This window comes from Geodermatophilus sp. SYSU D00525 (genome assembly GCF_054050475.1).
Genome location: NZ_JBJGZK010000024.1, coordinates 1 through 55,769, shown reverse-complemented (window position 1 = coordinate 55,769; position 55,769 = coordinate 1). Strand labels below are relative to the sequence as shown.

The following is a 55,769-nucleotide window of genomic DNA, read 5'->3' as shown; positions in this document are numbered from 1 at the left end:
GGAGAAGCCGGCGCCGACGTCGTCGATGGCCAGCCGCATGCCGGCGGCACGGAAGGGCGCCAGCGCGGTGCCGAGCGCGTCGTAGTCCTCGACCGGGTCGTGCTCGGAGAGCTCGAGCACGACGCGGTCCAGCGGCAGCTCGTGCAGCAGCGCGGCGAACCCTGGGGTGAGCAGGGTCTGCGGGGACACGTTCATCGCGACGTAGCCGCCGACGCGGTCCAGGTGCGCCGCCGCGCCGCGCAGGGCGAGCAGCTCCACCTCGGCGCCGCGGCCGACGCTGTGCGCCTCCTCGAACACCACGTCGGGGCCCTTGCCCCACTCGCGCGGGAAGCGGCTGAGCGCCTCGGCGCCGACGCGGACGCCGGTGGCCAGGTCGACGATCGGCTGCAGGACGACGCTCGGGCCGCCCGCGGCGACCAGCGGGTCGAGCCGGCCGGCGATGTCGTCGCGGCGCTGCTGCTCGCGCAGCTCGGGCTCGACGATCACCGACGCCGCCGACGCGAGGACCTGCATCAGCGCCTCGTCGCGGCGGGTGAGCTCCTTGTCCGAGGTGAAGCCGAAGGCGCAGAAGGTGCCGTAGAGGCTGCCGTCGGAGAGCGTGACCGGCGTCGAGACGTAGCTGCGGATGCGGGGGATGCGCGCCGAGGGCAGGGACATCGCCAGCGGGTACCGCTTCACGTCGTCGATGACGGCGGGCAGCTTGCCGTCGAGGATCGCCTGGCAGAACGAGGTGTCCCGGGCGACCTCCGCCTTCTCCCGCACGAGCACCGGCACGCGGGTGTCGACCACCTCCAGGTGCTGGGTGGTGCCGTCCAGGCGGCTGAGGAACGCCACGCTCATGTGCAGCGACGTGCGCGCCGTCCGCAGCAGGTCGGCGATCTGCTGCTCGGCGTCGGTGCGCTGTCGGGCCATGGGGTGCTCCTCGTCCGGAAGGGATGACGAGCTCTCTTCGACACCGGTTGCGCGCAACTGGAGTGGACCGGGCCCGGCTCACCCGGACCGATGAGTCCCGGCGCCGTCCGCCGTCTCCACCTCCGACCGCACCCCCTCGGAGGAGAGACCGATGCGCCCGCTCACCGTCACCACGTTCCTGACCCTCGACGGCGTCGCCCAGGCCCCCGGCGGGCCGCAGGAGGACCCGTCCGGCGGCTTCCCCTACGGCGGCTGGCTGGTGCCCTTCGCCGACGAGGCGATGGGGGAGCAGATGGACGCCTGGTTCCGGCCGGCCGAGGACTTCCTCCTGGGCCGGACGACCTACGAGATCTTCGCCGCGCACTGGCCGCACGTGGACGCCACCGGCGACCCGGTGGCCCAGGCGCTGCAGACCAAGACCAAGCACGTGGCGTCCCGGACGCTGACCTCGCTGGAGTGGTCCACCGCCCGGCTGCTCGGCGCCGACGTGCCGGCCGCCGTCCGGGAGCTCAAGGCCGCCGACGGCGGCGAGCTGCAGGTGCACGGCTCGATCGGGCTCGTGCAGACGCTGCTGGCCGAGGACCTGGTCGACGAGCTGCGCACCATCGTCTTCCCGGTGGTCCTCGGCCGGGGCAAGCGGCTGTTCGAGGGCGGCGCCGCGCCGCGCACCTGGGAGCTGGTGTCCTCGACGACGACCTCGACCGGCGCGGTGATGACCGCCCACCGGCGCACGGGCGAGGTGACCACCGGCTCGTTCGCGCTGGAGGACGCCGACACGACGGTTTGACATCCGTACCGACGGGTGTACGGTCCTCCCGTCCCGGTTGGACAGTCCAACCGGGACGGGAGGAGGACCCCGTGACCGCCATCGCTCTCGAGGCGTCGCCGCTCGTCTTCGACCCCGGCTGGCGGTCGTTCACGCACGTGCAGGGCGGCCTGGTCGCCGGGCACCTGATGGCCGCGGCCGCGGACCGCACCGGCGCCGCGCCGCGGGCGGTCACCGCCCACCTGCTCGCCGGGGTCGAGCCGGGCGTGGAGACGTCGGTCGACGCCGTCCCCGACCGGGCCGGGACGACCGGCAGCGTGCGGGCCACGATGAGCCAGCAGGGCCGGGTGCTCGCCGTCGCCCAGGTGCTCACGCTGGCCCGCCCCGCCTCGCCGGTCTCCGAGAGCGCGCCGCCGGCGCCCGGGCCGACCGTGCGCGAGGGCGTGCCGTTCCGGCTGCCGCGGGAGCTCGTGCCCATCGCCGACCACACCGAGATCCGCGCGCTCGGCGCCTCGCGGCCGCTGGCCGGCGGGCCCGAGCCGCGGCTGTCGGCGTGGGTCCGCATCGACGGCGACCTCGAGCCGCTGGTCCAGCTCGGCGTGCTGCTCGACGCGCTGCCGCCGGCGCTGTTCGCCGTCCGCAGCACGCCGGCGGTGATGCCGACCGTCGAGCTCACCGCGCACCTGGCCGGCCCGCCGCCGGAGACCGGCGCGTGGGTGCGGATCGACCAGGTCACCACCTGGGCCGACGCCGACGTGGCGGTCGACGACGCCGAGCTGCGTGCCGTCGACGGCTCCCTGGTCGCCCGGGCCCGCCAGACCCGGCGCCTGCTCACCCGCTGAGCGGGGCCGGTCAGCCCTCGAGCAGGCCGGCCTCGTGGGCGAGGATCGCGGCCTGCGTGCGGTTGGTGAGGTCCAGCTTGGTGAGCAGCCGGGAGACGTAGGTCTTCACGGTGGCCTCGCTGACGAACAGCCGGCCGGCCAGCTCGGCGTTGGAGCCGCCGCTGCCGAGCAGGGTGAGCACCTCGCGCTCGCGGTCCGACAGCGTGGCCACCCGCTGCAGCGCCTCGGCCCGGCGCGGGGTCGCCCGGCTGTCCACGTAGGAGGCGATCAGGCCGGCGGTCACGGCGGGGGAGAGCGTCGCCGTCCCGTCGGCCACCGCCCGGACGGCGGCGGCGATCTCGCGCGGCGGCGTGTCCTTGAGCAGGAACCCGGCCGCGCCCGCGGCCAGCGCCGCGTACACGTACTCGTCGACGTGGAAGGTGGTCAGGACGGCGACCTGCGGCGGGTCGGGCAGGGCGAGGATCGCGCGGGTGGCGGCCAGCCCGTCCATCCCGGACATGCGGACGTCGGTGAGCACGACGTCGGGCCGCAGCTCCCGCGCGGCGGCCACCCCGGCCGCGCCGTCGCCGGCCTCGCCGACGACCTCCACGTCGCCGGCCGCCTCCAGCACGGTGCGCAGGCCGAAGCGGACCAGCTCCTCGTCGTCGACCAGCAGCACCCGGATCCGGCGCCCGTCCCCGCTCACGTGGGCAGCACCGCCTCGACGCCGAAACCGCCGTCCAGCCGCGGTTCCGCGGTCAGCCGCCCACCCAGCGTGCGCACCCGCTCGGCCACGCCGACGAGGCCGAAGCCGCCCCCGGGGACGGCGTCCGGGGTGCGGGCGGGCGGGCCGTTGACGACCCGCACGTGCAGCTCGCCGGGCCGCCGCTCCACGGTCACCCGGACCGCCGCGCCGGGGGCGTGCCTGCCCGCGTTGGTCAGGGCCTCCTGCACGATGCGGTACGCCGCCCGGCCGACGACGGGGTCGACCGGTGCGGCCCCCTCGGCCGGGCCGGTCCAGGCGACGGTCATCCCGGCCTCGCGGGCGGACCCCACCAGCCTCGGCAGGTCGGCCAGCTCCGGCTGGGGACCCAGCGGCGCGGCCTCGTCGAGCTCCCCGGCCCGCAGCACCCCGACCATCTGACGCAGCTCCTCCAGTGCCTGCCGCCCGGCGGTCTGCACCTGCCCGGCCAGCTGCTCCACCCGCGGCCGGTCGCCGGCGGCCACCTCGATGGCGCCGGCCTGCAGCACCATGAGGCTCACCCGGTGCCCGACGGCGTCGTGCATCTCCCGCGCGATCCGCGTCCGCTCGGTCACGACGGCGTCGTGTGCCAGCCGCTCCCGCTCGGCCTCGGCCCGCACCGCCCGCTCGCGCAGGGCCGCGAGCAGCTGGGCGCGGGTCCGCTGCCAGATCCCGAGCGCCGCAGGCAGCACCAGGGCGAGGGCCACGCCGCCGAGGGCGCCCACCGCCTCGTTCGCGGTGCCGATGGTCCAGGGCTGGACGAGCGCGACCGCCCCGAGCACGCCGGCGACGATGCGCACCGGCCACCGGCCGTCGTAGCGGCCCACCGCGTAGGCGGTGAGCAGCAGGCCGACCGACAGCGCCGGGACCAGCGCCGTGAGGGCGGCGCTGACGATGAAGGGCACCACGGGCGCTGACCGCCGGAAGAGGAACAGGGTCAGCACCAGCAGCACGCCGCCGGCGACGAGGACGGCGTCCGGCGCCAGGCGGGCCTCCGGGGTGACGACGCCGACCGTCACGGTGGCCGCGCTCGCCAGCGCGACCAGCGCCTCGAACCCGACGCTGCTCGCGCGCAGGCCGGGCCAGACGCGCTCCCGGATCCCCACGGGGCGGAGCGTATGTCCGGCCGGTGCGCCGGCGGGTCGCCCGTCCGGCGCGGACCGGATCACCTTTCGGATGACACGGCCGCGCCGTCCGTGGACCCCGATCGGCTGCCTCCGGCCGACGCGGGGAGCGGGCCCGGCCCGGCAGGTTCGTCGTCGACAGCAGCGACTCCCCGGAGGCAGCGATGATCGAGGTCAGCGGACTGACCAAGCAGTACGGCTCCCGGACCGTCGTCGAGGACGTGTCCTTCACGCTCGAGCCCGGCACCGTGACCGGGTTCCTCGGGCCCAACGGCGCCGGCAAGAGCACGACCATGCGGATGATGACCGGGCTGGTCCCGGCCACCGCGGGGACCACCCGCATCGACGGCCGTCCCTACGCCGGCCTGCCGAACCCGGCCGCCGTCGTCGGGACGCTGCTCGACGCCTCCGCGGTCCACCCCGGGCGCACCGGTCGGACGCACCTGCGGCTCGTGGCCTCGGCGGTCGGCGTGCCGGCGGCGCGGGTCGACGAGGTGCTCGAGCTCGTCGGGCTCACCCCGGCCGCCCGGCGCCGGGTCGGCGGCTACTCCCTCGGCATGCGGCAGCGGCTCGGCATCGCCGGGGCGCTGCTGGCCGACCCGCCGGTGCTGGTCTTCGACGAGCCGGCGAACGGCCTGGACCCGGAGGGCATCCGCTGGATGCGCGACCTGCTGCGCGGCCACGCGGCCCGCGGCGGGACGGTGCTCCTGTCCTCGCACCTGCTCGGCGAGGTCGAGTCGACCGTCGACCGGCTACTGGTCATCGGCGCCGGGCGGATCGTGGCCGACGGCCCGGTGGGCGACCTGCTCGGCAGCGAGGGGACCTCCGTGCGGGCCGCCGATCCCGCCGCGCTGACCCGGGCGCTCGAGGCCGCGGGGTTCCACGTGCAACACGGGCCCGACGGCGCGCTGGTCGTGCCCGGCGCCGAGCCCGGCGCGGTCGGCGCGATCGCCGCGGCCGGCGGCCACGTCCTCACCGACCTGCGCCCGGTCCGCCGCGGCATCGAGGACCTGTTCTTCCAGCTCACCACCGCCTCCTGACCCTCCCTCCTCCCTGGAGACCGCCATGGCCACCGTCCTGCCCCCCGTCGTCCCCGCCCCCGGAGCTACCCCCGCGGGCACCCGTCCGCCGGTCCGCGCCGGGGCGCCCTCTCCCACCGCGCTGGTCGGCATCGAGCTCCGCAAGTCCCTGTCCACCCGCTCGGGCCGCTCGCTGGCTGCGGCCTCGGTGCTGCTGGCCCCGGCTGCGACCGCGGTCGTCGCCGCGGCCAGCGAGGAGGGCCTGGCCTCGGTCACCGGCCCCATCGGCGTCATGGGGGTGCTCACCGGCCTGGTGCTGGTGGCGCTCGGCGCGCTGTCCACCGCGGGGGAGTGGAGCCACCGGACGGTGCAGACCACCTACCTGCTCGTCCCGCGCCGCGGCCGGGTTCTGGCCGCCAAGGCGGTCGCCGTCGCCCTGCTCGGGGCGGCACTGGCCGCGCTGTCCGCGGCGCTGACCGCGGGCGTCCTGGCGGTCCTCGTCGACGGCGCGTCGTGGGAGGGCGCCGGGCGCGCGCTTGGGGTGGTCGTGGCCGCCGGAGCGGTGTTCGCGGTGACCGGCGCCGGCGTCGGGGCCGCGCTGGCCAACACCCCGGCGACGCTGACCTCGTTCTACCTCGTCGTCCTCGGGGTCCTGCCCCTGGTGCGGAACTTCGAGCCGGAGATCGGGACGAGGCTGGACCCGGCCGACGCAGTGGTGGCACTGGCGATGGGTCCGGCGCCGACCCGGCCGGTGCTCGTGCTGACCGGGTGGGTCGTGGTGAGCGTGGTCGCCGGAGCCGTGGTCACCCGCCGCCGCGCGGTCGCCTGATCCCGGCGGGACCCGGCCCCATCCCGTCCCTGCCCCGTCCCCGGCGGTCCCGGCTCCGGCCGGGGCCGCCGGTCCGCGCCGGCGTCCCCGCGTCAGTCGCCGGACGCGCGGGCCGACAGGCGGGGCAGGCGCGCCGCGAACCAGGCGTCGTCGTCCTCGGGGAACGGCTCGCCGCGGGGGTCGTCGGAGGAGCCGACGGCCAGGTCCTCGTCGAGGTCCTCGGTGTCGACGCCGGCCTCCTCGAGCACGTCGGCCGGGGCGTAGGCCAGTGACTCGGCCTCGCTGAAGACCTCGCCGTCCTCGTCCCACTCCAGGTCGGCCAGGGCGTCGGGGTCGGCGAGGACCCGCTCGAACGCCTCTCTGCCCTGGGCGACCAGCCAGACGCGGAAGTCGAGGAAGGCGTCGTCGCTCATGCCGCCGGCGGCGACGTACCCGGCGGCCCACACCCGCCACTCGTTGGCCCGCTCGACCTGGTCGTGCAGGTGCCGCGCGAAGGCGACGACGTCCTCCGTCCCGCGGGCGGACAGCTCCTCGGTGAGCGCCTCCACCTGGGAGGCGACCGGGTCGTCGGACCCGGGTGCGGGCCGGCTCCGCTCGATCACGGTCCAGAAGGTGTCGAGGTCCATACCGGGACCGTACGGCCGGGGTGGCCGTGGTCCCGGTAGGGACGCGGCCGGCGGACGATCCAGCGAACCGCCGGTTCAGTCCAGCCCGCCTCGGGCGACGAGCTGGCGGGCGATGACGTCGCGCTGGATCTCGTTGGTGCCCTCGCCGACGATCATCAGCGGCGCGTCGCGGAAGTAGCGCTCGACGTCGAACTCGGTCGAGTAGCCGTGCCCGCCGTGCACCCGGATGGCGTCCAGCGCGACCTTCATCGCCGTCTCGGAGGCGAACAGCTTGGCCATCCCGGCCTCCATGTCCGACCGCTGTCCCGACCCGTGGCGCTCGGCCGCGTACAGGACCAGCTGCCGGGCGGCGGTGAGCGAGGTGGCCATGTCGGCGAGCAGGGCGCCCACCGCCTGGTGCCGCCAGATCGGCTTCCCGAAGCTCTCCCGCTCCTGGGCGTAGCGCAGCGCGTCGTCGAAGGCCGCCTGTCCGACGCCGAGCGCCCGCGCGGCCACCTGGATCCGGCCGGTCTCCAGCCCGGTCATCATCTGCGCGAACCCGCGGCCCTCCACCCCGCCGAGGACGGCGTCGGCCGGCGCCCGGTACCCGTCGAAGACCAGCTCGCAGCTCTCCACGCCCTTGTAGCCGAGTTTGGGCAGGTCCCGCGAGACCGTCAGCCCGGGCCCGTGCTCCACCAGCAGCACCGACACCCCGCGGTGCCGCGGCTGCGCCTGCGGGTCGGTCTTGCACAGCAGCGCGACCAGCTGCGACCGGCGCGCGTTGGTGATCCACGTCTTCGCGCCGTCGACGACCCAGCCCTCGCCGTCCCGCCGCGCGACGGTCCGCATCGCCTGCAGGTCCGACCCGCCGCCGGGCTCGGTGAGCGCCATCGTCGCGCGCACCTCGCCGGTGGCCATCCGCGGCAGCCAGCGGTCCTGCTGCTCCCGCGTCCCGAACGCCAGCAGCAGCTTCGCGACGACGGTGTGCCCGCCCATGGCCCCGGCCAGCGACATCCAGCCGCGCGCGAGCTCCGCGGTGACCAGCGCGTAGCAGGGCATGGAGACCGGCGCCTCGCCCCACGGCTCGGGGACCGCCAGGCCGAAGACGCCGAGCTGCTTCATCCGCTCGATCAGCGCCCCGGGGTAGGTGTCCGCGTGCTCCAGCTCGCGCGCCACCGGCCGGACCTCGCGGTCGACGAAGGCGCGCACGGTGGCGACGACGTCGCGCTCCTCCGGGCTCAGCGTGGTCACCGGGCGGTCTCCGCGAGCGCCGCGGTCCCGGTGGCCGACGCCGGCTGCCCCACCGCCGCCGCGGAGAGGGTGAACCGGTCGCCGTCGAGCCGGCCGGTCGCCCGCACCGGCGTGCCCGCGTAGGCCGGCCGGGTCAGCCGGTGGGTGAACGACGTGACGGGCCGGTCCGGGGCGGACCGGCGGGGCACCTCGAGCAGCAGCAGGGCGAGCAGCGGCCCGTGCACCACGAGGCCGGGGTGACCCTCGACCTGGGTCACGTACGGCTGGTCGTAGTGGATGCGGTGCGCGTTGTAGGTCAGCGCGCTGAACCGGAACAGCAGCGGCGGGTCGGGCAGCACCTCGACGACCGGGCCGTCGCCGTCGCCGGCAGGGGAGCCGGCACCGGCCGGGGCGGGGGACGCGCCGGCCGGCTGGGAGCGGTAGACGACGTCCTGCTCCTCGGTGACCAGCAGCGCGCCGCCCTCGCGGTACTCGCTGCGCACGGTGACCAGCAGCATCTCCCCGCTCCGGCCGGCCTTGACCTCGCAGCGCGCCAGCGACGACGTCCGCTCGACCACGGCGCCCACCCGCAGCGGCGCGGAGACCTCCATCCGCCCGCCGGCGATCATCCGGCGCCGGTGGGGGAGCGGCGGGAGGAAGTGCCCGTCACGGGGGTGGCCGTCGTCGCCGAGGTCGGCGGTGGCCGGCCGGTCGAGGAAGGTGAACCAGTGCCAACCCGGCGGCAGCGGGTCGCCGTCGGCCAGGGGCGGGGCGGGCCGGTCGAGGACGGCGGCGAACGCGGCCGCGGGCCCGGCCGCGACCGGCGCGGCGTCGGTCAGCGGGCCCGGGGACCAGCCCGCGACGGCGTCGGACAGGAGGGACACGGCGCCATCGTGCCGGGTCGCCGGCCAGGGGCACAGCGCCGCCTGTGACGCCGCCCGCATCCCGGAATGGCCCGGCGCCGGACGGTGTCGGAACACCCGTGGACCTGTTCTCTCCCGTGAAGCTCGGCGACCTCGAGCTCGCCAACCGCGTCGCCATGGCGCCGCTGACCCGCATGCGCTCCGGCAAGGCCGGCGTCCCCGGCGACCTCGTCGTCGAGCACTACGCGCAGCGCGCCGGCATCGGCCTGATCGTCACCGAGGGCACCTACCCGACCCACGAGGGCCAGGCGTTCGTCGGCCAGCCCGGCATCGTCACCGACGAGCAGGTGGCCGGCTGGCGTCGCGTCGCGGAGGCCGTGCACGCCCGCGGCGGCCGGATCGTGATGCAGGTGATGCACGGCGGCCGCGTCACCCACCCCGACGTCAACGGCGGCCGCCGCGTCGTCGCCCCCAGCGCCATCGCCATCGACGGCGCCGGCCACACCGAGAAGGGCAAGCAGCCCTACCCGGTGCCGCACGCGCTGACCACCGACGAGGTCCGCGAGGTCGTCCGCGACTTCGTCCGCGCCGCCGAGCGCGCCGTCGAGGCCGGCCTCGACGGCGTGGAGATCCACGGCGCCAACGGCTACCTGCTGCACGAGTTCCTGTCGCCGGCGTCCAACGTCCGCGACGACGAGTACGGCGGCTCCCCGGAGAACCGCGCCCGCCTGGTCGTCGAGGTCGTCACCGCGGTGTCCGAGGCGATCGGCGCCGGCCGCGTGGGCCTGCGCATCTCTCCCGAGCACGACATCCAGGACGCCCTCGAGACCGACCACGAGGACGTGCGCGCCACCTACGGCACGCTGGTCGACCGGCTGCGCCCGCTGGGCCTGGCCTACCTCTCCGTGCTGCACCGCGAGCCGGCCGGCGACCTGGTCCAGGAGCTGCGCCGCCGCTTCGGCGGCCACCTGATGGCCAACAGCGGCTTCGGCTCGGTCACCACCCGCGACGAGGCGGTCGCGCTCATCGAGGCCGCGCACGCCGACGTCGTCGCCGTGGGCCGCGCGGCGATCGCCAACCCCGACCTGGTCGAGCGCTGGGCCGGCGAGCACCCGGAGAACGAGATCCGGCCGCACCTGTTCTACGCGTCCGGCGCCGAGGGCTACACCGACTACCCGACCCTGCGCGCGAGCTGAGACGCCGGGAGCCCCCTCCGCTCCTGAGAGGGGGCTCCCGGGTCCAGGGGCCGGTGCTGTCGGCGCCGGCCGTCAGCCGGGCCGCTGCGCACCGCCGGGCCGGAAGTCGGCGCCGGGGTGCCGGTCGGAGCTGAGCCCGACCACGTTGCCGAACGGGTCGACGACGGCCGCGCTGACGATCGGCCCGTGCGGGGTGAGCGGGATGTACTCCTTGGCGCCCATCGACGTGAGCCGCTCGAGGACCGCGTCGAGGTCGTCGACCCGCCAGTACCCGACCGCGCCACCGGTCCCCGGCGTCATGCCCGGCGGGGCGAAGGCGAGGTCGGCGACCGCCAGCGACGTCCCCTCGTCGACGGTGAACGTCGCGTAGCTGGGGCGTCCGCCGGGTCCCGGCCGGGTGAAGCGGGGACCCGAGCCCAGCAGCTCCGTGTACCAGGCGACGGCCGCGGCCACGTCCTCGGCCCAGTAGGTGAGCGTGGCGACCCCGCGCAGGCTCACGCCGTCTCCTCCCTCGGCGCCGGCACCGGGTCCCCAGGTGCCCAGTCCGGAGCCGTCCAGCGGTGGAACACCCGGGCCACCGAGTCGCGCGGGGACTGCCACGTCTCCGGGCGGTAGGGGCTGACGTAGGGCGCGAGGTCCTGCATGACCTTGGCGAAGGCCGGCCGCATCGACTCGTGGTTCTGCCGCACCGCCGCCGCCTTGACCCGGTCCTGCTCCAGGAGGTGCACGAAGACGTCCTCCATCGAGTACAGCCAGCGGCCGGTGACGCCGGTCTCCGTCGGCAGCCCGCCGGCGTCGGACGCGGCGAACACCCGGGCGATGTCCTCCTCGGTGCCCGGCCGCATCCGCTGGACGATGACGGTCATCTCCCGGTCGGGGGAGACCTCGCCCTCGGGCAGCCAGGTGTAGAAGTGCTTGGCCACCGAGTGCGAGGGGTTCTGCCAGTAGCTGGGGTAGGGCGTCACGTAGGGGGCGATGGCCTCGGCGATCGCCTGGAACGCCGGCAGGCCGCGGCGCTGGCCGGATACCTCCGGGTCCTCCTTGCGCTCGATGACGTGCAGGTAGAGGCCCTCGTACGAGAGCAGGATCCGCCCGACGACGCCGAGGTCCTGCGGCCGGGTCGTCCGGTCGTAGTAGGCGAACACCGGCCCCACCTTGTCCTCGCTGCCGGGGACCATCCGGCAGACGATGACGTTGCGGAACGGCCGCCAGGTGCCCGAGGACCAGGTCGCGGGGGCCGTGGCCGTGGTGGCGAACTCGACCGTGTCGTTCGCCCAGGGCGGTTCCGTGGGCGTCGTCGTGGCGTCGGCCGCGGGGTCTGCCGAGGGGGACGCCGGCGGGGTGGTCTGGGTCATCGGGTGCCTCCTGGGGTGGGTGTGGGGGTGAAGCGCAGCGGCAGTGCGAGCAGACCGCGGAAGGCCGAGGCCGCAGGCAGCCACTGCAGCTCCTCCACGGGGACGTCGAGGCGCAGGTCGGGCAGCCGCAGCAGCACCTGCCGCAGCGCCGTCGTCGCCTCCAGCCGGGCGAGCGCGGTGCCCAGGCAGTAGTGGATGCCGTGCCCGAAGGCCAGGTGCTGGGTCGGCCCGCGGTCGAGGTCCAGGCGGTCGGGCTCGGGGGTGAGCTCGGGGTCGTGGTCGGCCGCGCTGAGGACGACGGTCACGATCGAGCCCTGCGGGATGGTCACGCCGCCGATCTCGAGGTCCTCGGTGGCGAACCGGAAGCTCGACACCGGCACCGACCCGTCGAAGCGCAGGAGCTCCTCCACGGCCTCGGGCACCCGGTCGAGGTCGGCGAGCAGGGCGGCCATCTCCTCGGGGTGGGTCAGCAGGGCGACGACGGCGTTGCCGAGGAAGTCCGACGTCGTCTGGTAGCCCGCGAACAGCAGCAGGAAGCAGCTGGAGACCAGCTCCGCCTCCGACAGCCGGCCGTCGCCGTCCCGGGCGGCGATCAGCCCGCTGACCAGGTCCTCCCCGGGACGGGCGCGCTTGGCCGCGACCAGGCCGGTGAAGTAGGCGTGCAGCCGCTCCTGCGCCTGCCCGATCGCCGCCCGGTCCTCCTGCGGGCTCCGCCCGCCGGTGCCCACGGTCCGGATCACCTGCGTGCCGGCGAGGATCTCCTCGTGGTCGGCCTCGGGGATGCCGAGCAGGTCACCGATCACCGCCAGCGGCAGCCGGAGGGCGAACTCGTCGACGAACTCGGTGGACCCGCGCGGCGCGATCCGGTCGAGCAGGCCGGCGACGATCTGCTCGACCCGCGGGCGCATCGCCTCGATCCGCTTCGGCGTGAACGCCTGGGTCACCAGGCGGCGCAGCCGGGTGTGCTCGGGAGGGTCGGAGTTGAGCATGTTGGTGTTGATCTGCCGGGCCTTCTCGCCGAACACCGCCAGGTAGGTGTCACCGGCCCGGTAGAGGTCCTTGGACAGCCGCGGGTCCGACAGCGCCTGGCGGGCGTCGGCGTAGCGGGTGACCAGGAAGGAGTCGAAGCGCGGGGTGCGCACCTTGACCACGGGGCGCTCCGCCCGCAGCCGGGCGTAGACGGGGTAGGGATCGGCGCGGAACTCCGGCGTGTAGATCTCCTGGCCGGGGACGACGTCGTCCGGGGGTGCCGCGGGGTCCCGGGGGGCGGTCTGGGTCATGTCGGCTCCTGAGGGGTGGGGGTCACGCGGCGAAGACGCCGGCGAGGTGGTCGAGGAGGGCGTCCTCGTCCAGCGGGCGGCTGCGGAAGCCGACGTGGCCGTCGGGGCGGACGAGGTAGGCCGCCGTCCCCGCGCCCGCGGTGCCGTAGGCGGCGGCGAAGGCGCCCTCGGCGTCGCGGACGACGGGCAGGTCGACGAGGAACGGCACCCGGGCGTCGGGGGCGGCGACGAGGTAGGCCGCCACCTCGCCGCGGGTCTGCTGCCGGACGGCGACGGTGAGCTTCTCCAGGTCCGACACCTGCTCCTCCGACGCGGTGGCGTCGGCCGCCAGCAGCAGCGTGGAGCGGGTGCCGCGGGTGAGGTCGAACAGCCGCAGGGGGTGGGCGACGCCGAAGCGCCGCAGCCCCTGCACGTCCGGCGCGCGGTGCCCGGGCTCGGGCCCGGCGGTGAAGCCGGGCGTCTCGCCGACCAGCGGGCTGCCGGCGTAGTTCATGGTCATCTGCATCTCGAGCAGGAACTGCGCCTTCTCGTCCTCCATGTCCATCTCGTCGGTGAACGCGATGGCCACGGCCCGGTCGACGATCATCTTCCCGGCGGGACGGCGCTCGGCCTCGTAGCTGTCGAGCAGGCCGGGCGCGGCCAGCCCCCGGACGGCGAGGGCGAGCTTCCAGCCCAGGTTCCAGGCGTCCTGGATGCCGGTGTTCATGCCCTGCCCGCCGGCCGGCGGGTGCAGGTGTGCGGCGTCGCCGGCGACGAAGGCCCGCCCCCCGCGGTAGCGGTCGACGATGCCGTGCTTGATCCGGAAGATCGACGACCAGCGCAGGTTGCTCGCCGTCGTCCCGGGCGGGCCCAGGTCGTCGATCGCGGCCTGCATGTCGGCCAGCGTCGGCGGCTCGTACTCCTGCCAGAACCCGGGCGGGACGACCCCGGAGCCGACCGCGTCCTGCCACCGCTGCGGGGCCAGGGTGGCGATCCGGTAGCGGTTGCGGCCCTTGAGCGGGACGCAGACCAGCATCCCGGTGAAGTCGTCCTCGTTCTCGATGCGCACGAAGCGCACCAGGTGCCCGGCGGGCAGGTCCCAGTCGACGTCGACGTCCCCGAGCATGAACAGCTGCGGGAACATCGACAGCCCGCCCTCGAAGCGGAGCCCCAGCCCGGAGCGGACGGCGCTGTGCGCCCCGTCGCAGCCCACGAGGTACTGCGCCCGGGTGGTCTCCCCCTCGCCGGAGCGGTGCCGCAGCTGCGCGGTGACGCCCTCGTCGTCCTGGGTGAAGGCGACCAGCTCGACGCCGCGCTCGACGACGACGCCGAGGGAGGTCAGCCGGCCGAGCAGGATGCGCTCGGTCTCGTACTGCGGCAGGCCCAGGTGGGCGTAGGGCAGCTCGTCGAGGCCGGCCCAGTCGACCTGGTGGGTCTGCTCGCCGTTGACGAACACCGTCTGGCCGTGCAGCCAGATGCCGGCGTCCATCGCCTCGGTGACGATGCCCTGGTCCTCCCAGATCTCCATCGTCCGGCAGTGGATGCCGATCGCCTTGTCCGCCTGCGTGGACGCCTCGGGGCGCTTGTCCACGACGCGGACGGCGACGCCGCGGCGGGCCAGCTCGATGGCGTGGGTGAGGCCGGCCGGCCCGGCGCCGACGACGAGCACCTCGACCGTGCGGCCGGTGGTGCGTGAGGCCTCGCCGAGGTCGCCCGGGACCGGGAGCGCCGCCGCGGCGGCGTGCCCGTCGTCGGGCTTCTCGACGAACTCCTGCACGCTGGCGCTGGGCACCGTGGTCACCGGCGGCCCGGCCACCACCTCCAGGTCCGGTTCCGGCGCCACCGGCACGGCGGCGGGGACGGGGACGGCGTCGGCGGTCACCGACGGCGGCTCCGGGCGCACCCGCAGCGCGAACACCCGGCGGTCCTCGCCCCGGGCCAGCCAGCGGCCCAGCGGCCCGGCGGTCCAGTTCGTCGGCTCCGCCGTCCAGTCGGTGAAGTGCTGCTCGGAGTCCCACTCGGCGACCACGTGGTAGCGCCGCCCGTCGGGCTCGCGCAGCAGCTCCTCGCGGGCGTGGCCCGGGGCGCTGCGGGCGAGCTGCGCGGCGGCGAGGTAGGCGAGCTCGAAGGCCTCCTGCTCCCACGGCTCCACGGCGACGGCGGAGTCGACGCGCACCCGTGCCACCTCGACGTCGCCGCCGGGCGGGAGCAGCGGCGGGAAGTCGGTGTCGGCGTCGGGCCGCTGGCGGATCTCGAGCACCTCGCGCCGGAACTCCACGGAGTGCCAGCGGGCCAGCGGCGCCCCGGCCGCCATGTGCGAGGGGTCCTCGACCCACTGCACGAAGTGCTCCTCGGACTCCCACTCGGCGAAGATGTGGTACCGGAGGCCGCTCGCGTCGCGCAGCAGCTCCTCGCGCACGTACCCGCTCGAGTCGCCGATCCGCTGGGTGACCGTGGTGTAGGCGCGCTCGAAGGCCACCTGCTCCCCGGGCTGGACGCTGGTGGAGAAGTCGATGCGCACCGGCCGGCGCCGCTCGGCCTCCACCGTCGCCAGCACGGTGAAGGTGGAGCGGGTGGCGTCCTCGCGCAGGTCGCGCAGCGCCTCGGTGAGCGTCTCCCGCGCCTCGCTGCGGCCGAAGGCGTCCACCGACGCGCGGTCGGTCCAGTCGCTGACGATGCCGAACCAGCGCGGGTCGCCCTCGTCGCGCATCAGCTCCTGGCGCAGGTTGCCCGGCACCCGGGCGATCTCGGCCGCGGCCCGGTGCCAGGCCTCCTCGAACGCCGCCTCGCAGCCCTCCCGCGCGCGCATCCGCAGGACCGTCCGGACGCCGGCCGCGTCCCTCCTCCCGGTCGCCGGTGCCGTCATGCCGGGGCCTCCACCGGCCGCCCCGCACCGGGGACGACGGCCAGCACCTCGTAGGTGTTGCGGGCGGCGTCCTCGCGCAGGTCGCGCAGCGCCTCGGTGAGCGTCTCCCGCGCCTCGCTGCGGCCGAACCCGTCGACGGCGGCGCGGTCGGTCCAGTCGCTGGTGATCACGAACGTGCGCGGGTCGTCGGCGTCGCGCACCAGCTCCTGGCGCAGGTTGCCCGGCACCCGGGCGATCTCGGCCGCGGCCCGGTGCCAGGCCTCCTCGAACGCGGCCTCGCAGCCCTCGCGGGTCCGCATCCGCAGCATCGTGCGGATCGCGGCCCGCTCACCCGCGGCGGTCACGCGGCCTCCTCCGCCCGGTGCCGGCGCAGCACGAGACTGCTGTTGAACCCGCCGGCGCCGCGGGCGACGACCACCACGGTGTCCAGGTGCTGCACGCGGCCGGCGCGGACCAGGTCGACCCCCGGCGGCGTCTCGACCGGGTCGTCGAGGAAGGCGGTGCCGGGCACGATCCCGTCCCGCATCGCCAGCAGCGCCGTCGCCACGTTCAGCGCCGACCCGCCGGCCATGAGCCGGCCGGTCCACGACGACGGCGCGGTCACCGGCACCGGCGCCGCCCGCCCGCCGAACACCGCGCCGAGCGCCTCCAACTCCAGCCGGTCCAGCTCCGGGACGCCGGCACCGTCGGCGACGACCAGGTCGACCTCGTCCGGGGAGACGCCGGCGTCGGCCAGCGACAGCCGGATCGCCCGGGCGTACTGCGTCGCGTCGGGCGCCGGGTCCTCGTGGTGGTGGGCGTCGTGGGTGGCGCCGTAGCCGGCGACCTCGCCCCACACCTTCGGGGCGCCGCGGGCCGCGGCGGCGCCGGGCGCCTCCAGCAGCAGGATCGCCCCGCCCTCGCCGACGACGTGCCCGTTGGCCCGCCGGTCGAAGGGCTTGTAGGCGTCCTCCGGGCGCGCGGCGCCCGACAGCCGGCCGCCGGTGGCCTGGCACAGCACCGCGTACGGGCACAGCCCGGCCTCGGTGCCGCCGACCAGCACCGCCGGGGTGCCGCGGCGGACCACCCGCCGCGCCCAGCCGATGCTGTCCAGCCCGCCCGCGCCCTCGGTGACCACGACGCCCGAGGGGCCCTTGAAGTCGTCGCGGATGGAGACCTGGCCGGTCGAGGCCGCGTAGAACCAGGCGATCGACTGGTAGGCGCCCACCGACCGCGGGCCCTTGGCCCACAGCCCCTGGATCTCGTGCTGGCTGAACTCGTTGCCGCCCGAGCCCGAGGCCAGGAACACCGAGGTGGCGTAGACGTCGTCCTCGGGGGCGGTGTAGTCCGCGTCCTGCGCCGCCAGGGTGGCCGCCGCCAGCGACATCCACGTCCACCGGTCGGTCTGCACCATCAGCTGCGGGGAGACGTGGTCGGCGGGCACGAAGTCGCGCACCTGCCCGGCCAGCGGGACCCCGTACCGCTCGGCGTCGAAGCCCTCCAGCGGCCGGATGGCCGGCTCCCCGCGGACCAGCGAGGCCCAGTGCTCCTCGACGCCGACGCCGGTCGGGGCGACGACGCCGATCCCGGTGACCAGCAGCCCGCTCACGACTCCCTCCGGGTCGGGCTGGCCAGCACGATCGCCGACTGGAACCCGCCGAAGCCGCTGCCCACCGAGATGGCGACGTCGACCTTCTGCTCCCGCGCCACCTTCGGCACGTAGTCGAGGTCGCACTCGGGGTCGGGCACCTCGTAGTTGGCCGTGGGCGGCAGCACGCCGCGCTGCACCGCCAGGGCGGTCGCGGCGATCTCGATGGACCCGATGGCGCCGAGCGAGTGCCCGACCATCGACTTGATCGAGCTCATCGCGACGCGGCTCGCGGCGGTGCCGAGGCTCTTCTTGACCGCGGCCGTCTCGTGCCGGTCGTTCTGCTTGGTCCCCGAGCCGTGCGCGTTGACGTAGCCGACCTCGTCCGGCGCGATGCGGCCCTGCTCCAGCGCCCGGGTGATCGCCTCGGCCATCTCGGTGCCGTCGGGCTTGAGCCCGGTCATGTGGAAGGCGTTGCAGCGGTTGGCGTAGCCGGTGACCTCGCAGTACACCTCCGCGCCGCGGCGGCGGGCGTGCCCGAGCTCCTCGAGCACGAGCACCGCCGCGCCCTCGCCCATGACGAACCCGTTGCGGCGGGCGTCGAAGGGCTTGGAGGCGTGCTCGGGGTCGTCGTTGCTGTCGGTGGTCGCCCGGATGGTGTCGAAGCAGGCCATCGAGATCGGCGAGATCGGGGCGTCGCTGGCCCCCGCGAGGACGACGTCGGCGTCGCCGTCCTCGACCAGCTGCGCGCCGTAGCCGACCGCGTCGATGCCCGACGTGCAGCCGGTGGAGACGACGGTGGCCGGGCCGTGCGCGCCGAACCGGACGGCGAGCTCGGTGGCGCCGCAGCTCGGCACCAGCGCGGAGGCGAGGAACCGCGTGGCGTACCGCGGGTCGACCTCCCACAGCCGGCCCGAGTCGCTGACCTGCACGTACTCCTGCTCCAGGCGCATCGTCGCGCCGACCGCGCTGCCCAGCGTCACGCCGACGCGGTCGCCGTCCGGGCCGTCGTCGGCGCCGAACCGCAGCCCGCTGTCGGCGACCGCCTCGTCCGCGGCGACCATCGCCATCTGGACGAACCGGTCGTTGCGGAACACCTCGTGGGCGGTCAGGCCGAGCTTGCGGCCGTCGAAGTCCACCTCGGCGGCGACCTGGGAGCGGAACCGGGCCGGGTCGAAGAAGGTGATCCGGCGGGTCGCCGTCCGTCCCTCGGTGAGCATGTCCCAGAAGCCCTCGCGGCCCATCGACCCGGGGGCGACCACCCCGATGCCGGTGACGACGACCCGGCGCCGGTCGGCGCTCACCGCTTGCCCGGGGGCAGCTCGGTGTCCACGTGCCCCAGCTCCGGCCGCGGCGCCAGCGGACCGCACAGGAAGACGAACGTCGCCGTCGTCCCCGTGTCGTTGACGATCCGGTGCCTGACGCCGATCGGGATGTGGACGGCGGACTCGCTCACCAGCCGGCGCTCCTCGCCGTCGAGGGTGACCAGGACGTCGCCCTCCTGGCAGTAGAGGAACTCCTCCGAGTACGGGTGCCAGTGCTCGGTCACGACCTCGCCGGGCTCGAGGGTCAGCGTGCCCATGAAGCCGGCGGTCGAGCCCACGCTGGCCGGGGAGAGCAGCACCCGGATGTCCCCGCCGCGGCGGCGGTTGGGCGCGGTGTCGGCGCGGTGGACGGTGGGGCCGCAGCGCGTCGGGGTGGCCGGCGCGTGCTGGATCGTCGTCATGTCTCTCCTCGGGAGCGGGTCAGGTGGGGAGCGAGCCCGCGAGCGCGGGACCCGGGACGTCGGTGGGGGCGGGCGTGCCCGGCCCCGCGGCCAGGTGGACGGGCAGGTGCGGGTGCACCTGGGCGACGAGCGGCCCGAGCACCGGGACGGCGCCGATCTCGACGACCGACGTCGCGCCGGCGCCGGCCAGCGCCCGGGAGGTGGCCTCCCAGAGCACCGGCGCGGTGAGGTGTCGGCGCAGCGCCGAGCGCAGCCGCCGGGGGTCACGGGTCGGCTCGCCGTCGGCGTTGGGGACGACGGGCACCAGCGGGACCGACCAGTCCAGGTCGGCCAGCGCGGTCGCCAGGTGCGCGGCGACCGGCTCCATCAGCGGGCCGTGGCACGGCGCCCGGCCGGGCAGCCGCACCAGCTCCAGGCCCGCCTCGCGGACGACCCCGGCCGCGCGGGCGAGCTCGGTGCGGCCGCCGGAGAGCACCGCCCGCTGGGGGGCGTCGAGGGCGGCCACGCACAGCGGGCCGTCGTCGCCGACCGCGGCCACGGCGGCGCGGGCCACGCCCTCGGCGCCGGGACCGAGGACGGCGGCCAGGCCCGCGCAGGAGGGCCTCGGGGCCAGGCACAGCAGCTCGGCGCGCCAGTGCACCAGCTCGACGACCTGGTCCAGCTCGAGGGCGCCGGCGGCGACCAGTGCGGCGAACTCGCCCACGCCGTGCCCGGCGACGACCGCCGGGAACAGCCCGCGGGCAGTCAGGCTGCGGTAGCCGGCCACCCCGGTCACGACGACCTCGAGGTGCGCCGCGACGGGGTCGGGTGCGGTCGCGGGGTCCCGCCACCAGGCGGCGACGTCGCGGCCGACGACGGCGTCGACCTCGGACACGGTGGCCGCGGCCACCGGGTCGGCCAGCCACGGGTCGACCATGCCCGGGCGGGAGCCCTCCTCCCCGGGCAGGACGACCGCGGGACCCCGCGCCGCGGTCACCCCACCGCTCCTCGGTCCGCGGCGGCCTCGACCTTCTCCCGGATGATGCGCATCTGGACCTTGCTGTTCGCGTCGATCCGCCGGGTCATCGTCTCGGTGTCGACCGGAGCCTCCGGCCGCATCCGGAAGTCCTGCACCCAGCGCATCCGGGTGCCGCCGTCCTCGGCCGTGTAGCTCCAGTGGATGTCCATGAACTCGAACGGGCCGGGCTCCACGCGGCGCGCGCGCACCTCGTGCGCGGCCGGGTCGAGGGTCCGCTCGGACACCCAGCTCCACACCCGCCCGGACTCGTCGGGGTGCATGGTCAGCCGGAACCGGAACCAGGTGTCGGTGGACTCGAGGACCTCGACGCTGCGGTACTCGGTGAACAGGTCCGGCCAGGACCGCAGGTCGTTGGTCATCGCCCAGACGTGGTCCAGGTCGGCGTGGATGAGGATCGAGTTGTCGGTGTGGCCCACGGTCAGGCCGGGCTCGACGGTGCTGCTCATGTCGGGGAACTCCCTCGGGACGGTGGGGTTCAGGCCGGCTGCGCCTGGGCCGCGGACACGGCCTGGACGATCTCGCCGAACGTGTAGTTGTCGGGGCTGTCGTCGGGCATCGCGGTGCCGAAGCGGTCCTGCAGCTCGGTCTGCATGGACAGGAAGGCCAGCGAGTCCAGGCCGACGTCGGCGAAGCGGGCGTCCGGGTCGTCGGTGTGCGACTCGGCCGGCAGCCCCGCCTTCTCGGTGAGCAGCTGCATGAGGTCGGCCTGGGTGAAGGCAGCGGACATGGGAGGGTCCTCCTCGGGACGGGAGTGGGGGACGGACGCCGGACCGGCGGGGTCGCCGGCCGGGACGAGGTGCAGTGCGCCGCGCGAGGCGGGCAGGGCCGGCTCCCGGGACGCGGCGATCGCCGCGGCGCGGGCCACCAGGTCGGGCAGCCGGCGGTCGAGGAACTGGACGTCGTGCCGGTCGGCGCGCACGTCGGGGTCGCGCAGCAGCGCGCGGTGCAGGGCGGCGGTGGTGTGCACGCCGGGGCCCTCGACGCGCAGCTCGGCCAGCGCCCGGTCCATCCGCCGCACCGCCTGCTCGCGGTCGGGCGCCCAGACGACGAGCTTGCCCAGCAGCGAGTCGTAGTGCGGGCTGACCTCGTCGCCCTGGCGGTAGCCGGTGTCGAAGCGGGTCCAGGGCCCGTCGGGCAGGCGCAGCACGTCGAGCCGGCCGGGCGCGGGGGCGAAGCCGCGGGCGGGGTCCTCGGCGTTGATCCGGCACTCGATCGCCGCACCCCGCACGACGACGTCCTCCTGGCGCAGCCGCAGCCGCTCCCCGCCGGCCACCAGCAGCTGCTCGTGGACCAGGTCCACGCCGGTCAGCAGCTCGGTGACCGGGTGCTCGACCTGGATGCGGGCGTTCATCTCCATGAAGTAGGCCCGCCCGGCGTCGTCGACGAGGAACTCCACGGTCCCGGCGCCGGTGTAGCCCACCGACAGCGCGCCGCGGACCGCCAGCTCGCCCAGCGCGGCCCGCTGCTCGGGCGTGAGGTGCCCGGCCGGGCCCTCCTCCAGCAGCTTCTGGTGCCGCCGCTGCAGCGAGCAGTCCCGCTCGCCGAGGTACACGCCCGAGCCGTGGGCGTCGCAGAGCACCTGGACCTCGACGTGCCGGGCACCGGAGAGGTAGCGCTCGACGTAGACGGTGGGGTCGCGGAACACCGCCCGGGCGACGGTGCGGGTGGTGGTGAACGCCTCGGCGAAGTCGGCGGCGTCGTGGACCACGGTCATGCCGCGGCCGCCGCCACCGGCCGCGGCCTTGATGATCACCGGGTAGCCGATCTCCGCGGCGACGGCCAGGCCCTCCTCGGCGGTGCGCACCGGGTCCACCACCCCGGGCAGCAGCGGCAGGCCGGCCGCGGCCATCAGCCGCCGCGCGGTGGCCTTGTTGCCCATCTGCTGCATGACCTCCGGCGGCGGGCCGACGAAGGTCAGCCCCTCGGCCTCGCAGATCTCGGCGAAGTCGGGGTCCTCGGAGAGGAAGCCGTAACCGGGGTGCACCGCGTCGGCGCCGCTGCGCAGCGCCGCCTCGACGACGTTGGGCACGTGCAGGTAGCTCGCCCGCGGCGCCGGCGGGCCGATGTGCACCGCCTCGTCGGCCATCTCGACGACGGCGGAGTGCCGGTCGGCCGTGGAGTACACGGCGACCACCTCGATGCCGAGCTCCCGGCAGGCGCGGGCGACCCGGACGGCGATCTCGCCGCGGTTGGCGATCAGCAGCCGGCCGATCACCGCGGTGCCCCGGACGGGCGCAGCAGCACCAGGACCTGGTCGTACTCGACGGACTCGGCGTCGCCGACCCGGATCTCGGCCACCGCGCCCGCGGCGTCGGCCACGATCGGGTTCATCAGCTTCATCGCCTCGACGATCCCGAGCGTCTGGCCGGCCTCGACCTCGTCGCCGACCCGCACGAACGGCTCGGCGCCGGGGGAGGGCGCGGCGTAGAAGGTGCCCACCAGCGGCGCCCGGACGGCGACGGTGCCCTCGGGCACCTCGGGCTCCTCGCCCGCCCGCTCCGGGACCGCGGCCGGCCCCGGCGGCGGGGCCACGGCCTGCAGCCCACCGGGCACCGGGGCCGGCGCGGCGGCCGCGGGGACGGCGTCGGCCGCCCACTCGACCTCGACCGCGCGGTCCCCGCTGCGGACGGTCAGCCGGCGCAGCGGCCCGGGCAGGGTGCGGGCGAGCTCGACCACCTCGTCGTGCAGGCTGCGGGCCTCGTCCCCGGGCACCGGCTCCTCCCCCGCCTGTCCCGGCCGCGCCGGCAGCTCAGCGGGCCGCATCCCCGTCACCTCCCTCGGGTGCCGGCGCGACCACGCGCAGCGGCCGGTCGCCGTCGCCGCCGATGCGGGTCAGCCGGGCGGCCCGGGTGCCGAGGAGCGTGCCGACGTCGAGCCGGGTGAGCTCGTCGAGCTCGCGCACCAGCGCGGCGCGGACCAGCCCGGCGGCCGCGAGCGGGTCGGCGTCCGCGCCGCCGGGCGGCTCGGGCACCACCGAGGTGGCGATGCCGCTGGCCCGCAGGTGCGCCGCGCCCAGGCGCATGGCCCGCGCGGCGGTGGGCGCGGCGGTCGCCGTCCGCCAGAGGATCGCGGCGCAGCCCTCCGGGCTGATCACCGACAGGTAGGCGTTCTCCAGGACCAGCAGCCGGTCGGAGGTGCACAGCGCCAGCGCGCCGCCGCTGCCGCCCTCGCCGGTCAGCACCGCGACGACGGGCACCCGCAGCCGGCTGCTGCGCATGATGGTCTCGGCGATCGCGTGCGCCTGGCCGCGCTCCTCGGCTGCGGGGCCCGGGTGCGCGCCGGGGGTGTCGACCAGCGTGACCACCGGCAGGCCGAAGGTCTCGGCGTGCGCCATGAGCCGCATCGCCTTGCGGTAGCCCTCCGGGTGCGGCATGCCGAAGTTGCGCGCCACCCGCTCGCGCACCGAGTGGCCCTTCTCGTGGCCGATCACCACGACCGGGCGCCCGTCGAGGACGGCGACCCCGCCGACGACGGCCGGGTCGTCGGCGAACGTGCGGTCGCCGTGCAGCTCGACGAAGTCGTCGAAGACGGTGTGCAGGTAGTCCAGCGTCGTCGGCCGGCCCGCCACCCGGGCGCGCTGGACGACGTCCCAGGCGTCCGCGTCCTCCGCGCCGTCCTCCGCCGGCGTGACCTCCCGGGTCGCCTCCGGTGCCGGTGCCGGGGCGGTGACCGGGGGAGGAGCGGGGCGGCGGCCGTGCAGCTCGAGCAGCCGGATCAGCAGCGGGCGCAGCTCCGCGCGGCTCTCCACCCGGTCGACCAGGCCGTGGGCCAGCAGGAACTCCGCCGTCTGGAAGTCGCTGGGCAGCTCGGCCCGGATGGTCTCCTGCACCACCCGCGGGCCGGCGAAGCCGACGTGCGCGCCCCGCTCGCCGACCAGGACGGCGGCCAGGGTGGCGAACGACGCCGACACCCCGCCGTAGGTGGGGTCGGTGAGCACGCAGACCGACAGCAGGCCGGACTCGTGCAGCTGGGCGAAGGCGTGGCTGACCCGCGCCATCTGGAACAGCGAGAAGACGCCCTCCTGCATGCGGGCGCCGCCGCTCGCGCAGACGGTCACCAGGGGCAGGCCGCGCTGCAGGGCGAGGTCCGCGGCCGCGCTGACGCGGCGGCCCACCTCGATGCCCATGCTGCCGCCGAGGAAGCCGAAGTCCATCGCGGCGAGGACCACCGGGGTGCCGCCGATGCGGGCGGTCCCGAGGACGACGGCCTCGGTCTCGCCCGAGCGGGCGGCGGCCTCGTGCAGGCGGTCGCGGTAGTCGCGCAGGTCGGTGAAGGCCAGCGGGTCGGCCGGCCCGGGAGGGCAGGCGTGCTCGTCGAAGCTGCCGTCGTCGGCCAGCAGCGCGATCCGCGCCCGGGCGCCCAGCCGCAGGTGGTGGTCGCACTCGGGGCAGACCGACAGGTTGCGGTCCAGCCGCTTGCGGTAGAGCAGCCAGCCGCAGCTGGGGCAGCTCACCCAGTCCACCGTCCCGGGCGCCGCGGCGTGCGGCCGGGCCGGCGTCGTCGCGGTCACGACCGCTCCGCCGACCACTCGTAGAACCGGCGCGCCATGGCGTCCCGCGGCGACCGCCAGTTCGGGTCGTAGGCGACGATGTAGGGCCGCAGCTCCTCACTGACCGCCCGGAACGCCGGCAGCGACTGCGCGACCGCCATCGCCTCCTGCTCGGGGCGGTCGAACTCGATCAGGTGCACGTAGAGGTCGTGGAAGGTGAACAGCTGCCGGCGCCGCACCCCGATCTCGTACGGCATCGACGTCGCGTCGGAGCGGGCGAAGACGTCGGCGACCTTGTCCGCGTCGGCGGGGGTCATCCTCGCGATGATCATCGTCTGGTGCACGGGCACTCCAGCGTCGCTGTGGGCCGGCAGGGGCCGGCGGACCGGTGCGGCCGGCGGGCCGGGGACGGATGCCGGACGACGCTAGGGCGGCGGGGCAGCACCCCGACAGCGCCACGGGTCGGATCCGTCGGGCCCGCCCGGGGGAGGGGGCGGCCGGTCGCCGGGGTGGGCACCGGTCGGAGGGGTGGCGCGTCGCCGGGTGCAGCGCCCGGGGGCGGGGGCGATGCCCACCTTCCGGAGCGGGGGACCACGACCCGGGTATGAATCCGACGGCGAATCGTGCTCACCGCGTCGCAGACCGGTGGCGGCAGGTCACCGTCCGTCGCTAGCTTCCGGGTCCTGGGACCAGCGGCGCCGGGCGCCGGACCTGAGCGGAGCAGACGCATGGGCGGCGAGCCGGAGGGGACCGTCCCGCCGGTTCGCGACGGGCTCCGGCCCCCCGGTCCCCCGGCGCAGGTCCTGATCTGCGACGACCACGAGGTGCTGCGGCACGGGTTGCGCGCGGTGCTGCGCTGGGCGCCCGACCTCGTCGTCGTCGCGGAGGCGGCCGACGCGACGCGGGCGCTCGAGCTCGCCGCCGAGCTGCACCCCGACGTCACCCTGCTGGGCCTGGGCGCCCAGGGGCCCGCGATGACCGAGCTGGTGCGGGCGCTGACCGCGACCGGCACGCGGGTCGTGCTGCTCGGCGAGGCCGGCAACGGCGGCGACCTGGTCGAGGCCCTGCGGGCCGGGGCCCGCGGCTACATGTACACCACCGTCAGCTCCGATCGGCTGATCGAGGGCGTGCGCTCCGTCGTCCGCGGCGAGACGCTGCTCGACGCCGCCGTCACCGGCGAGCTGCTGCACCACCTCGACGGCGCGCGGAGCTCGGCGGGGGCCGACGAGGCCGGCGGGCGCAACCCGCTCACCGCCCGGCAGCAGGCCGTGTCCGAGCTGGTGGCCGAGGGCCTGACCAACGCGGAGATCGCGACCCGGCTGCAGGTCAGCCGCGCGACCGTCAAGGGCCACATCACCGTCGCCCTGCGCCGGCTCGGTCTGCGCGACCGGACGCAGCTGGCCATCCACGTCAACCGCACGGCCCACCCCGGCCCCGGCTGGGAGGCCGGCCCCATCGGCAGCTGAGTTCCGTGTGCAGCCGGTCACTCCGAGTACAGGCCCGACGTGCGCGCCGGGAGGACGGCGGCGCCCCGTGCACACGAACCTGGACGCAACCTGTGAAGGGCGTGCACATTACCTGGCAACGTCGGACGGTTGCGCGCTACCGTTCGGCACGTCCGACTGAGACGGACGGGTCCCACCCGGTCGGAGATCCCGCCCGGAGCCCGTCAGCCACCCGGACAGGGGGAACGCATGAGTTCCGACGACGTCCTGCAGGGCCCGGGTCCCGCAGCGTTCCGGCCGAGGCGGCCGGCCGGCCCGGCACCGGGCACGCCGATCCCGGGACCGACCGCGCCACCCGGTCCGCGCCCGCTGACCATCCGTCCGCCGTGCAGCCTCGTCCGCGTGCTGCTGTGCGAGGACCGGGAGGTCTTCCGGCTGGGGCTGCGGGAGGTCCTCGAGGCGCAGCCGGACATGGCCGTCGTCGCCGAGACCCACCACCTGCCCGGGGCGCTCGCCGCCGTCGACGAGGTGCCCGCCCAGGTCGTCGTCGCCCGCCAGGGTCTGGTGCAGGGGGCCACGCTGCCGCTGCTGCGCGCCCTCTGCCGCCGGGGGACCGCGGTCCTCGTCCTCGCCGAGCCGCGTGAGGAGGCCGGTCCCGAGCTCGTGCAGGTGCTGCGGGCCGGCGTGCGGGGCTACCTGCCGCGCTGCTCGGCCGCCGCGCGGCTGGTCGAGGCCGTGCGCGCCCTGGCCCGTCACGAGCCGGCCATCGACTCCTCGGCCACCAGCCAGCTGGTGCGCTACCTGACCGACCCCGCGCCGCCGGACGAGGTCCCCGGCCGCCCGCTGGACCGGCTCACCGAGCGGCAGCGCGAGGTCGCCGAGCTGGTGGCGCAGGGGCTGAGCAACGAGGAGATCGCGCGGCGGCTGTTCCTCAGCCTCGCGACGGTGAAGAGCCACCTCACCGCCTCGATGCGGCGGCTGGGCCTCCGCAGCCGGACCCAGCTGGCCATCCTCGTGAACCGGGAGCACTCGCCGGCGGCGTGACGCCGACGGCGGGGCCCGTCGGTCCGTGTCCGACCGCGGGTGTGCGACCTGCGGAGGAGGGGCTCGTCCCCGGGTCGGGTCCGCGGTCCCTGCGGTGGTCGGCACCGTGCCGTCCGGACCCGGGTCGTCCGACCTGGGACGGGTCCCGCGTTCATCCCTGCGGCTGTCTGGACGCTGCGGCGCCGTCCGTGGAGGGTGTGCCGCACCGCCCGGACCCCCCGGGCTCCCGTCCCCGTTCCCGAGCTCCTCCGCTGGGCGCCCCGCAGACCAGGAGGCCACTCCATGGACCCCTCCACGAGGTCGCGGGTCCGTGGCGGAGCCGCACGCCTCGCGGCCGTCGTCGGCGCGGGGGTCCTGATCGTCGGGGCGCTCCCGGCCGGTGCCGCCGCGACACACGACGGCCCGCGCACGCTCCAGGTCGGGCCCGGTCAGGAGTACGCCGGGATCCAGGACGCCGTCGACGCGGCACGCTCCGGCGACACCATCCGGATCGCACCCGGGAACTACCGCGAGGCCGTCTGCGTCCACGGCAAGGGCCTGACCATCCGGGGCGCCGGTGCGGGCGTGACGAACCTCGTGTGGCCCGGGTGGCGGACCGTCCGGGACCTGCCCGCGGTCCCGTCGACCCCCTGCTGGGAGGCGCAGGAGCGCGCCGACGCCGACGGCGACCCGGACACCCTCGCCGACGACGTCTCCGCGCTGTTCTTCCTCGACCCGGACGGGCCGGTGCTGGTCGGCGGCCTGTCGACCCGCAACCACCCTGCCAGCGGGATCGTCGCGTGGGGAGCCGACGGCTTCCGGGTGGCCGGCACGTCGGGCTCCGCCCACGACCGCCACGGCATCGCCGCCTTCGACTCGACGGCGATCCGGATCACCGACAACAGCGAGGTCGGCCTCGACCGCGGCACGGGGGCGGCGCCGGACTCGGGCACCGCCGGTGTGGCGATCGGGGACTCCGACCGCGCCGACGCCACGGTCTCCGGCAACGACGTCGAGGGCTACGACGTCGGGATCTCCCTGCGGGAGGCGCGCGGTGGCCGGGTCACCGGGAACGCCCTGACGGGCAACTGCATCGGCCTGCTGCTCGTCGACGACGTCGCGACCGAGGTCCCCGACGCCTCGCGGGACGTCCCGAGCGGCGGCTTCGGCATCACCGGGAACACGTCGACGGACAACGACCGGTACTGCCTCCGGGGCAGGGAGGGCGACGAGCACGTCTCCGGTGTCGGCATGCAGGTGGTCGACGCGGACGACGTCACGGTCGCGGGCAACGTCATCGCCGACAACACGGCCGACCTGCCGGCCGGCGTGCCGGCGCTGACCGGCCCGGCCGGCGGGCTGACGCTGCTCACGCGGCCCGCGTCCGGCGCCGGTCCGCTGGCGGACGTCCGCGTGTCCACCAACTACTTCGGGGACAACCACGCCCTCGTGCCGGTGGGCACCCCTCCGACCCGGTCGGTCCTCGTCGACATGGACGTCTTCGTCGGGGACCCCTCGGTCGCCCCGTCGCTCCCGCCCGGTGGGGCACTCGAGTTCCGGGACAACCGCTGCGACACGGGCCTCCCGCCGGACATCTGCGGCGAGCCCTACCCCGTCTAGCGACGGCGGCCGAGCAGCCAGCCCACGAGGACGCCGAGCAGGGTGAGCCCGGCACCACCGAGCGCCCCGACGGCGAGGGTCCGCGCGTCCGCCGACGGGGCCGCGGCCGGGGCCTCCGCGCCGCGGAAGACCTGCGGCTCGGGCGCGGCCGGCGCCCCCGCGGGGACGGCCGCGGGCGCCTCGGTGGAGCTCACCGCGGCCGACGTCGCGCGGGCGGCGGCGGGCGCGGTCCCCACGGGGGCGCCCTCGGTGAGCTCGCGGTCGATCGCGGCGAAGAACTGCCCGGCCATCCGCTTGGCGACGCCGGTGATCATCCGCTGGCCCACGCCCGCGACCGGCCCGCCGACGACGGCGTCGGCCGACCAGCTGAGCGTCGTCCCCTCCTCGTGCGGCTCCAGGGCGATGTCGACCTTCGCCCGGACGTTGCCCGGGGCGCCGGCGCCGGAGGCGTGCATGACGTAGGACGAGTGCGGCTGCTGGTCGGTCAGCCGGACCTCGCCGGCGTAGGTGCCGCGGATGGCGCCCACGCCGACCGAGACGTCCATCCGGTACTCGTCCTCACCGGTGCGCTGCAGCGACTCGCAGCCGGGGATGGTCCGCGCGAGCACGGCCGGGTCGGTGACGACCCTCCAGACCTCCTCGGGCGTGCCGTGCAGCACCGCCGAGCCGTCGAGGTTCACGCGGGCACTCCCGTCTGGAGGGACGCCCGCGTCCGCTCCGCCGTCTCGTCTCTCATCAGGTCGTACAGCTCGGTCGGCGAGATCGGCATCGAGGCGATCCGCCGCCCGGTGGCGTCCTCGATCGCCGAGGCGATCGCCGCCGTCCCGGGGATGACCCCCGCCTCGCCGGCGCCCTTGATCCCCAGGGGGTTCAGCGGCGACGGCGTCTCCTGGTGGTCGATGACCACGTCGGGCACCTCGGAGGCGTAGGGCATGAGGAAGTCCATGAACGACGCGTTCTGGAGCTGCCCGTCGGCGTCGTAGGCCATCCGCTCGTACAGCGCCCCGCCCACGCCCTGGGCGACGCCGCCGTGCACCTGCCCCTCGACGATCATCGGGTTCACCACGTTGCCGCAGTCGTGCACCACCGCGTACCGGACGACGTCGATCTCCCACGTCCGCGGGTCGATCTCGACCACCGCCGCGTGCGCGCCCGAGGCGAACGTCGAGCGGATCGGCGAGTAGTAGTCGCGGTGCTCCAGGCCCGGCGCGTCCCCGGGGGCGACCGGCGGCTTGCTGTCGTCGTGCGTGGCGAACTGGGTGGCCTGCTTGGCCGCCTCGTCGAAGGCGTAGCGCAGCGGGTTGGACAGCACGGCGACCGTGCGCAGCGGGATCGACGCCCCCGGCGTCCCCTTGACCTGCACCAGGCCCTCGTCGATCTCCAGGTCCCCGGGGTCGGCCTCGAGCACCTCGGCGGCGATCCGCAGCGCCTTCTCCCGCACGCCGCGGGCGGCCAGGGCGACGGCGTTGCCGCTCATCACCGCGGCGCGCGAGGCGAAGGTGCCGACGGCGTAGCCGAAGCGCCGGGTGTCGCCGGTGTGCACCTCGACGTCCTCGATCGGCACCCCGAGCTCGGAGGCGACGATCTGCGCGAACACCGTCTCGTGGCCCTGGCCCTGTGACGTCAGGCCGGTGGAGACCAGCACCTTGCCGCTGCCGAGGACCTGCACGTGACCGCCCTCGTAGGGCCCGGGCCCGGTGCCCTCCACGTAGAGCGCCATGCCGACGCCGAGCAGCTTCCCGCGCGCCTGCGCGTCCGCGCGCAGCGCGGCGGCCTCGTCCCAGCCGACCAGCGCGACGAGCTTGTCCAGCAGCCCCGGGTAGTCGCCGGAGTCGTAGATCACCGGCCGGCCGTCCTGGAACGTGAGGCGGTGGTCGTAGGGGAACTGGTCGGGCGTGATCAGGTTCCGGCGGCGCACCTCGGCGCGGTCGAGGCCGAGCGCGTCGGCGATGCGGTCCATCGTCCGCTCCATCGCGTAGCAGCCCTGCGGCCGCCCCGCCCCGCGGTAGGGCGTGACGATGACGGTGTTGGTGTAGACGCTCTCGACGACCACCCGGTACACGGGGATGACGTAGGGGCCGACCAGCTGGGTCGCCGTCACGATCGGGACGATGATCCCGTAGGGCGTGTAGGCGCCGTTGTCGTGCCAGACGTGCACGTCGAGCGCGGTGATCCGGCCGTCGTCGTCGTAGCCGACGGTGATCTCCTGGCGCTGCTGGCGCTCGTGGGCGCTGGAGACGAAGTGCTCGCGCCGGTCCTCGGCCCACTTGACCTCGCGGCCCAGCCGGATCGCCGCCATCGGCACCAGCAGCTCCTCGGGCCACGGGTGCACGATCTTGACGCCGAAGCCGCCGCCGACGTCGGGCGCGATCACCTCGACCCGGTCCAGCGACAGTTCGAGCTTGGCGGCGATGGCCGCGCGCACCGACGTCGAGGCCTGGGTGCTGGAGTGCACCCGCAGGCTGCCGTCGTCGGCGTCCCAGCGGGCGTGCACGCCCTTGCCCTCCAGCGGCGTGCAGGCGCTGCGCTCGATGTACTGGGTGAACGACAGCGTGTGCGGGGCGGCGGCCAGCGCCGGCTCGACGTCGCCGGTCTCCTGGTGGTGCCGCGCCGCGACGTTGTCGGGGATCTCCTCGTGGACGGTGGCGCGCGCCTCGCGGGCGGCGTCCACCCCCACGACGACCGGCAGCTCCTCGTAGGTGACGACGATCCGCTCGGCGGCGTCCTCGGCCACGTACCGGTCGGTGGCCACGACCATCACGACCGGCTCGCCGACGTGGTTCACCTCGCCGTTGGCCAGCGGGTAGCCGGTGCGGGGCGCGTGCAGCTGCGGGTGGGGGATGAGCACCGGCAGCGGCTCGGCCATCGGGCCGGTGAGGTCCTCGTAGGTGTAGATCGCGACCAGGCCCTCGACGTCGAGGGCCGCCTCGACGTCGACGTCGACCACGCGCGCGTGGGCGTGCGGGCTGCGCACGAAGGCGGCGGCCAGCGCGCCGGCGCCGATGTCGTCGAGGTAGCGGCCGCGGCCGGTGATCAGGCGGGCGTCCTCGCGCCGGCGGACCGGCTCCCCGAACAGCTTGGTGGTCACCGCACTCGCCTCCCGGCGGCAGGAACGGCCGTTCCTGCCGCCCTCACCGGGCGTCCTCCCGCATCGCCGCGGCGGCGTGCCGGACGGCCTTCTTGATGTTGGCGTAGCCGGTGCACCGGCAGAGGTTGCCGCCGACGAGCTCGTCGACCTCCTCCTCGGTGATCTCCGTGGCCGTGTCGCGCGCCTCGAGGCCCGCCGCGATCGTGACCAGGAAGCCCGGGGTGCAGAAGCCGCACTGCAGGGCGTGGCACTCGCGGAAGGCCTCCTGCACCGGGTGGAGCACCTGCCCGCGCTGGTGGTCCTCGCGGGCCAGGCCCTCGACGGTGGTCACCTCGGCGCCGTCGACCTGCACGGCGAGCACCAGGCAGGAGCGCACCGGGTCGCCGTCGACGAGCACCGTGCACGAGCCGCAGACGCCGTGCGCGCAGCCGACGTGCGTGCCGGTCAGCCCGAGGTCGTCGCGTAGCGCGTCGGCGAGCACCCGGCGCACCGGGACGGTCACCTCCCGCGGGACGCCGTTCACCGTCACGCGGACGGTCCGCTCCGTGTCGATCCGTGGGGTGTCGACGGAGGTCATGCAGCGGTCCTCTCGATCGCCTCGGCGGCCGCCTCGGCGAGGGTCCTCTCGGTGAGCACGCCGACCAGCAGCCGGCGGTAGTCGGCGCTGGCGTGGATGTCGGTGTCGGGGTCGACCAGCGTGCGGGCCAGCGCACCGGCCGCGGCCCAGTCGGCGCTGTCCACGGGCTTGCCGGCGACGGCCTCGGTGAGGTCGTGCACCTCGGGCACCAGCCCGACCGACAGGTAGGACGCGCGGACGGCGGCCACCCGGCGGTCCGCGTCCAGGGTCACGACGACGCCGGCCCCGCAGACGGCGTAGTCGCCCCTGCGCCGGGCGACCTCGGCGAAGGCGGTGCCCGAGCGCTCGGGCAGGGCGGGGAAGAAGGCGTCGACGACGACCGCGCCGCCGGGCAGCGAGGTCTCCAGCGGCCCGACGAACAGGTCCCGCCAGCCGACGGTCTCCCGGCCCTGCGGCGTCGCCACCGTGACCGAGCCGCCGGTGAGGGCGAGCACCGAGGTCATCTCGCCGGAGGGGTCGGCGTGCGCGATCGAGCCGACCGTCGTCCCGCGGTTGCGGATCGCCGGGTGCGCGACGTTCGCCGTCGCCCGGGCCAGCAGCGGCTGGACCCGGGCGGCGGCGTTCGCGTCAGGGCTGTCGCGGAGCAGTCGTGCGTGCCGGACGAGGGCCCCCACCCGCACGCCGTCCCCGGTCGCCTCGACGGCGTCGAGGCCGGGTACCCGGTTGACGTCGACCAGCGTGGCCGGCGCCGCCAGGCGCATCGCCAGCAGCGGCAGCAGCGACTGCCCGCCGGCGAGCACCTTGGCGCCGGGCTCGGCCAGGACGTCGAGCGCCTCGTCGAGGGACCGGGGGTCGGCGTAGCGGAAGGGTGCGGGCTTCACTTCTCGAGCATGTCCCTGCGTCGGTCGGTGCCGGGGCGGCCCACCTGGTCGACCGACGACGGGTCGGCGCTGTACTCCTGACCCCCGGCGCGGTAGTCGTGCGCCCCGGCGTGGCCGAGCGCGGGACCCGTGCCCCCCGCGTACTCCCGCTCGGCCACGAGCGCCGCCTTCATCTCGGCCGGTGCGAGGGCGCGGGCGACGTGCCACCCGAGCACCGCCACGATGGTGCCCAGCGCGATGCCGCCCAGCGAGAAGGTGTCGGTGATCTGCAGGTTCACGTTGCCGATGGCGATGATGATGCCCGCGGCGAGCGGCACCAGGTTGATCGGGTTGGCGAAGTCGACCCGGTTCTCCTTCCAGATCTTCGCGCCGAGCAGGCCGATCATCCCGTAGAGGACGACGGTGATCCCGCCCAGCACGCCGCCCGGGATGATGTTGATCAGCGCGCCGAACTTCGGGCACAGGCCGAGCAGGATCGCCACCAGGGCCGCCACGTAGTAGGCCGCCGTCGAGTAGACGCGGGTGGCGGCCATGACGCCGATGTTCTCGGCGTAGGTGGTGGTGGGGGAGCCGCCGACCGAGGAGGCCACGACGGTGGCGACGCCGTCGGCCGCGATCGCCCGGCCCATGTAGGGGTCGAGGTCGCGCTTGGTCATCTCGGCGACCGCCTTGACGTGGCCGGCGTTCTCCGCGACCAGCGCGATGACGGCGGGCAGCACCAGCAGGCTGAAGTTCAGCGAGAAGCTGGGCGCGGTGAAGTCGGGCAGGCCGAACCAGTCGGCCTGGCCGACGGTGTCGAAGTTGATCCGGTCGCGGGTGACGACCTCGCCGGTGCCGTCGGGCGAGGTGATCTGGCCGGCCGTCGCGTCGAGCAGGATCGACAGCAGGTAGCCGAAGACCAGGCCGAGCAGGATCGAGATGCGGGCCCAGAAGCCGCGCAGCAGCAGCGAGGCGACGATGACGAAGCTCATCGTGGCCAGCGCCACCCACTGGTCCTGGGGCCAGTAGATGCCGGCGACCACCGGGGCCAGGTTGAAGCCGATCAGGAGCACGACCGCGCCGGTCACCGCCGGCGGCAGGATCGCGTGCAGGAACCGGACCCCGGCGAAGTGGATGAGGACGCCGACCAGCGCCAGTACGACGCCGGAGACAAGGATCGCGCCGACGACGTCGCTGGAGTCGCCGCCCTGCGCCCGGACGGCGACGACGCCGCCGACGAACGAGGCACTGGTGCCCAGGTAGCTCGGCACCTTCCCGTTCACGATAAGCAGGAAGATGATCGTCGCGATCCCGCTCATCATGATCGCCAGGTTGGGGTCCAGGCCCATGACGATCGGGAAGACGAAGGTCGCGCCGAACATCGCGACGACGTGCTGGGCGCCGATGCCGACGGTGCGGGGCCACGACAGTCGCTCGTCGGGCGCGACGGCCTCGCCCAGCGGCGGCGTCTTGCCGTCGCCGTAGAGCTTCCAACCGAACGCCATGGGGTCCTCCTCGCGAGGCACAGCCGATGCGGGCCGGGAGGTGCCGCCACCCCCGGGAGGCCGTCACAGTGTCACGCGACACGCCGGGGCGAAAGTGCCTCAGCGCTAAATGTTCGACCGGCAACAAGATCGTTGCGTCGTCGATATCTCACCGTTGAGGGATCTCCCGGTACGGTCGGCGGGGTGAGCGCTCCAGGCCCCGGAGAGGGCGTCCGGCACGTCTCCCTGCGCAGCGGCGTCTACGCCGACTCGGTGCGGTTGATGCAGGTCAGCCGCGACGTCGGCGCCCGCGAGGGCGTCAGCGCCGTCCTCGTCGCCATGGCGACGCCGCTCAACGTCGAGCTCGCCGCGGGGATGGGGCTGGCGCCCGCGGAGACCCCCGCGCCCGACCAGCTGCTCATCGCGATCCGGGCCGCGGACGACGACGCCCTGGCCGCCGCGGTGGCCGCCGTCGACGCCGCCCTGGCCGAGCGCGAGCGCTCCCGCGCCACCGCCGACGCCCAGCCGGCCCGCACGATCGGCGCCGGCCTCGACGACCTCGAGCCGGGCGCCCCGGCGCTGGCGATCGTCAGCGTCCCCGGGCAGTACGCCGCGCTCGAGGCCGCCGACGCGATCGCCGCCGGCCGCAGCGTGCTGGTCTTCTCCGACGGCGTCCCGGTCGAGCAGGAGGTCGCGCTCAAGCGCGCCGCGCATGACGCCGGCGTGCTGGTCATGGGTCCCGACTGCGGCACCGCGATCGTCTCCGGCGTCGCGCTCGGCTTCGCCAACGTGGTGCGGCCCGGGCCGGTCGGCGTCGTCGCGGCGTCGGGGACCGGCGCGCAGCAGGTGTCCTGCCTGCTCGACGCGGCCGGCGTCGGCGTCTCCCACGTGATCGGTGTCGGCGGGCGCGACCTGTCCGAGGCCGTCGGCGGCCTGGCCACCCTCGACGCGCTCGCCGCCCTCGACGCCGACCCGGCCACCGAGCGGGTGCTCGTCGTCTCCAAGCCGCCGGCGCCGTCGGTGGCCGAGGCGGTCGAGCGGGCCGCTGCGGGGCTGGCCACGCCGGTGCGGTCGGCCGCCCTGTCGCCGGAGACGCCCGACCTCACCGCCGCCGTCGAGGCGCTGCTGGCCGACACGGGGCTCGACGTCCCGGTGTGGCCCTCGCGGCCCGGGCCGGCGGAGGCCGCGCTGCCCGGCGCGGTCCTCAAGGGCCTCTACTCCGGCGGCACGCTGGCCGACGAGGCGATGCTCATCGCCGCGCCGGTGCTCGGCGACGTCCGGTCCAACACCCCGCTGCGGCCGGAGCTGGACCTCGGTACGGACCTGTCCGCCCGCGGCCACGTGGTCGTCGACTTCGGCGACGACGCGCTCACCGTCGGCCGCGCCCACCCGATGATCGACCCGACGCTGCGGCTGGAGGCGATCGAGCGGCTGGCCGAGTCCGGCGAGCCCGCGGTGCTGTTGCTCGACGTCGTCCTCGGCCACGGCGCCGACGCCGACCCGGCCGCCGCCCTCGTCCCCGCGCTCACCGCCGCCCGCGCCCGGGCGCACCTGCCGGTGGTGGTCGCGCTGGTCGGCACCGAGGCCGACCCCCAGGGCTGGAGCCGGCAGGCCGACGCCCTCGCCGCGGCCGGTGCCGCGGTCTTCGCCTCCAACGCCGCGGCCACGCGGTACGCCCTCGACCTGCTGGGAGCGCAGCGATGAGCCTGGGTGGTCTGCTGGACGGCCCGCCGGCGGTGGTGGCCGCGGGCGTCGACGTGTTCTCCGGCGCGCTGCGCGCCCAGGGCGCGTCGGTGGCCGACGTCGACTGGCGGCCGCCCGGCTTCGGCGACCCCGCCGACCTCGCCGCGCTGGCGCTGGACCCGCGGCGGGCGGCGGCCAACCGGACGGCGGTCGAGCGGGTGCTGGCCGCGGGGTCGGTGCTGACCGACGTCCGGCCGGCCGGCGAGGTGCTGGGCCTGGAGGGGCGGGTGCTGCTGCACTCCGGTCCGCCGCTGGCCTGGGAGGCGGCGTCGGGCCCGATGCGCGGCGCGCTCGTCGGCGCCTGCCTGTTCGAGGGCTGGGCGTCGACGGTGGAGGAGGCCGAGGCACTGCTGGCCTCCGGCGGCGTGGAGCTCGAGCCGTGCCACCACCGCTCCGCCGTCGGCCCGATGGCCGGGGTGACCTCGCCGTCGATGTGGGCGTGGTGCCTGGAGGACCCGGTCAACGGCGGCCGGGCCTACTGCAACCTCAACGAGGGCCTGGGCAAGGTGCTGCGGATGGGCGCCTTCAACGAGGAGGTGCTCACCCGGCTGGCCTGGATGCGCGACGTCCTCGGCCCGCTGCTGGCCCGCGCGGTGCGCTCGATGGCCGAGCCGCTGGACGTCAAGGCCGTGCTCGCGCAGATGCTGCAGATGGGCGACGAGGGACACAACCGCAACCGCGCCGGGTCGCTGATGACGCTGCGCGAGCTGTCCCCGGCGCTGGCCGCGCTCGACGCCCCGTCGGACGACGTCGCCGCCGCGCTGCGCTTCATCGGCGGCAACGAGCACTTCTTCCTCAACCTCGGCATGCCGACGGCGAAGCTCGCGATGGACGCCGCCCGCGACGTCCCCGGCTCGACGCTGGTCACCGTCATGGCGCGCAACGGCACCGAGTTCGGCGTGCAGACCGCCGGCACCGGCGACCGCTGGTTCACCGGCCCCGCGCAGACGCCGGTGGGCCTGTTCCTCGGTGACTACGGCCCCGAGGACGCCAACCCCGACATCGGCGACTCCGCGATCATGGAGACCTACGGCGTCGGCGGGTTCTCGATGGCCGCGGCCCCGGCGATCGTGCGGTTCGTCGGCGGCACCGTGCCCGACGCGCTGGCCACCACCGAGCGGATGTACCAGCTCACCCTGGCCGAGAACCCGGCGATGGCGATCCCGATCCTCGGCTTCCGCGGCGCCCCGACCGGCATCGACGTCCTCGCCGTCGCCCGCACCGCGTGGCTGCCGCAGATCAACACCGGCATGGCCGGGCGGGTGGCCGGCACCGGCCAGGTCGGCGCGGGCCTCGTGCAGCCGCCGCGGGAGTGCTTCGAGCAGGCGCTGGCCGCGCTCGCCGAGGAGGCCCGCGCCGCCACCGCCGCGTGAGCTGACGCCGGCATCGTCGACCGACCGGTTCGCCGGCCACTGAGCGGGCCGTTCCGTCGAGATCGCGTGATCTCGACCATCCGAGCCCTCCTCCGCGGCGAGATCACGTGATCTCGCCGCGGAGGAGGAGGGATCAGGCCGGCCCGCAGGCGAGCAGGGTGTCCAGCGCGGCCGCCAGGCCCTCCCCTGCGGACAGTGGCACCCGGAACGGCACGCGCAGGTCGTAGCAGGAGCGCCGGGCCTCGACGCGGAACCGCACGCCGTGCCGGTCCAGCCCGAGCAGGCGGACGTCGTCACGCGGACCGGCCCAGGCCTGCACCCGGCCGAGCAGGGAGCCCAGTGCGCCGGCGTGCGCGGCGGCGAGGCCGGACTCGTCGGCGCACACGGGGTCCGGCCGCGCGTCCGCGAAGTCCTCGGGCTCGACCTCGCACGTCGTCCCGGCGTCGGTGAGCAGCACCTCGGCGAGGTCCAGGCGCAGCAGCGCCGCGCCCAGGCCGACGTCGAGCAGCGCGTCCGTGGGGCGGACCTCGGCGAGGTCCAGCAGGGCCGCCTGCACGCCGGCCGGGTGCACCGGGGTCAGCCAGCCGGACAGCTCCACCTGGCCGCGCACCGGGTGCTGCACCGGGAAGGGCGTGCGGTCGGTGACGGTCAGCCGCGCCGGCAGGTCACCCAGGGGCGAGGTCCGCAGCGCCGTCGCCAGCCGCCCGTCGGCGGGGACGACGACGAGCACCTGCCCGGCCGCCGTCGTTCCGCTGACCGTGACCTCGACCGCGCCGACGCCGACCGCGTGCAGCGCCGCCGAGGCCCGGGCGGCCACCGTGCGGGCGCGTTCGGCGGGGGAGGGCCGGGGGATGCCGGTGGTGCCCGCACCGGCGCGGGGGGAGGGGCCGGCGGTCATCGATCACCTCGGGTGTCGGAATGTGGGTAAGGTGAACCTAACCTAACTCGACTACGGAGGTCCGGTTGAACACCCCGCGTCCCAAGGTCCGGCTCAGTCGCCGGCTCGGCCTGCCGCTCACCCCGAAGGCCGTGAGCTACTTCGAGCGCCGCCCGTACCCGCCGGGCGAGCACGGCCGCAAGCGCAAGCAGCAGAGCGACTACTCCACCCGGCTGCTGGAGAAGCAGCGGCTGCGGGCGCAGTACGACGTCAGCGAGACCCAGCTGCGCCGGGCGTTCGACCGGGCCCGGCGCGCCGGCGGCAAGACCGGCGAGGCGCTGATCCAGGACCTCGAGTCGCGGCTGGACGCCACCGTGCTGCGGGCCGGCTTCGCGCGGACCATCTACCAGGCGCGCCAGTTCGTCACTCACCAGCACGTGCTGGTCAACGGCCGGCGGGTGGACCGCCCGTCCCACCGGCTGCGCCCGGGCGACTGGATCTCGATCGCCGAGCGATCGCGGACGAAGGAGCCGTTCCAGGTCGCCGCGGCCGGCGCGCACGCCACCGCCCCGGCCTACCTCGAGGTGCGGCCGGCCGATCTGACCGCGCGGGTCGAGCGCGTGCCCGCCCGCGAGGAGGTCCCGGTGGTGTGCGAGGAGCAGCTGGTCGTGGAGTACTACTCCCGCTGACCCGGCACCAGCACCCCGACGTCGTCGGCGAAGGAGAGCCGGGCGGCCGTGGCGCCCTGCAGGTCGTCGCGACTGAGCCCGGCCACCATCTCGCGCACGAGGAACCCGTCGGCGGTGACGTCGAGGACGGCGAGGTCGGTGTAGACGCGGTCGACCACGCCGGCGGCGGTGAGGGGGTACGTGCAGCGCGGCACGAGCTTGGGCTCGCCGGACCTGGTCGTGTGCGTCGTCATGACCAGCACCCGCTTGGCGCCGACGGCGAGGTCCATCGCGCCGCCGACCGCGGGCGGGTGCGAGGCGTCGTCGGTGGCCCAGTTGGCGAGGTCGCCGCGCTCGGAGACCTGGAAGGCGCCGAGCACGGTCAGATCGACGTGGCCGCCGCGCATCATGAGGAAGGCGTCGGTGTGGTGGAAGAACGCCCCGCCGGGCAGGAGGGTGACCGGCTGCTTGCCCGCGTTGATCAGCTCGGGGTCCTCCTCGCCCGGCGCCGGGGCGGGGCCCATCCCGAGGATCCCGTTCTCCGAGTGGTAGACGACCTCCTTGTCGTCCCCGATGCAGTCGGCGACCAGCGTGGGCAGCCCGATGCCGAGGTTGACGTAGGCGCCGTCGGGGATGTCCCGGGCGATCCGCCGTGCGACGTCCCGCGTGTCCAGCCTCACGCCCTGCCCACCTCCACGACGCGGTCCACGAAGATCCCCGGCGTCACGATGACCTCCGGGTCCAGCTCACCCAGCTCCACGAACTCGTCCACCTGGACGACGGTCAGCGCGGCCGCCGCGGCCATCGTCGGGCCGAAGTTCCGCGCGGCGGTGCGGTAGACGAGGTTGCCCCAGCGGTCGGCGCGCGCGGCCCGCACCAGGGCGACGTCGCCGGGCAGGGGCTCCTCGAAGACGTGACGACGCCCGTCGATGACCCGCACCTCCTTGCCCTCGGCGAGGCTGGTGTCGGCACCGGTCGGGGTGAAGAACCCGCCGAGGCCCGCGGCCGCGGCGCGCATCCGCTCGCTGAGCGTGCCCTGGGGGACGAGCTCGAGCTCCACCTCACCGGCGCGCCAGCGCTCCTCGAACCAGATCGAGCCGGTCGAGCGCGGGTAGGAGCAGACGATCTTGCGCACCCGCCGCTCGCGCAGCAGCGCCGCGACGTCGGTCTCCCCGGAGCCGGCGTTGTTGGTGACGATGGTGAGCTCGGTGGTCCCCTGGTCGAGCAGGGCGTGCACGAGCTCCACCGGGACGCCGGAGGCGCCGAACCCGCCGATGAGCACGGTCGCGCCGTCCTCGATACCCGCGACGGCCTCGGCCGGCGACCCGACCCGCTTGTCGATCATCCGCACCCTCTCCGGCTCCGTTGACGTGCCCGACGCTAACGGGCTGGCGCCCGCCCGGCCGGACGCGCCAGGCTGCGCCCCGTGTGGCACACCGGCTTCCCCGACGGCGACGCCCCCGACGACGACGCCCCCGACGAGGAGTTCCTCCGGCGGATGGGCCCGCCGGACAACGAGGTGCCGGTGGCGCTGCCGGTGAACGTGCTGCTCGCCCGCACCGGCGACGCCGCCGTCGCCCTGGTCGGGCTCCAGGTCTACTCGACCGGGGTCTCGACGACCCTGGCCGTCCGCGTGCGCGAGCGCCCGAGATCGGTGCACGGCCTGTCGGAACTCGTCTTCGGACCCGGGCGCGGCGGACTGCTGGTCGGGGTCGGTCTCGCCGACGGCCGCCGGGTCGCCAGCGGGGGTGTGCCCCGGAACGACCCGGACCTGGTCTGGCAGCCCGGGGCGGGGTCGGCCGGCGACCGCACGGCCGACCAGGAGTGGTGGCTGTCGCCGCTGCCCCCGGACGGGCCCCTGACCGTCGTCGTCCGGTCCGCCGACCTGGGCATCGAGGAGGCGGCGACCGAGCTGGACGGGACGGCGATCCGGGCCGCAGCCGCCGGTGTGGTGGAGCTGTGGCCGTGGACGCCCCCGGCACCGTGGGACCCGGAGCCGCCGGTGCCCCCGGACCTGCCGCCGGGGTCGTGGTTCCGCGGACCCTCCTGACCGCGGACACGCCACGGCCGGCGCCGGGGTGCCGTGGAGCACCCCGACGCCGGCCGGCGGGTCCACCTCAGGAGGACAGGCGGACCAGCCGCTGGATCAGCGACCTGCTGGGAAACCGGTCCTGGCGGATCTTGTCCAGCAGGATCTCCGCGTACTCCTGCTTGCGCCACGGCGTGAGCAGCGCCTCGACGTCGTCCATCATCGTCGCCGACGGGTAGTGGTCGGTCTCGATCTTCTCCAGGAGGACGTCGAGGACCTCCTCCCGGACGCTGAGCGAGACGGCAGCCTCACGCAGCGACGCCGGGACCTCCCCGTTCTCGGTCTGGGACACGGACTCCTCCTCTCAGCGGGTCCCGGCGGGTGCTGCCCGCCGCGCCCGTCGCCGCGGGGGCGTCCCGCCCCCGGATCCGTCGCCGGAGGGCGCCCCTGCAGGGACCGGCTCCTCCTCGGGAGCCTCCTCCGGCGTCTCCTCGGGCTCCTCCTCGGGGGCCTCCTCGGGCTCCTCCTCAGCGCCCTCCTCGCCGGCCTCCTCCTCCTCGCCGGCTTCCTCCTCGTCGTACCCGGCCTCCTCGTCGTAGCCGGTCTCGTCCTGGTCCTCGGCTCCTTCCGGAGCCTCGGCACCGGTCTCGTCCGGCTCCGGCTCGTCGGGCCCGCGGACGACCTCGCCGTCCCGGATCTCCCCGCGCCAGCTCCCGGTGGCTTCGCCGCGCATCATGATGAAGCGCCGGAAGTGCTTGAGGTCCAGCCGGGCGCGGCGACCCTGGGCCCGCCAGATGTTGCCGGTCTTCTCGAACAGGCCCTGCGGGTAGTACTCCATGACCAGCAGGACCTGGGTGAGGTCGTCGGCGAGCGGGTGGAACGTGATGACGCCCTTGGTCGTGCCCTTGGCGCCCTCGGTGGTCCAGACGATCCGCCGGTCCGGGATCTGCTCGGTGATGGTCGCCTTCCAGTTCCGGCGGGACTTGGCCACCTTCACCCGCCAGTTGCTGGACACCTCGTCCGCCTGGTCGACCGAGTCGACGCCCTTCATGAAGCTGGCGAACTCCTGGAACTGCGTCCACTGGTCGTAAGCGACGTTCACGGGGACGCCGACGTAGACGTCCTCGACGATGTTGACGAACTTCTTGTTGCCGCCGGCCCCGCCGCCCTTGCGGAAGGCGCCCTTGATCTTCTCCTTGATGCCGGAGCCGACACCACCGAGCACCGCCTTCACCGGGCTGTCGCCCTGGGCCAGCCGGGAGATGGCCCCGGTGGCGGCGGGAGCGACGAAGCCGCCGCCCTCGGCCTTCTCCTTGAGGCCGTCGGTGACGCCGGTGACCTTGCTGCCGAGCGACTTCACCGCGTCGGTGGCGCGGGCCTTGGCGTAGTCCTTCGCCGCGTCACCGAGCTTGCCGATCACCGGGTTGCTGGCGAGCCCGCCGAGCAGGCCCCCGCCACCTCGGCCGCCGCCGGTCTCCTGGTTCTCCTGGTTCTCCGTGCTGGTCATGCCCGGGTTCCTTCCGTGCGCGGACGACGGGGAGTGCGGCCCTGCGGCCGGGCGCGGCGTGCCGGCTCGGCCTCGGTCTGGCGGCCCTCGTCACGGCGGCCGGCCTCCTGGCCGCCGCCGGACGCGGCGTCGCCGGTCTGCCGGGACCGCCGGCGGGGCGCGTCGGAGGACTGCTGTCCCCGGTCGCCCTGGGCCCCGCGGGCCCGGCCACCCTCCTGGCGGCCCTGCGGACGCCGGGCCCCGCGGCGCGGCGGCAGCGGCGTGTCCTGCTCGCCCCCGTCGTCGCCCCCGTCGTCGGTGTCGTCGCCGGGTGAGCCGCCGGCCTGGCCGGGGTCGACGTCGACGTCGGCGTGACCCGGGTCGGGGGTGCGGTCGCTGCCCTCGTCGGACGTCTCCTCCTCGGACGTCTCCTCCTCGGACTCGTCCTCACCGGACGCGTCCCCGGCCGAGGTGTCGCCCTCGGCGGTGGCGTCCTCCTCGCCCTCGGCGGTGGCGTCCTCCTCGCCCTCGGCGGTGGCGTCCTCCTCGCCCTCGCCGGACTCCTCCTCGGACTCCTCGTCCTCGTCGGAGGTGTCGTCCTCGTCGGAGGTGTCGTCCTCGGCGGTGAGGTCCTCGTCGCCCTCGTCCTCCGCCTCGTCCTCCGCCTCGTCCTCCGCCTCGTCCTCCTCGTCGTCGTAGGAGTCCTCGTCCTCGTAGTCGTCCTCGTCGGTGTCCTCGTCGGACTCCTCCTCGTCGGAGGTGTCGTCCTCGGCGCTGAGGTCGTCGTCCGCCTCGTCCTCGTCGGACCCCTCGGCCTCGTCGGTGTCCTCGTCGGTGTCCTCGTCGGACTCCTCGGCCTCGTCGGTGTCCTCGTCGGACTCCTCGGCCTCGTCGGTGTCCTCGTCGGACCCCTCGGCCTCGGCTGCGCCGGTGTCCTCCTCGGCCCGGTCGTCGGGGACGTCCTCGCCCTCGGCCTCGCCCTCCTCGGACTCCTCGTCCTCGGCGGCCTGGTCCTCGGCGGCCCGGTCCTCGTCGGTGCCGGTGTCCTGGTCCTCGGCGGTGTCCTGGTCCTCGGCGGTGTCCTGGTCCTCGGCGGTGTCCTGGTCCTCGGCGGTGTCCTCCTGGTCCTGGCCCTCCTGGTCCTTGTCCTCCTGGCCCTTGCCCTTGCCGGTGATCGCCCGGAGGCCGCGGCGGAGGACGCCGGTGCCCGACTCGGCCGCGCCGCCCGCGGCGCCGGTGGCCGTGCCGGCCGCCTTGCCGGCGGTGTCGGTGGCCGTGGAGGCGGCCTCGCCGGCGGTGTCGGTGGCCTTGAGCGCCGCCTCACCCACGGTGTCGACGGCCTTCCCGGCCTTCTCGTTGAGCGCGGCCGTGCGCTGCTCCAGCGCCTTGGTCAGCGCCGCGAGCTGGGTGTCGAACGTCGCCGTCGCCGCGCTCCTGCCGGCCTGCAGCAGGGGCCCGCGCAGCTGGGTCAGCAGCTCCTTGGCCTCGTTGCTGCTGGCGACGGACAGGAGGGCCTCACGCAGGAGGCGCTTGGGGTCCAGCGCGGACTGCGAGCCGGCGACCCACATGGCGAAGCTGAGTGCGGCCCGGCCCTTCTTCATGCGGCCCAGCAGGTAGCCACCGAGCGTGGCGGCTCCCAGCTTGAGCACGGACGGGGTGGGACTCTCGGTCACAGTGATCCTCTTCTCCCACCGGGGACCCGGTCCCCGGTGCAACTGCTCGATCGACTGCCGCCGGCCCCCGTACCGACGGTGTGGTGCTTTCCCTCACCACCCCCATCGCGAACGGGGTGCGGGCTGCGAGCCCACGACCACGTCGTCCAGGAAGCTGTAGACGGGCATCGGGCCCACGTACTCGACGCCCGCGCTGCCGGCGGCCGCCTCCCGCAGGCGGGCGACCGCGGCGTCGGCGTCGTCGAGCCGGTCACGGCGGACCAGGTACGCGGTCCGCGACACCTGCTCGTCGACGTGCAGCTCGCGCGACTGCTCGGCGACCCCCGCCAGCTCCTGGGTCCAGGTGGCGGCGAGCTCGGCCTGCAGGTCGGCGACGCGCGCGGCCACCGCCTCGCCCACCGCCATCCGGTCGGCCAGCGAGGCCCCCGGCACCCGGGCGCGGGCGGCCAGCCGCGCGATGTCCCGGTCGTCGCGGCTCACCGCGGCGACCGAGGCGTCGGTGTCGAAGTCGAGGTCCAGCCGCAGCTCGACCAGGTCGGCCACGGCGTCCAGGCGCTGGGCCAGCTCGTCCGCCGACGGCTCGAGCACCTCGGCCCGGACGGCGTCCTCGTCGGGCGCGACCGTCCCGAACGGCAGCGGCAGCACCGGGACGGTCACGACCAGGGTCACCAGCAGGTCGAGGTGCGCGACGGCGTCGTCGCCGGCCAGGTCGCCCTCGGGCGCGTCGGACACCACCGCCGCCAGCGGCCCCGCGACGACGGTGCGCGGCTGCCCCAGCCGGCCGGGGGGCACCCGGCCGACGGCGGGCGCGTCGGCTCCGCGGAGGACGCCGTGGACGAGCAGCACCGTCAGCTCCGGTTCTGCGGCCGCCGCGAGGCCGGGGCGCCGCGCTCGCCGCCGCGCGAGCCGCCGTCGCCCTCCTCGCGGTCCCGGTCGCGGCCGGTGAGGGAGCCGATGACGTCCTGGGCGGTCTCCCGGGCGCCGCTCAGGGCTCCTTTGGTCTTGGCCCGGGACCCACCCTGGGTGACCTCGCGGATGAGGCCGGGGAGGCCCGCGACCTGGTCCTGCGGCTGCAGGTCCAGACGGTTGACCGCCTCGGCGAAGCGCAGGTACGTGTCGACGCTGGCGATGACGATCCGCGCGTCGATGGTGAGCAACTCGATGCCCACCAGCGCCACGCGCACGTACGCGTCGATGACGATGCCCTTGTCGAGGACGACGTCGAGGACGTCCGCGAGGCCGCTGGGCCGGGGGGCGCGGTTGACGGAGGACGTGGACATGGTCATGGCTGTCTCCTGCTCGGGTCGGGGTCGGGGGGCCGTGCTCTGGTGCCCGTGGTGCCACCGCGGGCCAGCGCGGTGAGGTCGAGGGGCAGGTACAGGTCCTCGGGAACGACGCCGAACGCGTCGATCAACTCGTCGAAGGTGGCCTCCAGGTCGATCAGGGCCCGGCCGAGCTGCTCGACCTGGGCGTCGGTGAGGTCGCCGGCGTCCACCCGCCGCAGCGCCTGGCGCTCGACGACCTGGCGGACGACCTCCAGCAGGGACACGACCAGCCGCCCCAGCGAACGGCCGACCTCCTCGCCGCTGCCCTCGAGGCGGCGGGCGGCGCCGGACGGTCCCCTCCGCTGCGGGAGCTGGGGGTCGGGGCCGGTCACCGGACGGCCTCCACGCGGACCGGCTGCGGTTCCCGGGGCTGGACGGCGGTGAGCAGCAGGCGCAGGTCCAGCCGGACCAGGTCGATGCCGGCCAGGGTGATGACGACGTCCCCGCCGACGTAGGCGCCGCGCTGCAGCACCCGGTCGAGCAGCTCGACCAGGCTCGTGCCGCGGGTGTCCCCGCCGAGGATCCCGGTCCGCTCAGCCACCGCTGCCCTCCGCGGTCAGCGCGGCGAAGGAGTACGGCGGCCAGGGGCCACTCACCTCCAGCGCGAGTCCGTCGGCCTCGAGCTCCGGCCGGACCTCGCCGACCGCGGCGAGGAACGCCTCGTCCGCGTCCGGCACGACCAGGCAGGCGAGGTCGAGCAGCAGCCCTGATGCCGGCGCGGCGCCGCGGTGCAGGCACTCCCGGACGTGCGGGTCCAGCGCCTGCTCGAGCCGGTCGGCCGCCCGGGCCGCGTCGCGGGCCGACTCCTCCCGCTCGCGCAGCGCCTGCCGGCGCTGGGCCAGGTACGCGGTGCCGGTCAGCTCCTCCCGGTCGGGCCGGGACCCGCGGTCGGGGGTCTCCTCGCCGTCGGCCGAGCGGACCAGCCGGACGCCCCACTCGCGCGCGTCGCCGATGCGGGTCAGCTGCTCACGGGCGACGGCGGCGTGCTCGGCCAGCAGGCGGCGGGCCGCCGTCGCGTCGGGGACGGCGGTGCCCAGCCGCAGCGGCAGCACCGGACCGGCGGCGACGGCGGCCCGGACGACGGCGTCGTGGCCGCGGGCCAGCAGCGCCAGCCGCCCGCCCTCGGACAGGTCGTCGGGATCGACCTCGAGGTCGGCGCGCGGCACGCGGCGCACGAGCAGCCCGAGGTCGCCGTCGGTGACCAGCTCGAGGGGGTGCCCGCCGTCGGGGGCGCCGGGCGGGTCCGCGGGCACCGGCAGGTCGGCGCGGGTCAGCGCGAAGGCGTAGAGCACCTCGCCGGAGGCCGGGGCCGCGTCCGTCCGCGGCGCGGGCACGGGAGGCGGAGCGGGGTCGGGCGCCGGGGCCGGATCGGGCGCCGGGGCGGGCTCCGGGCGGGCGGCCGCGGCCGGCGCGGGAGCCGCACCCGGCGCCCGGCCGGCGAGGACCTCCGCCACGAGGGCGTCGGCGAGCAGGCCGGCCAGCCGCTCGACCGCCAGCTCACGGCCCCGGACGACCGCGTCCGCCAGCACCTCGGGGCCCAGCTCGCGGGCCACCCGGGTGAGGCGGTCGGGGACGTCGGGACCGGTCACGGCTGCTCGGCCCCCCGCCGCTCCGGCGCCTCGTCCGTCGCCCCGTCCCCGTCCGCCGGACCGGCCTCGAGGCCCTGCCGGCGGACCAGCTCCTCCAGCTCGGCGACGCGCGCGCGCAGGGCGGCGACCTCGCCGTCGTCGCGCTCACCGTCGTCGCGCTCGCCGCCCTCGACGGCCGGCGCGGGCCGGCCGGAGAAGAACGGGTCGTGGCTCCACCAGTCCAGGCCCATCTCGCGGGCGGTCTCCGCGGAGGACACGAACAGGCGCAGCTTGAGGGTCAGGAGCTCGATGTCGAGGATGTTCACGACGATGTCGCCGGCGATGACGATGCCCTTGTCGAGCACCCGCTCGAGGACGTCGGCCAGCGAGTCGGGCTGCCGGCCGAGCGCTCCGCTCCCGACGCCGACCTGACGGCGGGCGACGGGTCCGCTCATGCCTGGTCCACCTGGCCGCGGCTGAAGCGGCGCAGCCGCTCGAACCCCGTCAGCGTCCCGGAGCCGTCCATGTCGACCCGGTAGGTCGCCATGACGCTCGTGGTGGAGGGGATGCGCTCGAGCTCGACGACGTCGACGAGCACGGACCACCCGTCGCCGTCCCGGCGCACGCCGGTGGTGGCGACGGGTTCGAGGCCCGTCAGAGCCATGAACTGCTCCAACGCGCCCCGGACGGCGCCCACGAGTCCCCCGTGACCCTCGCGATGATCCGTGTCCATGGCTCGGCCCACTTCACTCGTCGAATGATCAGGATCCGCCTCTACCCGACCCCCATGCAGGGGAAACGGGATGATCACGGACGGGTGACGGTGTACCGGAGCAGGCCCGGGTGCGCCACCGCGGGGCCGGGTGACCGGCGACCCCGGGAACACGCCCGCACCCGCCGGGAGCTGTTCGCCCCGTGCCGCGCGCAGGTCGCGCGCGTGCCGTCCGAGACCCGAGGAGCCCCGTGCGCATCGACCTCTCCGGCCGCACCGCGGTCGTCACCGGCTCGTCCCAGGGCATCGGCCTGGCCATCGCCACCGGGCTGGCGGCCGCCGGCGCCGCCGTCGTCCTCACCGGCCGCGACCCGGGCAAGCTCGAGCGGGCCGCCGCCGGGATCGAGAGCGAGGTGCGCACCGTCGCCGGCGACGTGACCACCGACGAGGGCACCGCGGCCCTGCTCGAGGCGGTCCCCGACGCCGACGTCCTGGTCAACAACCTGGGGGTCTTCGGCGCCCGGCCGGCGCTGGAGATCACCGACGAGGAGTGGCGCCGCTACTTCGAGACCAACGTGCTCACCGCCGTGCGGCTCACCCGCGCCTACCTGCCCGGGATGCGCGAGCGCGGCTGGGGCCGGGTGCAGTACATCGCCTGCGACTCCGCGGTCGCCATCCCCGCCGAGATGGTCCACTACGGCGTCTCCAAGACGGCTCTGCTCGCGGTCTCCCGCGGCTTCGCAAAGGAGGCTGCCGGGTCCGGGGTGACGGTCAACTCGGTGATCGCCGGGCCCACGCACACCGGCGGCGTCGAGGAGTTCGTCCACTCGCTGGTGGGGCGCGACCTGCCGTGGGACGAGGCGCAGCGGCGGTTCGTGCGCGAGCACCGCCCGGCGTCGCTGCTGCAGCGGCTGATCGAGCCCGAGGAGATCGCGAACATGTGCGTCTACCTCGCCTCGCCGCTGGCCTCGGCCACCACGGGCGGCGCGCTGCGGGTCGACGGCGGCTACGTGGACGCGATCCTGCCGTGAGCGGGACCCGCAGGGTCGGGGCCCTGCGGGTCCCCTCCGTCAGGCCTCGATGATCGCGGCGACCGGGCCGCCGCCGGACGGGCCCTGGTGCACCGCGGCCACCGAGACGAACACCGCCGGGTCGCCGGTCACCGATGCCGCGACGCCGCCCACCGTGGCCTTGATCTGGCGGTGCCAGAAGACGTCGGAGTCGTCGAGCATCGCGTTGCGCCGGCCGCGGACGTAGCCGGTCGGGTCGGCCTCGCACTTGAGGAAGACGTTGACCAGCCGGCCGCCGAGGTCGCTGACGTGCGGCCGCTCGGGCAGTTCGAGCCCGGCCTGGCGGATGGCGTCCCAGATGCCGTCCTGGTCGAGGGCGTCCTTCATCACCGAGTGCCCGATCCGGTACTTCCCGCCGTGCCCGCGCGCGTTGCCGACGACGACGATCTGCGCCCGGTCCAGCTCCACGCCCGACGAGCAGGAGGCGACGGCGCTGTAGAGCGACAGGTCGCGCATGACCTGCTCCTGCTCCGGCATCTCGATCTCGCCGAGCGCCACCGCGATGCCCAGCGCCGTCGTCCCGTTGGACAGGTCCATCGAGCCGTGCGGCTCGTCGTAGTAGGTGTCCTTGCCGCGGTTCTTCGCGTCGCGGATGGTCTCGATGGTCAGCAGCGGCGTCTTGGTCTGCACGTAGTGGACGTCGGCCGGGTCGGTGATCCCGGCGGCCTCCATCGCGCGGCGCACGCCCTCGGCGACCTTCTCCACCATCGAGATGCGGCCGATGTCCTCGGGCAGCAGGACGTCGCTCATCGCGTAGCCCACCGTCAGCCGCGGCTCGTCGGTCTTCTCGACGGCGTCCTCGGGCAGCGTGGCGAAGATCGTCGCGTGCGGGCTGATCACGCCGTCGGTGCCGCCGGACCACACGATCGGGATCTCGGCGACCTCCTCCTTCGACCGGGTGCCCTTCTCCAGCAGCACCTCGCGGAAGGCGCGGTCGGCGATGATCCGGGTGTAGTCGTTGACGCCACCGTTGCCCTCGGTCTTGCCGATGACGGCGACGACCCGGTCGGCCTCCATGACGCCGTCGTCGATGAGCTTGGCCAGCTCGCTGGCGTCGCTCACGTTGTGCAGCGGGACCTTGCGGACCTCGATCGGTGCGGGCACCTGTTCCTCTTTCCTGTGCGGCTCTATGCGGCGGTGAGCACGGTGCCGACGGCGTCTCCGGTGACGGCGTCGGCGATGTTCTCGAGCGACGTGACGACGGCGCGCTCGCCGCCGCCCTCGACGAAGCGGAGGACGGCCTCGACCTTGGGGCCCATGGAGCCCCGGGCGAACTGGCCGTCCCCGGCGTGCTTCCGGAGTTCGGCCACCGTGACCCGGCCGAGCGGGCGCTGGGACGGCGTCCCGAAGTCCACCATCACGTTCGGGACGTCGGTGGCGATGACCAGGGTGTCGGCGTCCAGGTCGCGCGCCAGGACGGCGGCGGTGAGGTCCTTGTCGATGACGGCCTCGACGCCGCGCAGGGCGGCGCCGTCCCCGCCGTCGTCGGTCACCGGGATGCCCCCGCCCCCGGCGCAGACGACGACGAAGCCGGCCGCGGCGAGGGCGTGGATCGCGGGGGAGTCGACGACCGACCTCGGCTCGGGCGAGGCGACCACCCGCCGCCAGCCCCGCGGGCCGCGGTCCTCCCACACCTGGCCGAGGGAGACGAACCGCTCGGCCTCCTCGCGCGGGAGGAAGCGGCCGACCGGCTTCGACGGCTCGCGGAAGTGCGGGTCGTCCACGTCGACCAGGGTGCGCGTGACCAGCCCGGCGGTGCGCTGGGGCAGCCCCCGGGCGGCCAGGGCCGCGTCGAGCTCGTCGGCGACGGTGAAGGCGATGGTGGCCTGGGTCTGCGCGACGTTCCAGTCCAGCGGCACCGGTGGCACGACGTGCGCGGCGAGCTCGTTCTTGACCAGCAGGTTGCCCACCTGCGGGCCGTTGCCGTGGGTGAGCACGACCTCGACCCCGGCGGCCACCACCTCGGCGACGTGGCCGGCCGCCTCGCGGATCGCGTCCCGCTGGGCCTGGGGCGTGGCGGAGCCGTCGGCTCCGGTCATGGCGTTGCCCCCGAGGGCGATCACCACGCGGCGGGACGTCACCCCGGCGACCCTAGCGGCGTTTCTCTTAGCGGTGAAGTAGTTGCCGGGAGCTCGTGACCCCCACGGGACGTCCGGCCGCGGGACCATCCGGTCGGGAGCGGGGGTGTCTCGGAGGGAGACGGAGATGCGCGTCCGCTTCGGCTTCGACACCCGCGCCACCCCTGCCCAGGCCCGCGAGGCGTTCACCGACGTCGGCGACCGGCGGCTGGAGGTGTGGTCGAAGACCCTCGACCCGGCGAGGTACGAGGTCCGCGAGCAGGGTGAGGGCTGGGCCGTGCTGCGCGAGGGCAGCGCGGGCGTCCCCTTCTGGGTGCTGCTGCGCTACGAGTGGTCGGACCCCGATCGGGTCACCTGGACGCTGCTGGACAGCGACCACTGCGACCGCGGCACCGGCGAGGTCCGGATCACCCCGCGGGACGACGGCGGCAGTCACGTCGACGTGACGTGGCGCCACAGTGGCGGCCGCGGGCTGCGCGGGCGGGCGGTGCTGCTGGCCCAGGGCCTGATCGCCCCTGTCGCGCTCCCCCGGGTCTATCGCGCCGCCCTCGACCGGGCGGCCGGCTGAGCTCAGCGGCGCCAGAAGTCGAAGCGGTCCCGTCCCGGGCGGAACCCGGCGGCCTCGACGACGTCGACGGCGAGGTCGAAGCGCTGCCCCACCGCGCCGGGCTGGTGGGCGTCGCTGCCGAAGCTGACCGCCTCGCCGCCCTCCTCGCGGAACCAGCGCACCTGGTCCACCGAGGCCAGCGGGCTGCTGGTGTTGACCTCGAGCGCGCGGCCGGTGCCGGCCAGCGCGCGGAACACCGCCCGGTACTCCTCCTCGTAGTCCTTCTCCACGTAGCGGTGCGACCCGCCGGGCCAGTAGCGCCGCGGGAAGTCGACGTGGGCGAGGACCTGGAAGACGTCGCTGCTCTCGACCATGTCCACGACCTCGGCCAGGTAGCGGCGCATCGTGCCGTCGGCGTCGGAGTAGAGCAGCTGCCCGACGCCGTAGAGCCGGCCCTCGTGGTGCAGCGAGTGCAGCGACCCCAGGATCCGGTCGACTGGCGCGCCGGACAGGTGGGCGGCGACGCTGGACTCGAACAGGTGCGGCTCGCCGGCCTCGACGCCGGACCAGATCCGCAGCTCGGGGAACCGCTCGCGGACCTCGGTGAGCTCGGCCCAGTAGCCCTCGGTGTCGATCGGCGCGTGCCGCGAGGCGTGCCGGTCGACCAGGCCGAGCGTGGTGGCCCGGTCGTCGGCGCCCCACACCGTGAAGTCGAGGTGCTCGGTGAAGGCGATCGCGGGCAGCCCCTGCGCCACGGCCTGCTCGCAGGCGCGGGCCATCGTCACGCTGCCCGGGGTGTCCCACGACCACCCGGTGTGCACGTGGTTGTCCGGCGGTCGCATCGTCCCCATCCTGCCCGTCGTCCCCAGGTCCCGCTCGCACGGCCCCGCTGTCGGGGGACGCACCTACTGTCGGGTGCCATGAGCACCGCCGCGCCCCCGTCCGACCTGGCGACCGAGGCCCTCGGCGTCCTCCGCGAGCTGACCGGCCGGCCCGACGCGGTGTTCCGCGAGGGACAGGACGCCGCCGTCGCCGCGCTGGTCGAGCGCTCCGAGCGGGCGCTGGTCGTGCAGCGCACCGGCTGGGGCAAGTCGGCGGTCTACTTCGTCTCCACCGCGCTGCTGCGCCGCCGCGGTGCCGGTCCCACCCTGCTGGTCAGTCCGCTGCTCGCGCTGATGCGCGACCAGGTGGCCGCCGCGGCCCGCGCCGGCATCCGCGCGGTGGAGATCTCCAGCGCCAACGCCACCGAGTGGGACGACGTCGCCGCCGCCCTGGCCGCCGACGACGTCGACGTCCTGCTCGTCTCCCCGGAGCGGCTGACCAACCCGCGCTTCCGCGAGGAGCAGCTGCCCGGCCTGGTCGCCCGCTGCGGCCTGCTCGTCGTCGACGAGGCGCACTGCGTCTCCGACTGGGGGCACGACTTCCGCCCGGATTACCGCCGCATCCGCGACCTGCTCGGCACCCTGCCGGCCGGCACGCCCGTCCTCGCGACCACCGCCACGGCCAACGAGCGCGTCGTCGCCGACGTCGCCGAGCAGCTGGGTGCCGGCGGCGTCGGGGTGACGACGGTCCGCGGCCCGTTGGCGCGCGACTCGCTGCGCCTGGGCGTGCTGCGGCTGCCCACCGACCGCGCCCGGCTGGCCTGGCTGGCGGCCCACCTCGGCGACCTGCCGGGCAGCGGCATCGTCTACACGCTCACCGTCGCCGCGGCCGAGGAGACGGCGGGGCTGCTGCGCGACGCCGGGCACGACGTGCGCGCCTACACCGGCCGCCTCGACGACGCCGACCGCAAGGAGGCCGAGGAGGCGCTGCGGGAGAACCGGGTCAAGGCGCTGGTCGCCACCTCGGCGCTGGGCATGGGCTTCGACAAGCCCGACCTCGGCTTCGTCGTCCACCTCGGGGCGCCGTCGTCGCCGGTCAGCTACTACCAGCAGGTGGGCCGCGCCGGCCGCGCCGTCGACTCCGCCGACGTGCTGCTCCTGCCCGGCCCCGAGGACCTCGCCATCTGGCAGTGGTTCGCCACCTCCTCCATGCCGCGCGAGGACCACGCCGCCGCGGTGCTCTCGGCGATGGCCGACGGGAAGGCGTGGTCGGTGGCGCGGCTGGAGACCGTGGCCGACGTCCGCCGTTCCCGGCTCGAGCTGCTGCTCAAGGTGCTCGCCGTCGACGGTGCGGTGGAGCGGGTGCAGGGCGGCTGGCGGTCCACCGGCCGCCCGTGGGTCTACGACGCCGACCGCTACGCCCGCGTCGCCCGCACCCGGGAGGCGGAGCAGCGGTCGATGATCGCCTACGCGAAGCCGGTCGACGAGGCTCGCTGCCGGATGGCGTTCCTCCAGGAGGCGCTCGACGACCCGACCGCCGCCCCGTGCGGCCGCTGCGACGTCTGCGCCGGCCCCTGGTACCCGACCGACGTCCCCGCCGGTGCCGCCGAGGCGGCCTCCGCCGCGCTCGACCGCCCGGGCGTCGAGCTTGCCCCGCGGGCCCAGTGGCCCACCGGTGCCGACCGGCTCGGCGTCGAGGTGAAGGGGAAGATCGCGCCCACCGAGCAGGTGGACCCGGGCCGGGCGGTCGCCCGGCTCACCGACCTGGGCTGGGGCCAGCGGCTGCGCACCCTCCTCGGCGACGACGGCGTCGGCGGCACGGTGACCCTCGACCTCGAGGCGCCGGGCATCGAGGAGGACCCGGACGCCGCCTTCGACGTCCCCGTGCAGCGCTCGGTGTCCGACGTCCCGCCGGACGAGGACCTGCTGCGCGCGTGCGCCCGCGTGCTCGGCGCCTGGGACTGGGCCGAGCGGCCGGTGGCGGTGGTCGCCGTCCCGTCGCGCCGCCGGCCCCGCCTGGTGTCCGGGGTCGCGCAGGGCCTGGCGCGGATCGGGCGGCTGCCGTACCTGGGTGAGCTCTCACTCGCGCACGGCGGGCCGACCGGGGGCCCGGGCGGGAACAGCGCCTTCCGGCTGGCGGGGGTGTGGCAGCGGATCGTCGTCGGGCCGGAGCTGCGGTCACGGCTCGACGAGCTGGGGCCGGTGCCGGTGCTGCTCGTCGACGACCTCGCCGACTCGCGCTGGACGATGACCGTCGCCGGGCGGGAGCTGCGACTGGCAGGGGCCTCCCGCGTCCTGCCCTTCGCGCTCGCCCTCACCGCCTGAGGACTCGTACACACGTTCGATTACGGCTAGTCTGCCGCCATGTCGCTCGCGCACCAGCCGTCGATGTTCGACGTCGCCGAGGAGGCCGCGCTCACCCCGCTCCGGGGTCGGGTGCGGCGGCACGTGCTCAGCGGGGGCGCGTGGGTCGATCACCTGCCGGGCTGGGTGAGCGGGTCGGACGAGGTGCTCGAGGTGCTGCTCGGCGACATCGACTGGCGGGCCGACCGGCGTCAGATGTACGACCGCGAGGTCGCCGTCCCGCGGCTGCTCCGCTGGTACGGGCGCGGTGAGACGCTGCCGCACCTGCTGTTGACCGAGGCCCGCGCCGCGCTCGACATGCACTACGCAGCCGAGCTCGGTGAGCCGTTCGTGACCGCCGGCATGTGCCTCTACCGGGACGGCCGGGACAGCGTGGCCTGGCACGGCGACCGCCTGGGCCGCAGCCGCACCGAGGACACGATGGTGGCGATCGTCTCCTTCGGCTCGCCCCGCCCGCTGCTGCTCCGGCCGGCCGGCGGAGGCGGAGAGACCCTGCGCTTCCCCCTGGGGCACGGGGATCTGGTGGTGATGGGCGGCTCCTGCCAGCGGACCTGGGAGCACTGCATCCCCAAGACGACGCGGCCGGTCGGCCCGCGGGTGAGCGTCCAGTTCCGCCCGGCCGGCGTGGCCTGAGGAAGGACCTTCCTGCCCCTGCCACTCGAGGCCGGTGGGGGTCCCCTGCAGAGGGGCACCCGGGTCCGACACGGCCATTGGGACCCCCCGTGCAGGACCCCTTCGGGGCCGTGTATGGTTCTTCCTGCACCAAGCGAGAACGGACCGGGCCGCCAGCCTGGTCAACCGCCGGAAGCGCCTCTGAGGGCGCGCTGTTGCGGAGCCTGGTGTAGAGTGGGGACACCGCCTCGAACGAATGCCCGCAAGGGTCCGAGTACGAGCGCGTCCGCTCCTTGAGAACTCAACAGCGTGCCGAAAGTCAGTGCCAAGTAACAAACC

Annotated in this window: 57 protein-coding genes (1 of these 57 running past the window's edge); 16 read left to right on the top strand and 41 right to left on the bottom strand. The window is 75.4% G+C overall.

The annotated features are described in order from the left end of the window. A protein-coding gene (locus ACI796_RS18070) for an EAL domain-containing protein (RefSeq protein WP_456942605.1) crosses the window boundary here: on the bottom strand, positions 1-912 show its 5' portion. 288 nt of this gene lie to the left of the window's left edge; the window shows 912 of its 1,200 coding nt (coding positions 1-912); its start codon is at positions 910-912; its stop codon lies off the left edge, out of view. 151 nt (positions 913-1,063) lie between these two features. On the opposite strand from ACI796_RS18070, the gene ACI796_RS18065 reads away from it, so the two are divergent. Continuing rightward, positions 1,064-1,699 (top strand): dihydrofolate reductase family protein, encoded by a 636-nt coding sequence (locus ACI796_RS18065; RefSeq protein ID WP_456942604.1) that lies wholly within the window; start codon positions 1,064-1,066, stop codon positions 1,697-1,699. Positions 1,700-1,770: 71 nt separating this feature from the next. After that, positions 1,771-2,520 carry a thioesterase family protein gene (locus ACI796_RS18060; protein WP_456942603.1) on the top strand — a complete coding sequence of 250 codons (750 nt, stop codon included), beginning with the start codon at positions 1,771-1,773 and terminating at the stop codon, positions 2,518-2,520. Positions 2,521-2,530: 10 nt separating this feature from the next. Here ACI796_RS18060 and ACI796_RS18055 read toward each other — a convergent pair whose 3' ends face one another. Next, positions 2,531-3,205, bottom strand: coding sequence for a response regulator transcription factor (locus ACI796_RS18055; RefSeq protein WP_456942602.1), 675 nt, complete (start codon positions 3,203-3,205; stop codon positions 2,531-2,533). After that, the gene (locus ACI796_RS18050) at positions 3,202-4,347 is read right to left on the bottom strand and encodes a sensor histidine kinase (protein ID WP_456942601.1); all 1,146 of its coding nucleotides are present in this window, start codon (positions 4,345-4,347) and stop codon (positions 3,202-3,204) included. The genes ACI796_RS18055 and ACI796_RS18050 overlap by 4 nt, the downstream gene beginning before the upstream one ends. A gap of 182 nt (positions 4,348-4,529) precedes the next feature. Here ACI796_RS18050 and ACI796_RS18045 point away from each other — a divergent pair, with 182 nt between their 5' ends. Beyond that, the gene (locus tag ACI796_RS18045; protein ID WP_456942600.1) at positions 4,530-5,405 is read left to right on the top strand and encodes an ABC transporter ATP-binding protein; all 876 of its coding nucleotides are present in this window, start codon (positions 4,530-4,532) and stop codon (positions 5,403-5,405) included. 25 nt (positions 5,406-5,430) lie between these two features. Then, positions 5,431-6,213, top strand: coding sequence for a hypothetical protein (locus ACI796_RS18040; RefSeq protein WP_456942599.1), 783 nt, complete (start codon positions 5,431-5,433; stop codon positions 6,211-6,213). Positions 6,214-6,305: 92 nt separating this feature from the next. On the opposite strand, the gene ACI796_RS18035 is transcribed toward ACI796_RS18040, so the two are convergent. From ACI796_RS18035 to ACI796_RS18025, 3 genes are all read right to left on the bottom strand, one after another. After that, complete coding sequence (locus tag ACI796_RS18035; protein WP_456942598.1) at positions 6,306-6,839, bottom strand: DUF4240 domain-containing protein; 534 nt, start codon at positions 6,837-6,839, stop codon at positions 6,306-6,308. A 75-nt stretch (positions 6,840-6,914) separates the two neighbouring features. Next, positions 6,915-8,069, bottom strand: coding sequence for an acyl-CoA dehydrogenase family protein (locus ACI796_RS18030; protein WP_456942597.1), 1,155 nt, complete (start codon positions 8,067-8,069; stop codon positions 6,915-6,917). Continuing rightward, positions 8,066-8,932: a hypothetical protein gene (locus tag ACI796_RS18025; RefSeq protein ID WP_456942596.1), complete on the bottom strand. Its 867-nt coding sequence runs from the start codon at positions 8,930-8,932 to the stop codon at positions 8,066-8,068. The genes ACI796_RS18030 and ACI796_RS18025 overlap by 4 nt, the downstream gene beginning before the upstream one ends. Before the next feature lie 98 nt (positions 8,933-9,030). On the opposite strand from ACI796_RS18025, the gene ACI796_RS18020 reads away from it, so the two are divergent. Then, positions 9,031-10,107 carry an alkene reductase gene (locus ACI796_RS18020; RefSeq protein ID WP_456942595.1) on the top strand — a complete coding sequence of 359 codons (1,077 nt, stop codon included), beginning with the start codon at positions 9,031-9,033 and terminating at the stop codon, positions 10,105-10,107. Positions 10,108-10,179: 72 nt separating this feature from the next. Here ACI796_RS18020 and ACI796_RS18015 read toward each other — a convergent pair whose 3' ends face one another. From ACI796_RS18015 to ACI796_RS17950, 14 genes are read right to left on the bottom strand one after another with little or no spacing between them, the layout of a single operon-like run. Then, the gene (locus ACI796_RS18015; RefSeq protein WP_456942594.1) at positions 10,180-10,605 is read right to left on the bottom strand and encodes a VOC family protein; all 426 of its coding nucleotides are present in this window, start codon (positions 10,603-10,605) and stop codon (positions 10,180-10,182) included. After that, complete coding sequence (locus ACI796_RS18010) at positions 10,602-11,462, bottom strand: TcmI family type II polyketide cyclase (protein WP_456942593.1); 861 nt, start codon at positions 11,460-11,462, stop codon at positions 10,602-10,604. Before ACI796_RS18010 ends, ACI796_RS18015 begins: the two co-directional genes overlap by 4 nt. Further along, positions 11,459-12,742, bottom strand: coding sequence for a cytochrome P450 family protein (locus ACI796_RS18005; protein WP_456942592.1), 1,284 nt, complete (start codon positions 12,740-12,742; stop codon positions 11,459-11,461). Before ACI796_RS18005 ends, ACI796_RS18010 begins: the two co-directional genes overlap by 4 nt. Positions 12,743-12,764: 22 nt before the next feature. Then, complete coding sequence (locus ACI796_RS18000; protein ID WP_456942591.1) at positions 12,765-15,587, bottom strand: FAD-dependent monooxygenase; 2,823 nt, start codon at positions 15,585-15,587, stop codon at positions 12,765-12,767. Then, positions 15,584-15,931, bottom strand: coding sequence for an antibiotic biosynthesis monooxygenase family protein (locus ACI796_RS17995; protein WP_456942590.1), 348 nt, complete (start codon positions 15,929-15,931; stop codon positions 15,584-15,586). The genes ACI796_RS18000 and ACI796_RS17995 overlap by 4 nt, the downstream gene beginning before the upstream one ends. Next, positions 15,928-17,175: a beta-ketoacyl synthase N-terminal-like domain-containing protein gene (locus ACI796_RS17990; protein ID WP_456942589.1), complete on the bottom strand. Its 1,248-nt coding sequence runs from the start codon at positions 17,173-17,175 to the stop codon at positions 15,928-15,930. The genes ACI796_RS17995 and ACI796_RS17990 overlap by 4 nt, the downstream gene beginning before the upstream one ends. Continuing rightward, positions 17,172-18,458, bottom strand: a complete 1,287-nt coding sequence (locus tag ACI796_RS17985; RefSeq protein ID WP_456942588.1) for a beta-ketoacyl-[acyl-carrier-protein] synthase family protein — start codon at positions 18,456-18,458, stop codon at positions 17,172-17,174. Before ACI796_RS17985 ends, ACI796_RS17990 begins: the two co-directional genes overlap by 4 nt. Continuing rightward, a complete protein-coding gene (locus ACI796_RS17980) occupies positions 18,455-18,880 on the bottom strand; it encodes a cupin domain-containing protein (RefSeq protein ID WP_456942587.1) in 426 nt (141 codons plus the stop codon). Before ACI796_RS17980 ends, ACI796_RS17985 begins: the two co-directional genes overlap by 4 nt. 19 nt (positions 18,881-18,899) lie before the next feature. Further along, positions 18,900-19,856, bottom strand: coding sequence for an ACP S-malonyltransferase (locus ACI796_RS17975; protein WP_456942586.1), 957 nt, complete (start codon positions 19,854-19,856; stop codon positions 18,900-18,902). Beyond that, positions 19,853-20,344: an SRPBCC family protein gene (locus ACI796_RS17970; RefSeq protein WP_456942585.1), complete on the bottom strand. Its 492-nt coding sequence runs from the start codon at positions 20,342-20,344 to the stop codon at positions 19,853-19,855. Before ACI796_RS17970 ends, ACI796_RS17975 begins: the two co-directional genes overlap by 4 nt. 29 nt (positions 20,345-20,373) lie before the next feature. Continuing rightward, positions 20,374-22,113: an acetyl-CoA carboxylase biotin carboxylase subunit gene (locus tag ACI796_RS17965; protein WP_456942584.1), complete on the bottom strand. Its 1,740-nt coding sequence runs from the start codon at positions 22,111-22,113 to the stop codon at positions 20,374-20,376. Then, positions 22,110-22,661, bottom strand: coding sequence for an acetyl-CoA carboxylase biotin carboxyl carrier protein (gene accB, locus ACI796_RS17960; protein ID WP_456942583.1), 552 nt, complete (start codon positions 22,659-22,661; stop codon positions 22,110-22,112). Before accB ends, ACI796_RS17965 begins: the two co-directional genes overlap by 4 nt. Then, the gene (locus ACI796_RS17955) at positions 22,648-24,408 is read right to left on the bottom strand and encodes an acetyl-CoA carboxylase carboxyltransferase subunit alpha (RefSeq protein ID WP_456942582.1); all 1,761 of its coding nucleotides are present in this window, start codon (positions 24,406-24,408) and stop codon (positions 22,648-22,650) included. Before ACI796_RS17955 ends, accB begins: the two co-directional genes overlap by 14 nt. After that, the gene (locus tag ACI796_RS17950) at positions 24,405-24,719 is read right to left on the bottom strand and encodes a TcmI family type II polyketide cyclase (RefSeq protein ID WP_387991358.1); all 315 of its coding nucleotides are present in this window, start codon (positions 24,717-24,719) and stop codon (positions 24,405-24,407) included. Before ACI796_RS17950 ends, ACI796_RS17955 begins: the two co-directional genes overlap by 4 nt. Before the next feature lie 396 nt (positions 24,720-25,115). Here ACI796_RS17950 and ACI796_RS17945 point away from each other — a divergent pair, with 396 nt between their 5' ends. The 3 genes from ACI796_RS17945 (at position 25,116) to ACI796_RS17935 (ending at position 28,475) form a co-directional block, all read left to right on the top strand. Continuing rightward, the gene (locus ACI796_RS17945; protein ID WP_456942581.1) at positions 25,116-25,853 is read left to right on the top strand and encodes a LuxR C-terminal-related transcriptional regulator; all 738 of its coding nucleotides are present in this window, start codon (positions 25,116-25,118) and stop codon (positions 25,851-25,853) included. A gap of 381 nt (positions 25,854-26,234) precedes the next feature. After that, positions 26,235-26,876, top strand: coding sequence for a LuxR C-terminal-related transcriptional regulator (locus ACI796_RS17940; protein ID WP_456942580.1), 642 nt, complete (start codon positions 26,235-26,237; stop codon positions 26,874-26,876). A 282-nt stretch (positions 26,877-27,158) separates the two neighbouring features. Beyond that, positions 27,159-28,475 carry a right-handed parallel beta-helix repeat-containing protein gene (locus tag ACI796_RS17935; protein WP_456942579.1) on the top strand — a complete coding sequence of 439 codons (1,317 nt, stop codon included), beginning with the start codon at positions 27,159-27,161 and terminating at the stop codon, positions 28,473-28,475. Here ACI796_RS17935 and ACI796_RS17930 read toward each other — a convergent pair. The 5 genes from ACI796_RS17930 to ACI796_RS17910 are packed head-to-tail and all read right to left on the bottom strand — an operon-like array spanning position 28,472 to position 34,505. Beyond that, a complete protein-coding gene (locus ACI796_RS17930) occupies positions 28,472-29,155 on the bottom strand; it encodes an SRPBCC family protein (RefSeq protein WP_456942578.1) in 684 nt (227 codons plus the stop codon). The two genes, ACI796_RS17935 and ACI796_RS17930, sit on opposite strands and share 4 nt — an antisense overlap. Then, entirely contained in the window at positions 29,152-31,563 is a 2,412-nt protein-coding gene (gene cutA, locus ACI796_RS17925) for an aerobic carbon-monoxide dehydrogenase large subunit (protein WP_456942577.1), read from the bottom strand. The genes ACI796_RS17930 and cutA overlap by 4 nt, the downstream gene beginning before the upstream one ends. A 43-nt stretch (positions 31,564-31,606) precedes the next feature. Continuing rightward, complete coding sequence (locus ACI796_RS17920; RefSeq protein ID WP_456942576.1) at positions 31,607-32,140, bottom strand: (2Fe-2S)-binding protein; 534 nt, start codon at positions 32,138-32,140, stop codon at positions 31,607-31,609. After that, positions 32,137-33,021, bottom strand: coding sequence for an FAD binding domain-containing protein (locus ACI796_RS17915; protein WP_456942575.1), 885 nt, complete (start codon positions 33,019-33,021; stop codon positions 32,137-32,139). The genes ACI796_RS17920 and ACI796_RS17915 overlap by 4 nt, the downstream gene beginning before the upstream one ends. After that, positions 33,018-34,505: a uracil-xanthine permease family protein gene (locus ACI796_RS17910; protein ID WP_456942574.1), complete on the bottom strand. Its 1,488-nt coding sequence runs from the start codon at positions 34,503-34,505 to the stop codon at positions 33,018-33,020. Before ACI796_RS17910 ends, ACI796_RS17915 begins: the two co-directional genes overlap by 4 nt. A gap of 183 nt (positions 34,506-34,688) precedes the next feature. Between ACI796_RS17910 and ACI796_RS17905 the strand changes: the two genes are divergently transcribed. Together ACI796_RS17905 and ACI796_RS17900 are read left to right on the top strand one after the other, a co-directional pair. Further along, positions 34,689-36,188: an FdrA family protein gene (locus ACI796_RS17905; protein WP_456942573.1), complete on the top strand. Its 1,500-nt coding sequence runs from the start codon at positions 34,689-34,691 to the stop codon at positions 36,186-36,188. Then, complete coding sequence (locus tag ACI796_RS17900) at positions 36,185-37,600, top strand: DUF1116 domain-containing protein (RefSeq protein ID WP_456942572.1); 1,416 nt, start codon at positions 36,185-36,187, stop codon at positions 37,598-37,600. The genes ACI796_RS17905 and ACI796_RS17900 overlap by 4 nt, the downstream gene beginning before the upstream one ends. Before the next feature lie 133 nt (positions 37,601-37,733). On the opposite strand, the gene ACI796_RS17895 is transcribed toward ACI796_RS17900, so the two are convergent. Continuing rightward, positions 37,734-38,498, bottom strand: coding sequence for a DUF2470 domain-containing protein (locus tag ACI796_RS17895; RefSeq protein WP_456942571.1), 765 nt, complete (start codon positions 38,496-38,498; stop codon positions 37,734-37,736). A 65-nt stretch (positions 38,499-38,563) separates the two neighbouring features. Between ACI796_RS17895 and rpsD the strand changes: the two genes are divergently transcribed. Further along, on the top strand, positions 38,564-39,166 hold the full coding sequence (rpsD, locus tag ACI796_RS17890) for a 30S ribosomal protein S4 (RefSeq protein WP_456942570.1): 603 nt from the start codon (positions 38,564-38,566) through the stop codon (positions 39,164-39,166). On the opposite strand, the gene ACI796_RS17885 is transcribed toward rpsD, so the two are convergent. Together ACI796_RS17885 and ACI796_RS17880 are read right to left on the bottom strand one after the other, a co-directional pair. Next, positions 39,154-39,825, bottom strand: coding sequence for a 3-oxoacid CoA-transferase subunit B (locus tag ACI796_RS17885; protein ID WP_456942569.1), 672 nt, complete (start codon positions 39,823-39,825; stop codon positions 39,154-39,156). The genes rpsD and ACI796_RS17885 overlap by 13 nt on opposite strands. Further along, positions 39,822-40,490 carry a 3-oxoacid CoA-transferase subunit A gene (locus ACI796_RS17880; RefSeq protein WP_456942568.1) on the bottom strand — a complete coding sequence of 223 codons (669 nt, stop codon included), beginning with the start codon at positions 40,488-40,490 and terminating at the stop codon, positions 39,822-39,824. Before ACI796_RS17880 ends, ACI796_RS17885 begins: the two co-directional genes overlap by 4 nt. Positions 40,491-40,571: 81 nt before the next feature. Here ACI796_RS17880 and ACI796_RS17875 point away from each other — a divergent pair, with 81 nt between their 5' ends. Further along, positions 40,572-41,195: a hypothetical protein gene (locus ACI796_RS17875; RefSeq protein WP_456942567.1), complete on the top strand. Its 624-nt coding sequence runs from the start codon at positions 40,572-40,574 to the stop codon at positions 41,193-41,195. Positions 41,196-41,262: 67 nt separating this feature from the next. On the opposite strand, the gene ACI796_RS17870 is transcribed toward ACI796_RS17875, so the two are convergent. From ACI796_RS17870 to ACI796_RS17825, 10 genes are all read right to left on the bottom strand, one after another. After that, positions 41,263-41,526, bottom strand: a complete 264-nt coding sequence (locus ACI796_RS17870; RefSeq protein WP_456942566.1) for a hypothetical protein — start codon at positions 41,524-41,526, stop codon at positions 41,263-41,265. 12 nt (positions 41,527-41,538) lie between these two features. Next, positions 41,539-42,681 carry an SRPBCC family protein gene (locus ACI796_RS17865; RefSeq protein ID WP_456942565.1) on the bottom strand — a complete coding sequence of 381 codons (1,143 nt, stop codon included), beginning with the start codon at positions 42,679-42,681 and terminating at the stop codon, positions 41,539-41,541. Then, a complete protein-coding gene (locus ACI796_RS17860) occupies positions 42,678-44,333 on the bottom strand; it encodes a hypothetical protein (RefSeq protein WP_456942564.1) in 1,656 nt (551 codons plus the stop codon). Before ACI796_RS17860 ends, ACI796_RS17865 begins: the two co-directional genes overlap by 4 nt. 93 nt (positions 44,334-44,426) lie before the next feature. Next, a complete protein-coding gene (locus ACI796_RS17855) occupies positions 44,427-45,179 on the bottom strand; it encodes a GvpL/GvpF family gas vesicle protein (protein WP_456942563.1) in 753 nt (250 codons plus the stop codon). A gap of 2 nt (positions 45,180-45,181) precedes the next feature. Further along, entirely contained in the window at positions 45,182-45,619 is a 438-nt protein-coding gene (locus ACI796_RS17850; RefSeq protein ID WP_456942562.1) for a gas vesicle structural protein GvpA, read from the bottom strand. Beyond that, positions 45,616-45,990, bottom strand: coding sequence for a gas vesicle protein K (locus tag ACI796_RS17845; RefSeq protein ID WP_456942561.1), 375 nt, complete (start codon positions 45,988-45,990; stop codon positions 45,616-45,618). The genes ACI796_RS17850 and ACI796_RS17845 overlap by 4 nt, the downstream gene beginning before the upstream one ends. Then, entirely contained in the window at positions 45,987-46,199 is a 213-nt protein-coding gene (gvpJ, locus tag ACI796_RS17840; protein ID WP_456942560.1) for a gas vesicle protein GvpJ, read from the bottom strand. The genes ACI796_RS17845 and gvpJ overlap by 4 nt, the downstream gene beginning before the upstream one ends. Next, a complete protein-coding gene (locus ACI796_RS17835; RefSeq protein ID WP_456942559.1) occupies positions 46,192-47,247 on the bottom strand; it encodes a GvpL/GvpF family gas vesicle protein in 1,056 nt (351 codons plus the stop codon). Before ACI796_RS17835 ends, gvpJ begins: the two co-directional genes overlap by 8 nt. Further along, positions 47,244-47,681: a gas vesicle protein gene (locus ACI796_RS17830; RefSeq protein ID WP_456942558.1), complete on the bottom strand. Its 438-nt coding sequence runs from the start codon at positions 47,679-47,681 to the stop codon at positions 47,244-47,246. The genes ACI796_RS17835 and ACI796_RS17830 overlap by 4 nt, the downstream gene beginning before the upstream one ends. Continuing rightward, positions 47,678-47,959 carry a gas vesicle protein GvpO gene (locus tag ACI796_RS17825; RefSeq protein ID WP_456936118.1) on the bottom strand — a complete coding sequence of 94 codons (282 nt, stop codon included), beginning with the start codon at positions 47,957-47,959 and terminating at the stop codon, positions 47,678-47,680. Before ACI796_RS17825 ends, ACI796_RS17830 begins: the two co-directional genes overlap by 4 nt. A 230-nt stretch (positions 47,960-48,189) precedes the next feature. On the opposite strand from ACI796_RS17825, the gene ACI796_RS17820 reads away from it, so the two are divergent. Beyond that, on the top strand, positions 48,190-48,969 hold the full coding sequence (locus ACI796_RS17820) for an SDR family NAD(P)-dependent oxidoreductase (RefSeq protein ID WP_456942557.1): 780 nt from the start codon (positions 48,190-48,192) through the stop codon (positions 48,967-48,969). A gap of 39 nt (positions 48,970-49,008) precedes the next feature. Here ACI796_RS17820 and bar read toward each other — a convergent pair whose 3' ends face one another. Beyond that, on the bottom strand, positions 49,009-50,112 hold the full coding sequence (gene bar, locus ACI796_RS17815; protein ID WP_456942556.1) for a barbiturase: 1,104 nt from the start codon (positions 50,110-50,112) through the stop codon (positions 49,009-49,011). A 23-nt stretch (positions 50,113-50,135) separates the two neighbouring features. Beyond that, positions 50,136-51,089 (bottom strand): carbamate kinase, encoded by a 954-nt coding sequence (locus ACI796_RS17810; RefSeq protein WP_456942555.1) that lies wholly within the window; start codon positions 51,087-51,089, stop codon positions 50,136-50,138. A 124-nt stretch (positions 51,090-51,213) separates the two neighbouring features. On the opposite strand from ACI796_RS17810, the gene ACI796_RS17805 reads away from it, so the two are divergent. Then, on the top strand, positions 51,214-51,654 hold the full coding sequence (locus tag ACI796_RS17805) for a hypothetical protein (protein ID WP_456942554.1): 441 nt from the start codon (positions 51,214-51,216) through the stop codon (positions 51,652-51,654). A gap of 2 nt (positions 51,655-51,656) precedes the next feature. Here the strand turns inward: ACI796_RS17805 and ACI796_RS17800 are convergent, their stop codons facing one another. Beyond that, positions 51,657-52,475, bottom strand: coding sequence for a PHP domain-containing protein (locus ACI796_RS17800; protein ID WP_456942553.1), 819 nt, complete (start codon positions 52,473-52,475; stop codon positions 51,657-51,659). A 78-nt stretch (positions 52,476-52,553) separates the two neighbouring features. Between ACI796_RS17800 and ACI796_RS17795 the strand changes: the two genes are divergently transcribed. Together ACI796_RS17795 and ACI796_RS17790 are read left to right on the top strand one after the other, a co-directional pair. Continuing rightward, positions 52,554-54,779 carry a RecQ family ATP-dependent DNA helicase gene (locus tag ACI796_RS17795; protein ID WP_456942552.1) on the top strand — a complete coding sequence of 742 codons (2,226 nt, stop codon included), beginning with the start codon at positions 52,554-52,556 and terminating at the stop codon, positions 54,777-54,779. 39 nt (positions 54,780-54,818) lie between these two features. Then, positions 54,819-55,451, top strand: coding sequence for an alpha-ketoglutarate-dependent dioxygenase AlkB (locus ACI796_RS17790; protein ID WP_456942551.1), 633 nt, complete (start codon positions 54,819-54,821; stop codon positions 55,449-55,451). Positions 55,452-55,769 lie beyond the last annotated feature (318 nt).

Excerpts from the sequence above, each read along its gene's own strand:
- ACI796_RS18065 (WP_456942604.1), top strand. The coding sequence starts at position 1,064 with ATGCGCCCGCTCACCGTCACCACGTTCCTGACCCTCGACGGCGTCGCC.
- ACI796_RS18045 (WP_456942600.1), top strand. The coding sequence starts at position 4,530 with ATGATCGAGGTCAGCGGACTGACCAAGCAGTACGGCTCCCGGACCGTC.
- ACI796_RS18040 (WP_456942599.1), top strand. The coding sequence starts at position 5,431 with ATGGCCACCGTCCTGCCCCCCGTCGTCCCCGCCCCCGGAGCTACCCCC.
- ACI796_RS18035 (WP_456942598.1), bottom strand. The coding sequence starts at position 6,839 with ATGGACCTCGACACCTTCTGGACCGTGATCGAGCGGAGCCGGCCCGCA.
- ACI796_RS18010 (WP_456942593.1), bottom strand. The coding sequence starts at position 11,462 with ATGACCCAGACCACCCCGCCGGCGTCCCCCTCGGCAGACCCCGCGGCC.
- ACI796_RS18005 (WP_456942592.1), bottom strand. The coding sequence starts at position 12,742 with ATGACCCAGACCGCCCCCCGGGACCCCGCGGCACCCCCGGACGACGTC.
- ACI796_RS18000 (WP_456942591.1), bottom strand. The coding sequence starts at position 15,587 with ATGACGGCACCGGCGACCGGGAGGAGGGACGCGGCCGGCGTCCGGACG.
- ACI796_RS17980 (WP_456942587.1), bottom strand. The coding sequence starts at position 18,880 with ATGACGACGATCCAGCACGCGCCGGCCACCCCGACGCGCTGCGGCCCC.
- ACI796_RS17970 (WP_456942585.1), bottom strand. The coding sequence starts at position 20,344 with ATGAGCAGCACCGTCGAGCCCGGCCTGACCGTGGGCCACACCGACAAC.
- accB (WP_456942583.1), bottom strand. The coding sequence starts at position 22,661 with ATGCGGCCCGCTGAGCTGCCGGCGCGGCCGGGACAGGCGGGGGAGGAG.
- ACI796_RS17950 (WP_387991358.1), bottom strand. The coding sequence starts at position 24,719 with ATGATCATCGCGAGGATGACCCCCGCCGACGCGGACAAGGTCGCCGAC.
- ACI796_RS17945 (WP_456942581.1), top strand. The coding sequence starts at position 25,116 with ATGGGCGGCGAGCCGGAGGGGACCGTCCCGCCGGTTCGCGACGGGCTC.
- ACI796_RS17935 (WP_456942579.1), top strand. The coding sequence starts at position 27,159 with ATGGACCCCTCCACGAGGTCGCGGGTCCGTGGCGGAGCCGCACGCCTC.
- ACI796_RS17920 (WP_456942576.1), bottom strand. The coding sequence starts at position 32,140 with ATGACCTCCGTCGACACCCCACGGATCGACACGGAGCGGACCGTCCGC.
- ACI796_RS17910 (WP_456942574.1), bottom strand. The coding sequence starts at position 34,505 with ATGGCGTTCGGTTGGAAGCTCTACGGCGACGGCAAGACGCCGCCGCTG.
- ACI796_RS17900 (WP_456942572.1), top strand. The coding sequence starts at position 36,185 with ATGAGCCTGGGTGGTCTGCTGGACGGCCCGCCGGCGGTGGTGGCCGCG.
- ACI796_RS17895 (WP_456942571.1), bottom strand. The coding sequence starts at position 38,498 with ATGACCGCCGGCCCCTCCCCCCGCGCCGGTGCGGGCACCACCGGCATC.
- ACI796_RS17880 (WP_456942568.1), bottom strand. The coding sequence starts at position 40,490 with ATGATCGACAAGCGGGTCGGGTCGCCGGCCGAGGCCGTCGCGGGTATC.
- ACI796_RS17865 (WP_456942565.1), bottom strand. The coding sequence starts at position 42,681 with ATGACCAGCACGGAGAACCAGGAGAACCAGGAGACCGGCGGCGGCCGA.
- ACI796_RS17850 (WP_456942562.1), bottom strand. The coding sequence starts at position 45,619 with ATGACCATGTCCACGTCCTCCGTCAACCGCGCCCCCCGGCCCAGCGGC.
- ACI796_RS17830 (WP_456942558.1), bottom strand. The coding sequence starts at position 47,681 with ATGAGCGGACCCGTCGCCCGCCGTCAGGTCGGCGTCGGGAGCGGAGCG.
- ACI796_RS17825 (WP_456936118.1), bottom strand. The coding sequence starts at position 47,959 with ATGGACACGGATCATCGCGAGGGTCACGGGGGACTCGTGGGCGCCGTC.
- ACI796_RS17805 (WP_456942554.1), top strand. The coding sequence starts at position 51,214 with ATGCGCGTCCGCTTCGGCTTCGACACCCGCGCCACCCCTGCCCAGGCC.
- ACI796_RS17800 (WP_456942553.1), bottom strand. The coding sequence starts at position 52,475 with ATGCGACCGCCGGACAACCACGTGCACACCGGGTGGTCGTGGGACACC.
- ACI796_RS17795 (WP_456942552.1), top strand. The coding sequence starts at position 52,554 with ATGAGCACCGCCGCGCCCCCGTCCGACCTGGCGACCGAGGCCCTCGGC.
- ACI796_RS17790 (WP_456942551.1), top strand. The coding sequence starts at position 54,819 with ATGTCGCTCGCGCACCAGCCGTCGATGTTCGACGTCGCCGAGGAGGCC.